This is a genomic window from Pseudoalteromonas sp. S3260, assembly GCF_005886925.1.
GTDB lineage: Bacteria > Pseudomonadota > Gammaproteobacteria > Enterobacterales > Alteromonadaceae > Pseudoalteromonas > Pseudoalteromonas tetraodonis.
In genome coordinates, this window is sequence record NZ_PNCV01000033.1 from 1 (window position 1) to 57,671 (window position 57,671).

Here is a 57,671-nt window from a genome sequence, read left to right on the forward strand (position 1 = left end):
CTGCGTTATCGCCTATTTATGGGGAAAAACCACACCACATAAGCTTTGCCTTGCCTAAATACCAAACAAACTGCTGCAAATGCAACCTTGAAAGGTCAACAGACCCAAGTAAGTAGCAGGCAAAAAAAACGCAGCTCATAGTAGCTGCGTAAATATTCTTTAGGGATGAAACAATGCTGTACTGCTGCATTCATAGATTCAGACCCACACTTTTTTAAAAAGTTCAGTGAGATCTTAAAAAATGAAAAAAAATATTATTACCTTATCTTTGCTGCTCACTATAGCTGGGTGTGCAACAGCTCCCCCAAAGCAACCAGAAGATATTTGTAAAATTTTCGAAGAGAAATCTGACTGGTATTTTGATGCCAAAGACGCGCAGGAAAAGTGGGGCTCCCCAAAACATGTGTTAATGAGCATGATGTATCAAGAAAGTTCTTTTCGCCACGATGCAGCACCGCCTATGGAATACTTCTTATGGATAATCCCTACTGGTCGTGCAAGCGATGCCTATGGCTATTCTCAAGCTAAAACGCCTACTTGGTCTGATTATATTCGTGAAACAGGTAACAGTGGCGCCGACAGAGACGAATTTGAAGATGCGATTGATTTTATGGCGTGGTTTGTTTATAAAACCCATAAAGTTAATGGTGTGTCTAAGTGGGACGCCTACGCACAGTATTTAAATTATCATGAGGGATGGGGCGGTTATAAACGAGGCACCTATCGCAAGAAAAAATGGCTAATGAGCGTTGCCAATAAAGTAAAATATCGGGCAAGCCGTTATGGCGCACAGCTAAGACGCTGCGAAGATGATTTAGATAAAGGTTGGTTAGAGCGATTGTTCTTTTAGATTAGATTAAAAAGGAGCCAGCAGGCTCCTTTTTTATTGGTTTATTTTTTACGTTTGTTTGGTTGAATTTTAACTTGTTTAATCATGTTTTCTTTTACCTCAAGTACTTCAACCGGATAGCCTGCAATACGAATACTTAAATTAGCATCGGGGATATCTTCTAAGTACTCAACAATCAAGCCACTCAATGTTTTAGGGCCGTCTAATGGGAATTCCCAGCCCATTTCTTTATTTAAGTCGCGAACGTTAGCACCGCCGTCGACAATGTAAGAGCCATCGTTTTGTGTGGTTACTTCTTCACTCGGTGTCCGAGTTTGAGTGGTAGTAAAATCACCCACAACTTCTTCAAGAATATCTTCAAGAGTGACTAAGCCCTGAATGTCGCCATATTCATCAACAACAATACCAATACGTTCTTTTGATAACTGAAATTTTAGTAGCTGAGTGTTCAGCGAGGTGCCCTCAGGGATAAAGTAAATTTCACGTACCGCACGCAATAGCGAAGGCTTATCAAACTGCTCTTTAGTTAAAAGGCGAAGCGCATCACGAGAGTGAATAAAGCCAACAGCATCATCAATATTGTCGCGGTATAAAAGCACCCGAGTATGTTGAGCGTGAGTAAGTTGTTTACTGATTATTTTCCAATCGTCATTAATATCAATCGCCACAATTTCATTGCGAGGGATCATAATATCTTCAACGGTAACTTGTTCTAAATCTAAAATAGAGGTCAACATACTTTGGTGACGAGCGGGGATCAGCGCCCCCGATTCATTTAGCACGGTTTTTAATTCTTCTTTACTCATGCTGTGCTCATCTATTTGTGCAGCGCTAATACCAAATAAGCGCAATATACCATTGGTCATCCAGTTAACAACGACAACAAATGGGAAGAGAATTTTTAGTAACCCTTTGAGTATCACCGAACTTGGAAAAGCGACTCGCTCAGGATAGAGGGCGGCCAGTGTTTTTGGCGTTACTTCAGCGAAAATCAGCACCACAAGTGTTAATGCACCTGTTGCTATAGCAATACCTAAATCACCATACAAACGAATACCAATAATGGTGGCAACTTGGGCAGCCGCAATATTGACAAGGTTATTACCAATAAGGATAAGACCTATCAACCTGTCTGGTCGACTGAGTAATTTACTAACGCGTTTCGCAGCACGATGATTCTCTTTAGCGAGGTGTCGTAAACGAATACGGTTGATTGACATGATTCCGGTTTCTGACCCGGAGAAGTAAGCAGAAAAAAGTACCAATAAACCTAAAATGATAAACAGCGTACTTGTCGATATGTCGTCCAACGATGGATCCTTTTTTTATAAACCAATGCGTATTAAGCTAGAGTGAGCTTTCAGAGTCAAGTTAAAACTTATTTAGAACCACTTCTTGTATAAAACGGCTGCCAAAATAAGCGAGTGTGAGTGTAAATGCGGCAATCATAATACTCACTACCACCATTTTCCCTCGCCAACCTCGTTTAACATGGCCAACGGCAATCGTAGCAAAAATAGCCCAAGCAACTAAAGATAAGATTGTTTTATGAATAAACTCTTTGGCAAACATGCCATCAAGAAATACAAACCCTGTAATCAGCGCCACGCTTAATAATACTGTGCCTAAATTTAATAGTTGATAAAGTTGACGCTCTACCACCATTAGTGGCGGTAAATGGCTATGTACTATTGCTAAATCTTTGCGTTTCAAACGTTTATCAATAAAGTAAAATTGCACGCCGTAAAGGGTGGCAATAATTAAGATACAGTAGGCTAATAACGACAGTGAAATATGCGCAACTAACGCAAGCTCTACATTAATGCTATGAAGTAAAACGTGATGAGGAATAAACAGGCTAGCAATAGTTAACAGGGCAGCAAAGCCGTATACAACAGGTAATAGCAGTGTCGCAGGGAACTTCAAAGAGACGGTGGTGACACAAAGCACTATTACCCAACAAGTCAGTAATGCAACATTAACAATACTTAAATCTTGGCCATCGGCTCTAAACACCGAGTTTACTAAAAGCAGCATATGCGCCAAAATAGCGACAGTGCTCAGTATTATAGTAATTTTTTGGCTTGGTCCCTGACGATGAAACAATCGCGAAAGCACGTGAGACGTTGCTAACACATAAAATAAACTGGCAATAATAGTTAAACTAATAATCAGCATTTTGCTTTGGCCACTTAATTGAAGTCAAATAATTCGTGTTCGTTATCTGGTCATTGTATTTTATAGCAACGCAAATGCATAGACCCTGTAAAAAGAAACTCAATAAGCAGCACTTCAGCACTGTATTGTATGCCACCATTTACGGTATACTATTTTCAATTGAATTTTAATAACATCGACCTTATTAATAGAGTTGATATAAACGTCTTTTCGGAACCGTTACATGTTTGAGAACCTCCAAGAACGATTAGGTAAAACCCTAAAAAATATTAGTGGCCGTGGTCGCTTAACTGAAGACAACATTAAAGATACACTTCGTGAAGTGCGAATGGCATTTTTAGAAGCCGATGTGGCGTTGCCTGTTGTTCGCGAGTTTGTAAAGCAAGTTAAAGAGCGTGCGGTTGGTGTTGAAGTCACCAAAAGCTTGAGCCCTGGCCAAGTATTTATAAAAATTGTTCGTGAAGAACTTGAAAAAGCCATGGGTGAAGCCAACGAAGAGCTAAGCCTTAACGCACAGCCACCGGCGGTAGTGATGATGGCTGGTCTTCAAGGTGCGGGTAAAACCACCAGTGTGGGTAAGCTGGCTAAGTTTTTAAAAGAGCGCAAGAAGAAGTCTGTGCTAGTGGTGAGTGCCGATGTGTATCGTCCAGCAGCAATTAAGCAATTAGAAACCTTAGCAACAGAAGTTGATGTAGAATTTTTCCCAAGTGATATTTCGCAAAAACCAGTTGATATTGCAACTGCCGCCATTTCTCATGCGAAAAAGAAATTTATTGATGTTGTATTAGTCGATACTGCGGGTCGTTTGCATGTTGATAGCGACATGATGGATGAAATTAAAGCCTTGCATCATGCAATTAATCCAATCGAAACGCTATTCGTTGTTGATGCAATGACAGGTCAAGATGCGGCAAATACAGCAAAAGCATTTGACGAAGCTTTACCGCTGACCGGTGTGATACTGACTAAAACAGATGGTGATGCCCGAGGTGGTGCTGCTTTATCTATTCGTCATATTACTGGTAAGCCAATTAAGTTTATGGGTGTGGGTGAGCGCACTGATGCCCTTGAGCCTTTCCACCCAGACCGAATTGCTTCACGTATTTTAGGCATGGGTGATGTACTTTCATTAATCGAAGAAGTCGAGATGAAAGTAGACAAAGAACAAGCGGCAAAAGTAGCACAAAAAGTATTTAAAGGTGATGGCTTTACGCTGGATGACTTTGCTGATCAACTAAAGCAAATGAAAAACATGGGTGGCATGATGTCGATGCTCGATAAACTGCCTGGCATGCAAAACATCCCAGATGCGGTTAAAGGGCAAATGGGTGATAAAACCTTTATTCAAATGGAAGCGATTATTAGCTCTATGACCAAACAAGAGCGTGCGCGCCCTGAGATTATTAAAGGCTCTCGTAAAAAGCGTATTGCTGCGGGCTCTGGTACTCAAGTACAAGAGATCAATAAACTGCTTAAGCAATTTACGCAAATGCAAAAAATGATGAAGAAGATGAAAGGTAAAGGTGGCATGCAAAAAATGATGCGTGGCATGAAAGGGATGTTACCACCTGGCATGATGGGTGGCGGTGGTCCAAAATTTTAATAATTTAACCTTTAATACCTTCAATACGAGATAAAAAGTAATCAATAAAGAGGTAAAATGCCTCTTTATTGTTGAATAAACTATGCACAAAATAGCTTATTCATATACTTTTTCATCTTGGATCACGGTTTAATCTACTAAACTGGCTTTTTGCATCACTTCTTACTTGCATTGTTGCTAAAAACTCGTACAATTCACCGGCTCCCCATACTGGGGAGTAAATCTTATTAATGAAAACAGTCAATCTATTTAGAGGACGGTATGGTAACTATTCGTTTGCAACGTGGTGGCGCTAAAAAACGCCCTTTCTATCAAATTGTGGTTGCGGATAGCCGTTTCTCGCGTGACGGTCGCTTCATCGAGAAAGTAGGTTTCTTTAACCCAATTGCTTCAGGTCAAGAAGAAAAACTTCGTTTAGATTTACCACGTGTTGAACACTGGTTAGGTCAAGGCGCAGGTCTTTCAGATCGTGTAGCTAAATTAGTTAAAGACGCTCGTAAAGCGGCTTAATAGGCGTAAGTGTAACCATGAGTCAAGAGAACACCTCATCAATAATTGTCGTAGGAAAGCTCGGCGCCCCATATGGTATAAAGGGCTGGCTTAAGGTGCATTCATTTACTGATGATCCCCAAGGGATCTTCGATTTCAGCCCGTGGTTGATAGGGCAGCAAGGTAAATGGCAATCCTTAGAAGTGGTCGACTGGCGTCGCCACAACAAAGGCTTTATCGCTAAGTTTGCGCAAGTAAATGACAGAGACCAAGCAATGGCTTATACCAATGTAGAAATTTCTGTTGATTCAGCGCAGCTACCAGAATTACCGCAAGGTGAATTCTATTGGCGAGATCTCATCGGCATGTCGGTTGTAACTGATAAAGGTTATAACTTAGGCATTGTTGATGACCTTATGGAGACAGGCTCAAATGATGTACTGGTTGTGAAAGCAAACAGTAAAGATGCATTTGGCCAAGCAGAACGTTTAATTCCTTTTTTAACTGATTCAGTTATTCAAGAAGTTAAATATGATGCGAAAGAAATTACTGTAGATTGGGATCCAAGCTTTTAATGAGTCAAACAAATTCGTTGTGGGTAGGGGTTATCAGCCTTTTCCCGGATATGTTTGATGCAATTACAACGCAAGGTGTAACCGGTCGTGCTGTTAAAAATGGCTTAATCGATTTTAACTGCTGGAATCCACGTGACTATGCAACTGATAAGCATAGAACCGTAGATGATCGTCCTTACGGGGGCGGGCCAGGCATGTTAATGATGGTTGAACCATTAAAACAAGCCATTCTTGAAGCCAAGCAGGCTGCAGGTGATGGTGCAAAAGTAATTTATATGTCGCCACAAGGGCGCAAACTAGATCAGCAAGGGGCTAGCGAACTCGCAAGCTCTGAAAAACTGATTTTAATTGCCGGTCGCTATGAAGGTATAGACGAGAGAATAATAGAATCGTACGTTGACGAAGAATGGTCAATTGGTGATTTTATTTTGAGTGGGGGTGAACTACCTGCCATGACATTAATTGACGCAGTAGCGCGATTAGTGCCAGGGGTGTTAGGACACAACCAGTCAGCAGAGCAAGATTCATTTTCGGATGGCTTGCTAGATTGTCCTCACTATACACGGCCAGAAACATTGGACGACAAACAGGTGCCTGCTGTATTACTCAGCGGAAACCACCAAGAGATAGCAAAATGGCGGCTTATGCAGTCATTAGGTAGAACTTGGCTTCGCCGTCCTGACTTGTTGCATAACCTAGCTCTGACTGAGGAGCAAGCGGTATTACTCGCGAAATTTCAGCAAGAGTACCAAAAAGCTTGTGGCTAGAAGACAGTTACACCTAGGAAAGTGAGAAACATAATGGCAAAAGTAAACCAAAATATTATTAAAGCGCTTGAAGATGAGCAGCTTAAAACAGACGTACCTGCATTCGGTGCTGGTGATACAGTAGTTGTACAGGTAAAAGTAAAAGAAGGTGCTAAAGAGCGTCTACAGGCCTTTGAAGGTGTTGTAATCGCTAAGCGTAATCGTGGTCTTCACTCAGCATTCACAGTTCGTAAAATCTCGAACGGTGAAGGTGTTGAGCGTGTATTCCAAACGCACAGCCCTCTTATTGATAGCGTAACAGTTAAGCGTCGCGGTGCGGTTCGTCGTGCTAAGCTTTACTATCTACGTGAGCGTTCTGGTAAATCTGCACGTATTAGAGAAAAACTTAACTAATACGCGCTGTTTATCAACGCAAAAAAACGGGTTGCAACCTTTGGGTTGCAACCCGTTTTGGTTTTAATGCTATTGCGGTTTTTATATCGCTACATTTAAAAACCAATACACACCTTAACCTGCATGCGTTAAAGTGTGGTTCACTTCAAATCACAATATCTTCTCACTTCTTGCAAAAATGATGTACAAAAATGAATGATAAAACGATAGTTACACACAACGGCAATTTTCACGCAGATGATGTTTTTAGTGTCGCTGCACTTAAAATTATTTTCCCTTCTTTTACCCTGATCCGCACACGCGATAATGCGATTATTAATGACGCCGATGTGGTTATTGATGTTGGTGGTCAATATGACCCAGAAACTGACCGGTTTGATCATCATCAGCGTGGCGGTGCTGGCGCTCGTGAAAATGGTATTCCTTTTTCGTCATTTGGCTTGGTGTGGAAAAAATATGGCTTAGCAATATGTGATGATAATCAAGATGTGGCTAATGCAGTTGATACAGGGCTTGTATCAACTATTGATGCCATTGATTGTGGTCATGTTGAAGGGGTTGCTACAGGCATTAGTTTAAGCCAAACAATTTCTATGTTTAACCCAACATGGGAAGAGGAAAGTGATTTTGATGCTGCTTTTGATCAAGCGGTTGAATTTGCACACACTTTACTGATTCGTTTTGTAGCTTCTGCCCGAGGTGGTTTAAATGCTAAGAAGATTGTTGCTCAAGCAATAAAACAAGCAGACGATCCACGATTAATCGTACTAGAACGTTATACGCCGTGGAAAAAAACCGTACATAGTTTATCTGATGAGGCATTATTCGTCGTTTACCCATCTCATTCTGGCAAGTGGATAGTGCAAACAGTGCCTGCAGAATTAGGCTCTTTTGAAGACAGAAAGTCATTACCTGCACCGTGGGCTGGATTATCTGATAGTGAATTTCAAGCAGTGACCGGTATAGATGATGCTATGTTTTGTCACAATGGCTTATTTATCGCCGGTGCAGAATCATTCGAAAGTGTTATGTCGCTTGCGACTATGGCATTGGAATACTAGATAAAAAATGCTAATTAAAGTGGCTATTAAGCCACTTTAATTTTCATTGTTTAAACTCGGCATAGACTTACATTTTATATGCTTTTTAATTCACTTTACGCAGCTGTGTTCTATTCATTTAATTATCCTACCTTGGTCGCAGTTGAGTGACTCATACTGATCTTTTCACTAATTAGCCTTTTAACCCCTAACGTATCCTGTTAGTATTTATCGTATTGATTAGTTTACTCTTTTGTAAGTATTTATTTACGATTTTGCTTTTTTGGATGGGATGAGAACGTGGCAGAGATAAGTGATTTAGCGCAGCTAAGAAAAGGTATAGATGAATGCGATGCGCAACTGGTTGCCTTACTTGCAAAGCGCAATGGTATTACTCAACAAATTGGCGCAATAAAACAACAAACTGGCGCGCCACTACATGCACCCGATAGAGAAGCTGATTTATTAGCTGCACGACGCCAAGAGGCAATTAATCAAGGTGTAAACCCTGATTTAGTCGAAGACATTCTCAGGCGCATGATGCGTGAAGCTTATCAAAATCAACAGGCCAAATTAGCTTGTGCCGACTCACAACTATCTCCGATTGTCATTGTTGGTGGTGAAGGGGCAATGGGGCAGCTATTTGCAAAACAATTTCAGCGCTCGGGTTACGAAGTTAAAGTTTTAGATAAAGCCCAGCAATCACAGGCAGCAGAGATTTTAAAAGGCGCAAAACTGGTGATGATCAGTGTGCCAATTAATGCCCTCGAAACAGTTGTTAACGCGCTTCCAAAGCTTGATGATGATTGTTTGCTGGTTGATATTACATCAGTTAAACAAGCGCCGTTAAATGTGCTCAAAAAAGTTCACAATGGCGCTGTTGTTGGCTTACACCCCATGTTTGGTCCTGATATTTCCCATTGGGTAAAACAAACCGTGGTGGTATGTGAAGGGCGTAATCCTGAAATGGCACAAGGGTTATTAAAACAGCTACAAATATGGGGTTGTCAGTTGGTTGAACTTGATGCTAAAAAACATGACGAAGCAATGCAAATCATTCAGGTTATGCGCCATTTAACCACCTTTGTATACGGTCAGTTTTTAGCAAAACAAGGACATACACTGGCAGAGCTGCGTAGTTGTTCATCACCTATTTATCAGTTAGAGCTGATGATGGTCGGTCGTCTATTTGCGCAATCGCCAGAGCTGTATACTGATATTATGCTGGCGCAATTTGATAATGTAGAAAGCTTATTAGCGCAGTATCAGTGTTTGTTCTCTGAGACGCTTAAAAAGTTAAAAGCAGGGGATAAGCCAGCCTTAATCGATGCCTTTGCTGATGCAAAAGCTTACTTTTCTGACTCCACAGCGCACTTTTTGACACAAAGTCGCAGTTTATTAAATAAAGCGAACGACGCCAAAGTACTCGATTAAACGTGACAGATTAATTAAAACTAAAAAAGGGCCCGCAGGCCCTTTTTTAATGTTGCTTTAGACTAGCTTTGTACGCTCACTGCTTGCAGTGATTCGCTTTGATAACAGCCTAATACGCGTACGTACTGGGTATGCTCTTTAAGCTCTTCTAACGCATGTTTCACTTGGCTATCAGCAAGGTTCGCTTCTAAATCCACATAGAATACTTCTTCCCATGGATTTCCTGGTACAGGGCGGGACTCTAATTTTACTAGATTTATATTATGCTGTTTAAAAATCATCAACGCATCGGCGAGTGAGCCTGCTTGTTGCTTAGTTGCCATAATTAAACTGGTTTTAGTGGGGATTTGTTTAGATACATGTAGCGGTTTACGTGCAACCACAATGAAGCGACTATGGTTTTCTTTTTGATTAGCAAGATTGGCCTTAATGACTTCAAGCCCTACATTTTTACCTGCTTGTGCAGAGCCAATAGCCGCACTGTTAGGTGTTTCAAGTGCTGATTTTAATGCACTCGATGTTGAATCGCAGGTCTCATGCTGCAAATCGCCAAGCCCTTGTAAAAAACGGCTACATTGAGCAAACGGTTGCGGGTGAGCAAACACTTTGGTTAATTGGTTCAGCTCAGTTCCTGGGGCTGCTAATAAACAATGCTCTACGCTGTGAGTGACTTCGCCGACAATAGAGACTTGCGCGTGCTGGAGTAAATCAAATACTTCATTAATACTGCCTGAGCTGGTATTTTCAATCGGTAACAAGCCAAAGTCGGCTTGGCCATTTTCTACTTTACCGGTGATCTCATCAAAAGAACTACAGCCAATTTCAATTAATTTGCCAGGTCGGCGACTAAAATACTTATGACACGCAAGTTGACTGTAAGATCCTTGTCCGCCTAAATAGGTTACCCGATGGGTTTCACTTAGCGCATCAGGGTTGAGGCTTTTTTGCAGCATAGCTTGTTGATGTAATACTGAGTCTTCTAATATAGTTTGAAAAACATTATTTACATAGTAGGCATCTAAACCAAGAGATTTACCATAACCGATTAATTTTTCGAGTAATGCTAATTCACGTGCTTCATCACGAATTGGTTTATTATTCGCTATCTTATATTCAACAACACCATGGCTAATACGGCGTCGCTTCGCTAATAACACAAGTAGGTCAGAATCGATTTCATTTATATCGTGCCTAAGCGTGTCTAAAACATCATTGCTCATTTGGTTTTCCTCATTCCAAAAATGTCACTGTATTTAACAGCGTAAACAAAAAAGCCTCCCAGTTGGGAGGCTTTACTATTCGATTGATTTTATCTCACAAACAGGGAAGCCTCTTCTATATAAAGAAGCTAAAAAAAGATAAGAAAGTAAGTGAGTATTTTATATTCATGCCCTTAATGTATGAAGAGTAACCTCTAATGTCAACAAGCACTTATATTAAATAGGTTTTTTACCTGATATATATACAAAACATATTGTTTTTTAAAAACTTTACAAATAATTTATAATTCTGATTTGAGATCTGGTATATTTCTACTACTTGCAAAAATAATAATTATAAATAAGGTTGGCCTTTTGTGTATCGACGCCCTCCATCTCGATTTGGAATAAATTCACTCAGTGTCAAGTTATCACTGTTGATCTCTGGTATTTGTTTAGTTGCAGGTATTTGTGCGGCTGCATTAATGCTCAAATCAGAAAAGAAACAGCTTGTATTTGAAGAGCATGAGGTATTAAAGCAATCAAATGAATTATTAATAAACCAGTTTAATAATTTGATAGCGACCAAAGTTAAAATAGCTGAGCAAGCTAATATTGTTGTTAGCGAGCAGTTATTTGAGGGGCAATTATCATTTAAGAATAACAATGCCCCGACTATGCAAGTCACTAATGATGGTTCAGTGCGCAGCGCATCTGCCGATGGCTTATCTGCGGCGTTCATTCCCGAAAATGCTTATTCTCCTTTTTATAAACAGTTAATTGCAGATTCTGAATCGCTTTGGAAAGTGATTTCCCCCACGTTAATTCAAGATTTTTATAATTTTTACCTGATCACCAAAGATAATTTTATCCGTGTTGCGCCACCAAATTGGGCACTTAATGTCCCCGGAGATTACACCTTTAATCAAAGCAAAAGTTTTAATTACGCAAAATCGTTAACAAACCCACAACGCGAGCCGCTGTGGTCACGAGTGTATTACGATGGCGTTTGGAATAAGTGGGTCGTTAGTTTAATTGTACCTATTTATAAAAATGATGAGTTTTTAGGGGTCACGGGTAGTGATATTTCTCTCGACTCTCTCATATCGCAATTGCCCGTTGGCGGAAAAGAAAAACACTTAGTGGTGTTCGATAAGCAAGGGCAGCTATTAGCGCACCCTAATTTAGGAGCCGATAGTTATACACAATACGGAGAGGCGGGTAAAAAGCTGCTACCTGGCGATTTTATTTCTCCTGAGCTAAAGCGAGTTATTGATAACGCAGGGCAAATACAATTGCCGGAATATGCCGACTCGTTTTCATTAAATGATGAAGACTACATTATAAATATCCATAAAGTTGAAGGTGTAAATTGGTACGTGGGCGTATATAAAAAGCGCTCGTCTACACTATCGGCACTGAAAGACTTAAAACTGAAGTTTTTTGGCTTGTTTATTCTGTATGCCATTTTAGTTGCTTTGTTATTACATCAAGCACTTTATCAACTAGTTTTAAGACGCCTACATTCACTGGTTTATGCAGTTACTAACTTTGGTAAAGGCCAGTTAGAAATTGATTTTCCAAAAGAAAATAAAGATGAAATCGGTACGCTTAATGGTTCATTTAAAGATATGACCATTGAAATCCGCAAACTCATCGATGGCTTAAACCAGCGCATAATAGAAAAAGAAATTGCAGAAAAGGCTGCAAATCGCTTGTCTAAAGCGGTTGCGTTCTCGGGCACGGGTGTGGTGATTACTGATGAAAACTTTGTGATTGAATATGTTAATCCAAAAATGCTGGAAATGACCGACTTTGCAGAAAGTGATTTCCTGCGCCAGCCACTTCTGACTATTATTGCTAATGAAATGACCATGCTGGTAGAGGACATTGACATTGATTTGCGCAACCGTAATTACTGGCGAGGGGATACCCTTATTGAAGCGCAAAACAAGCCACCCATATGGGTATCGCTGAGTGTGTCACCTATTCGTGAAGATGGTGGAAAAATCACCAGTTACGTTGCTTCAGCGCAAGATATTTCATTTGTAAAAGAAAGCCAACGCAAAATGGAACAGCTCGCTTACTTCGACACATTAACCGGGCTCGCTAATCGTACATTCTTTAGAATGCAGCTTAGAAAGTCGATGGCGCTTGCTGAAAGAGGGCGTTACTCGTTTGCTTTATTTTATTTTGATTTGGATGAATTTAAGCGTATTAACGATACTTTAGGTCACGATGCAGGCGATCAACTATTGGTTGAAGTGGCAACGCGCTTAAAGCAGCGCTTACGAGCAGAAGATACTATAGCCCGTTTAGGCGGTGATGAGTTTGCGGTATTACTCAGTGGTATTGAGCATCAAAAAGAAGCATCGGAAGTCGCTGACACCATTCAAAAAACGTTAAATCAGCCAATAAAATTAGGTAGTAACGAAGTCATTGTTAGTGCCAGTATTGGTATTACCTTGGCGCCATTTGATAGCTTAGAAGAAGATCAGTTATTAAAACATGCCGATTTAGCCATGTATGAAGCAAAAGCCAAAGGGCGTAATACGTTCCACTTTTATAGCCAAGATCTAAATGCAGCCGCCAATGAGCGATTATTCCTTGAAAATGAGTTGCGCCATGCAATTAAAGAAAAGCAACTCACACTGCATTATCAGCCACAAGTTGATTGTCGAGATAATAGTGTAGTGGGATATGAAGCATTGCTTCGCTGGTTCCATCCTACGCAGGGATTCATTCCACCTACTAAATTTATTCCTATTGCTGAGGCAACGGGTTTAATTGTGGAACTTGGTAAGTGGGTATTACAACAAGCGTGTGAGTTCACTAAACGACTAGAGCAACAAGGTAGAGCGAGCAACATGTCGATAAACCTGTCAGCAAGGCAGTTTAAAGACGCAAGCTTAGTACCTATGCTGAAAAAAATAATCATAGAGACGCAAATTAATGCTAAAAGCCTGCACCTTGAACTGACTGAGAGCATGCTAATGGGTAATGTTGAGGCGGCTATTGATCAGTTACATCAATTGAAAAAGCTGGGTATTTCAATTTCCATTGACGATTTTGGTACAGGCTATTCTTCGTTGAGTTACCTTAAACGTTTTCCTGTCGATATTCTTAAAATTGACCGCTCGTTTGTTAAAGATATCCCTGAAGATGATAATGATATGGAGATCACCGCTGCGATTATTGCGATGGCACAAAAGCTCAAGCTTGATGTGGTTGCTGAAGGGGTTGAAACAATAGAGCAAGTTGAATTTTTACAAAATAATAATTGTTTTATTGTGCAAGGCTATTACTTTAGTAAGCCCGTAGCCGAAGCCGATATCCCTGTGTTGTTTGATCAATTAGCTGCGTTAAAAGTCCCTGAATAAAACAAAAATTGCGGGTTAACCACCCGCAATTTTTACCTTAAACTTTAATCCTTCTAAAATCGCCTTTAACTTATCGCGATCATCACCTTGTACTTCAATAACTCCTTCTTTTACTGCGCCACCTTGGCCCATCTTACTTTTTATTGTTTTTGCTAACTTTTTTAAATCGTGCTGTTGGGGATCTAATCCTACAACTAGCATTACGCCTTTACCTTTTCGACCTTTGGTTTGACGCTCTATGCGAATAGACCCGTCTTTAAATAGTTTTACATCCAGTTCTTTTTCTGGCTTTGGCTGGTCAATTCGCCCTGTTGCTGTTGAATACACTAAGTGATTATCACTCATAATTAACCTATCTAAGATTGAATCTAATATTGGGCTAAATAATAACAAATTTGTGATGCAAAGGCGTAATTTTTGCGCCTAAGCTGAACACCTTTTAATCCCGCAAAGATAAACATCCTCTGTTTAAGTACCGCAATAGTGTTTATGAATAAAAGTGCTTAAGGATTTTAAAAAGCGCTTTAAATTGGCTAGCGCTATAAAAATATCCATGCTACTATTTCGGCATTATAGATGTATGGATGGCCAAATGATAAATTCTTATTTAGAGCAAGCTCAGCTTAATGTAGAGCAACAGTTAATTAATGCTGAGCTAGAAAAGCTTGAGCAGTACTTAAATAGCAATGCTGCACCGGCCGTGCGTTGGCAGTATCAAATTCCAGAACTCGGTGAAGGTGGCGCATGTAGTTTATTCGGCTACTTGCAAGATGAGCCGTTTAATTTAAACGATTACGTTAGCCAAAATACGCAAATAACGGCAAAGTTAGCGCAACTTCAGTTGATTGTTGACTATGTAATCGAAAACACCCAGTTAGATTGGTATGGCATCTATCAAAATACGGCCACCCCTGAAGGCGAGCAGTTATTAAAGCTCGCTTATTTTGGTGCACCGAGTCGCCCTTTATTTCCGCTCACCGCTGAATTTGCAACCGGCAGTAATAATGTGCAAGTGGCACTCAGTGGTAAAGGACGTGTCATTAATAATGTTGAGCAATATTTAGCCGCGGGTGGTGAGTATTACACCTGCGACCCTAAGGTAAAAGCAGAGGCCTGTTTACCACTATTTAATGCGCAAAAGCAGTGCATTGGCATTGTCGATGGCGAAGCCTTTAGCACGGATTTTTTTGATAATGCGACACTCGCGTTATTAATTGCATGCTGTATTAAAATTCCTCACTTTTTAGTGTAAATAACACTGGTCAATCGAGTGAGTTTTTATGTTAAGCTTAGCGCAACAGCTAACCCCTAAATAACGAAGAGATAGTCAATGTTCTCAGTATTAAAACCATTACCAACAGACCCTATTCTTGGCCTTATGGCGGCCTATAAGCAAGATACTAACCCTAATAAGATTGACTTAGGGGTTGGTGTATATAAAGACGAGCAGGGGAATACCCCGGTATTAAAGTCAGTAAAAAAAGCAGAAGCGTTTCGTTTAGAAAATGAAATGAGCAAATCTTACATTGGTCTTGCTGGTAACTTAGATTACTGTCAACAAATGGAAAATCTTCTTCTTGGTGAGCACCCAGCATTATTAGCTAATCGCGTACGCACAGCACAAGCACCTGGTGGTACAGGCGCACTTCGTGTTGCAGCAGAATTTATTGTACGTTGTAACCCAGGCGCAACTGTATGGGTTACTAACCCAACGTGGGCTAACCACATTAGCTTATTTGAAGCTGCAGGCTTAACTGTTAAAGAATACCCATACTACGACTACGAAAACAAAGATTTATTGTTTGATGAAATGGTTGAAACATTAACACAGGTGCCTAAGGGCGATGTTGTGTTATTACATGCATGTTGTCACAACCCAAGTGGTATGGATTTAAACGAAACACAATGGAATACTATTGCTGAACTTGCAAAAGATGTGGGTTTTACGCCATTAATTGATATTGCATATCAAGGTTTTGGCTCTTCTTTAGAAGAAGATGCGAATGGTTTACGTATTTTAGCCAATGCGGTTGAAGAGTTGATCATTTGTTCATCATGTTCTAAAAACTTCGGCTTATACCGTGAGCGTATTGGTGCCTGTTCAATCATTGCAAAAGACAGTGCAACAGCTGATATTTCAAACTCGGTGTTATTAAGTGTGGTACGTAGCATTTATTCTATGCCGCCAGCGCATGGTGCAGACATTGTAAACACTATTTTAAGCAGCACAGAGTTAACGCAGCTATGGCACAGTGAACTTGATGAAATGCGTAACCGTATTAATGGGTTACGTAGTTTAATTAAAGACAGCCTTGCAGCCAAAGACATTGCTCAAGACTTCTCATTTATAGACCGCCAACACGGTATGTTCTCTTTCTTAGGTATTAATAAAGAGCAAATCGAGCGTCTACAAAAAGACTACGGTATTTATATTGTGGGCTCTAGCCGTGTAAACGTAGCGGGAATTAGTCAAGCAAACATCGATTACTTTGCTAACGCTGTTGCTGATGTTTGTAAGTAATCAGTAAGCAGCTTTGGCTTTTAAATAATAAAAAAACCGCACACTCGTTGCGGTTTTTTATTGTTTCTATAATGGCTTAAAGCCAGCGAATAGCACCTGAAATACGTTCATTATACATATCAACTGGTGAGCCAAGGCTTGCAATTAGCACGGTATCGGCCTGTTTGCCACGATTTATATGGCCAGCATAGCGAGAGTCATTAAAATCATCAGAGCCAATTTCAAAGATTTGATTATCGCTTGGCACAATAAACACGGTCATAGGCCCAAAGTCAGACTCAAACACTAAATGAATACCTTTCTCACCTTGAAAATCGCAAAAGTTAACATAAGTCACTTTGCCAGGTAAATCACTAATATGGCCGCCAAGTAAAGCCAGCTTTTCATTGACAGTTTGGATGCTAATTTGTTGAGTTTTATTTAACGCATAAATTTCATGGTAAACATGGGCTAGTGCATGCTCACCAGCCGTTTGATTAATACTTTGTTCTTCGCTAAACATAAACGCACTTACTGCAATCACAAACGAAGCTGCCAAAGCCAAATGCATTCGGTCGAACTTAAACCATGAGCGTGCACTAACCACGTTATCCTTTTGCTCAAGTTCATCTGTTCTAGCTTTTTCTTTTAACGAGGTGTTTAAAATAATTCGTTCAGCAAGATTGTCAGGTATAGTAATATCAAGCGCGTCGTCGAGTTGTTTATCGAATGCTTTGCTTTCATTTAAAAATTGTTGTCTGTCGGCACTGCTGTTTGAAAATTCCTGAAGTTCTTTGTCCAGCTCATTTGGCTGCGCAATCGTGCGGCGACGAAACTCAAGTTCATCCATTATTTTGATGCCCCTTTAAGTTGTTCATCATCACGGCTTAATGCCTCTTTAAGTTGATTTTTTGCTCGGAATAAACGTGTCATAACAGTATTTTTATTTAAGTTAAGAATGTCTGCAATTTCATCTCCGGTGCAGCCCATTACCACCTGTAGCAACAGCGGCTCCTTGTAGTCATCAGCCAATAAAGAAATTTGTCGCTGAATAACGGTTTGTTCCATTGCTGTATCTAAACTATGGCTGGTTTGATCCACCAATGTGTCGTTATCTACATCACTGTAATCAAATTGCTTGCGCTCAAAGCGCCTCGCATTTTCGCGTCTTAAAATTGTTAGCAACCATGGCTTAGCTGCTTTTTGATCGAGTAACGAGTCAAGCGATCGCCAAGCACGTAAAAAGGTTTCTTGCACTAAGTCATCAGCAATAGTCGGATCGTTACATAACCAGTAAGCAAAGCGATAGAGTTCCTTATGATAAACATGAACCAAGGCTTCATAGCGTTGTTGTTTTTCAGCCATATTAATTAAGACCTGATCATTCGATTTTTTATTTCCAAACATAAGCACTTTTTAGTTAAAATTATTATAGGTCAAAAAAGCAAAATACAATTGAGATCAAGAATACAGCTCTTTTAACGCAGGTGATGAAGGCTTAGCTGTTTGCGATTGATGTGCCTTTAACATGCTAACTATAGCGTCTAAGTTGGCGCTAGCCGTTTGCTTACTGTACAACTGTGCTTGTAAATTGTTTACCTGCGCGGTGAACTCTGAGTTGTTTATCATAGCGCATAAATGGGATAGCGCCCCTACCTTTTTACCTGTAAGGGTTAGCGCATACTGATTAAGCGCATCGTAAAATGCTTTTTCGTCATGGCTTTTAGCTAATACCAGCAGGGCTTTTAAAGATGGTTGTTGATTTGTTTTATTAGTTGTTTGAGCCGCTTGTTGCACTTCTTTAGCTGGGCGTTTAATAAAGTAAAAAATCAGCGTCGCAATCCATAAAACATAACCAAGCGCGGCCACAATAATTAGCCACAGTGGTGTGGCAGTTTGCTGTTGCACTGTAACTGCTTGCTTCGTTGACTCTGCCATAGTGTTATTTAGGTTGTTTTCAGCTGGCGGATTAAGCGTTTGCACTGGCGCTGTTGTACTGGGTGTTACTGTAATAGTACGCTCAGGTAAGGTCGCATAACTAATCCGATTTATTTTGGTGTTATACCAAGGCAAGCTAATTTCAGGTAATGTGTAAGTGCCAGGTGTTTGTGGCAGTAGCGCAAATGAGGCGCTTTGCTGTGATACCACTCGACCATCACGTACCGCATTATTGGTTTCTTTTTCATCCGGGTAGCTGCGAATACCATTAATAGTAGGCATATCAATTTCGGGTAGTTGCTCTTTAGTCACCCCTAAGGCGGTAAGCATAATAGTACGTGTTATCGGCGTGCCGGCTTCAACGTTATTATCCTCTGGCTGCCATTGCTCGGTTAAGCTCACCAGTTCACTGGGTAACCAGTCTCCTTGATAGTTTTCAGGGATAGGTTTAATTTCAATTTGCTGCTCATCGCCAAGCGCTGACACTTCCAATTGACGATAGTTTTGCTGAATACGCCCCTGAAAAACAGGAGCTGCAATAGTGTAGGCGCCACTTTTTTGGGGCTGAATTAAATAATTACGGGTGATCACTAAATAACGTTTACCGTTAACCAGTTCATAATCTTCGCTTTGTTTACCGAGTTGGGTAAGTTGGGCATCTTCCATACTTGGCGCACTTAAGCTGCCATCAAGAAGCTCTTTGGCTAAGTAAAGCTTAATGGTGTAAACGCCAGCCTCTTGTACAAATAAGCTGTTGTTTGAGAGTGAGGTTTTTAAAAATATATCGTTATTTTTATCTGCGTCGCTGCTGCGCTCTTTAACCGATAAACTAATTGGTTGCGAGTTTAGCCCTGCAACACTAAAACTGGGAATGGTGTATTCACCCGCCTTGCGGGTCATTAGTTTAACAGACCAAGAGGTTTGTTTTTTTATACTGCCATTAATAATGTTAGTGCGGCTACTTAAGCTCATAGGGCCGACTACAAAATCTTTTAATAATGCTGAGGTGTCGGGTTGTTGCCCTTTTATTGAATCATCAATACTAATATTAAGCATAAAAAATTCACCCGCTAATACTGGGTTTTTATCAACGCTTGCCTCCAAAGTGGTGGCGGCCATTAATGGCATGGCAGTTAATAGCAATAAACAGCAAAATAATCGCATTACCATGATTTTTCTACTCCTGTTGGACGACGTTGATATTGTCTTTTTTGGGCTTCTAATTGCATTTTGTTTCTTAATAAAATAGCGGGATCGTCGGGCACTTTTCTTAATAACTGATTTAGTTGCTGTGCTTTTTCTTTTTCTTCATTAGTGAGCTCAGCGGCTTGTGCCTGCATGGCTTGTTGCTGTGCCTGCTGTTTTTGCTCATCAGAGGGCGGTTGCTCACTCATCTCATTAGGTTGATTTTGCGGCTCATCTTGCTGCGGTGTATTCTCGTCTTTATTTTCATTTTGTTGGCTTTGTGACTGAGCTTGCATGTCAGGCTCATTCTGTTTGTCTGATTGCTCACCAGATTGGCCTTGTTGATCTTTTGATTGCTGCGAGGACTGATCTGATTGCTGTTGCTCACTATTTTGGCTGTCCTCTTCGCTTTTATCTGCGTTGTTTTTCTCGCCATTTTTTTGCTGATCTTGTTTTGATTTATCTGCATCCTCTTGACTTTGCTCATTTTGATTTTGCGAATCATTGCCTTGCTGATTTTGTTGATCTTGCTGTTGTTGATTTAGTAACTGCTCAACAAGCGCTTGATTCTCAGCGGCTTCTCTAAAGTTATCTTGCTTTACTTGCGCTTGTTTATACGCGTCAATGGCAGCCTCTAATTGTCCTGCTTTAGCCAAGGCGTTGCCATAGTTATAATAACCGGTTGCTGACTTATCTTGGCTAAACTCATTCAAGGCAGCATCAAATTGCCCTTGCTGATACAGTGCAGCCCCTTTGAGGGCGCTTGAGCGAGCCTGAGCTGCTTGTTGATACTCTTTGTTGTTGTATGCCTCTAATGCCCGTTGATCCGTATTTTTAAACAGGGTTGGCAGCTCTGCGGCATGCGCATTTTGTTGAGGTAAAAAGCTAAGTAATAGTACTGCGCTAACTAATGCAGAACGTCTAAATAAATACAAAGCTAAAGGCAGTAAAATAAGCAAACCATAAATACCGGCGTCAATTCGCCATAAGGCTAAATTTGGCTTTTCACTTTTTAGTACTTCACTGTTTGCTTGCGGTGAAAAAACGGCAATATCGCTATTGCTTGGCTGGTAATCGGCAAACTGCCCACCGCTATTTTTTGCAAGTCCTTCAAGTAATGACGCATTGAGGGTTGGCACCACAATTTGACCATAATTATCTTTTAAAAATCCGCCTTCAGGTAACTTTATAGGGGCTCCTTGTGCGGTGCCTACGCCGTAAATATTAAGTCGATATTGACTACTGTTGGTAAAACGGCTTACATCGCTTTGCTGTTGTTGCTCAATACCATCGGTGATCAAAATAATATCGCCATCGAGGTAGCCGGCTTGGCTTAGTAGCTCTTGTGCCATATCTAAGCCAGCGAGTACGTTTGAGCCTTTATCTGGCATAATTTCAGGGCTTAAACTAGGAATAAGGTTGGCAAGAGTCTTAGCGTCGTTGGTCAGTGGTGAAATGGTATAGGCAGTGCCTGCGTAAGCCACTAACGCGGTATCGCCTTCTTTAAATAGCTCAACCATATCGAGGGCTTTAAAACGTGATTGCATTAATCGATTGGGAGCAATGTCGGTGCTATACATAGAGTAGGACATATCCATGACAATAACGCGGGCACTTTTACTTTGAAACACGGGTACTTGCTTCTCTTCAAAGCTTGGCCCTGCACTAAATATAATTGCTAAATTGCAAAATAACGCAACCAGCCACAGCGGCTGGCGAGCTTTATTGTTTGATTCACTCATTACAAATGATGCCAAGTGCGGCGCAATAAGTGACGCTGACTGGTTTTTTTTATGTTTTAGTAAGGCGATAAAAAATAACCCTGAGGCAGGGAGTAACAGCCATAAAATAGCAGGACGAATAAATTCAAAATCCATTAGTTTGGCTCCTTCATTGCGCGCACTGTTTTTATCAATGCCATTGCACTTATGAGTAAAATGGCCAGTAATAACGGATAATAGAACAAGGCTGTTTGTGGGCGAAAGGTTTGCTCATCGGCACTAATTGGTTCAAGCTTATCAAGCTCAGCGTAAATCTGTTGCAGGCCAGCAACATCTTTTGCTCTAAAATACAGACCGCCTGTTTGCTCAGCAATTTTTTTCAATAAGCCCTCATCTAGGTTACTGCCCCCAGAGCCCATATTAAATAAACTAAAGCCGCGCGGGTTATCTGAACCGACTCCGATGGTGTACACTTTTATACCTTCTTCACGGGCAAGTAACAGCGCATCTTCTGGGTCAAGGTTACCTGCAGTGTTTTGTCCATCTGTAAGCAACACCACAATACGGTTACTTTCTTTTTTACTGGCAAAGCGTTTTACCGATAAACCTAAAGCGTCACCAATCGCCGTGGCGCGTCCTACTAAACCAATTTGCGCCTCAGAGAGCATTTTACTGACGGTTTTCACATCACGCGTCAGTGGGGTTTGTAAAAAAGCGGTATCACCAAACAATATAAGGCCGAGTCTGTCGCCTTGGCGCTGCTCTATAAAGTCACTTAGCACTGCTTTGACCATGGTTAAACGGTCAACATATTGGCCATTGTAAGCCATGTCTTGTTCGGTCATTGACCCTGACAAATCCACAGCGAGCATTATATCGCGGCCTTCGTTGGGTAGCGATATGGGCTCATCTAACCACGTTGGATTTGCTGATGCGGTCACTAATAATAACCACAGCAACCACTCGACAATATTCAATTTACGCGCACTTGGCTCTATGCTTTGATTGCTTAAATTATGTGATGCAAAACTTGGAATGCGCAGACGCGTGTTGGCATCATTGGCGGCGGGTTTTAATAGTAACAATATTAAAGGTAGCGGCAGTAATAAAAACAGCCATGGCCAGCTAAATTCAAACATGCAGCGGCTCCTTTAGTTTAAATTGTTTAATGGCTTGGCGAAATTTATCACTAAGTGCTGCCTGTGTTTGATTAGCGTTATATAGGCTTAAAATTTCTTCTTCTTTAAAGCCAATCGCTGAAAGTTGGTTCAATGTGTTGCACCAATGCGTTGTTGACTGCGCGGCTAAACGCGGATCGTAATAGGTGATCACTAAACGCTTTAAAATGACATGCAATTGCTGCGCTGACTGTTGTTGATTAGCTAATGCAATGGCATCACGTTTTGGCTTTTTAAAGCGATAATTTTTATAAATTATGACAATTAAGCTACACAATAAACACACAGCAATTGCAATAACAACCCACCAAGCAGGAGCGAGTGGCCACCAGTCGACTTGGGTGGGAGCAATAATATCGTGTAGACCATCAAGTGGAGAGGTTTGCATGATTTATTTTCTCACTAATTGCAGTTCCAGCGCAGTGGCTGCATTAAATGATAATAGGGTGAGTCCAGACTTTGTTAAGCGATTAATACGCGCGCTAAATGCGTGCTCGGCATTTTTAGCAAATCGTTGTCTAAAGCTCTTGTCCATTAAGGGCAGGGCAAATTGCTGATTATTAGCACTGACGGTTACCGTTTGTTTAAAAGCAGGTAATTGATGTTCAAAGGGGTCGCTAATATGACACCCAATCAGTTCGCAATGACGCGCCAAAAGTTCCAGTTGCTTGAAGCTGGCGTCATCCAAGGCGTTAAAATCAGACACGATATAAACCAAACTACCAGGCTTAGCTAAGTGATTTAAACGTTTGAGGTTATCACTAAAGTTATTGCTGGCGGGTTTATCAATATTTTCAAGTGCCTGCTGATGAGCGTCGCATAAATTATGGCATAGTTTTAATACCGCTTTTTCACGAGCGCTGGGTTTTAGCTCTAAATGCGAGTGCTGATTAAACACAATACCGCCAATTCTGTCGCCACGCTGACACGCTGACCACGCAACTAAGGCGCTAATATGTGCTGCTTGCACCGATTTTAACAATAATTGCGAGCCAAATAGCATTGAGTTTGAAAAGTCAGTAAACACAAATACCGGGCGCTCTTTTTCCTCTTGAAAAAGTTTAGTGTGGGTTTCGCCTGTGCGCGCGGTAACGCGCCAATCAATAGAGCGTATATCGTCACCGTTTTGATAATGACGCACTTCGGCAAACTCCATACCCCGGCCTTTGTGGGGCGCAAGGTATTGCCCTGCTAAGGTATTTTTTATTCTAACTTTAGGTGCCAGCTCAAGCAGTTGTGCCTTAGCTTTATAATACATCAGCTCTTTAAGCGATAAATTAACACCATGGCTATGACTTAATTTAAGCCATGCCTGAGAATCAAAGTGTGTTTGCATAACTTAAGGTACTGCGACTAGTTCAACAATACGGCTAATGACCTGATCTTTTGTAATACCATCGGCCTGTGCTTCGTAACTTAAAATAATACGATGGCGCAATACATTATGTACCACAGCTTGAATATCGTCAGGTGATACAAAATCACGGCCACTTAACCACGCATGAGCGCGGGCACACTTATCAAGAGCAATCGTGGCACGTGGGCTGGCGCCGTATTCAATCCAGCGGCCAAGTTGTTCATCTAAGTTTGCACCTTCTCGAGTGGCTATGATCAGTTGCACTAGGTACTGCTCTAATGGCTCGGCCAAATACAGACCTAAAATTGCTTTTCGCGCAGCAAACAAATCGGGTTGTGAAATTTGCTCAAGCACTGGGGCTTCATCATTAAGTGCTTCACCACGGGTTAAACGTAAAATATCAAGCTCATGCTCAGCACCTGGGTAATTAATACTTAAGTGCATTAAAAAGCGGTCTAATTGCGCTTCTGGTAGCGGGTAAGTACCTTCTTGCTCAAGCGGGTTTTGTGTTGCCATCACTAAAAACAGGTCACTGAGTGGATAGGTGTTTTTGCCCACCGTGACTTGGCGCTCGGCCATTGCTTCTAATAATGCCGATTGTACTTTTGCCGGTGCTCGGTTTATTTCATCCGCTAAAATGAGGTTATGAAATAAAGGGCCTTTTTCAAACACAAACTCACTGGTTTGTTGACGATAAATATCAGTGCCGGTTACATCGGCAGGTAATAAGTCTGGGGTAAACTGAACACGCTGAAACGAGCCTTCAATACCTTTTGCTAAAGCATTAACCGCTCGCGTTTTTGCAAGCCCTGGAGGGCCTTCAACAAGTAAGTGGCCATCGGCTAATATAGCAATTAAAAGAGCTTGAGTAAGCGCTGGCTGGCCAATGATTTGTGTATCTAAGTACGTTTTTAATTGTGAAAATGCGTTAGCTGCCATAATAAGTGGACTGTCCTCGTCAGCTTAAATAATACCTAAATTGGTTAGGTAACAAATACTGAGCTAGTTATAAGGTTTATAAGTGGATAACTCAAGAGTTAGACTGATTTTTTAGAAATAGTTCGTTATTTTTTAACGATTTTTTAGCCTAACATAAAACTTTGTAAAACCAGCTAAAAAAGCCTATTGTATTACCCTCATACAATGTATGTAGTGATATACAATGGCGCTTTTGTATTTATTTACCTTTATCTATTGGCTTTATCACACGGGTTGTTTAGAATCGGAGAAAACATACAGGTCTGACCTGTCAGCGGGAGAGAATAATAAATGTCTGAGCAAAACATACTTAAAACACCAAAAGGCGACCGTATTGCCATCGTAAGCGGCTTACGTACTCCTTTTGCTAAGCAAGCGACTGCGTTCCACCATGTACCAGCATTGGATATGGGTAAGCTAGTGGTTAATGAAATGCTTGAGCGATTAAATTTCGACAAGTCAGAAATCGATCAATTGGTTTTTGGGCAAGTAGTACAAATGCCAGAAGCGCCAAATATTGCGCGTGAAATTGTATTGGGTACTGGGATGCCAGTATCGGTTGATGCATACTCTGTATCGCGTGCGTGTGCGACGAGTTTTCAAGCGATAGCAAACGTTGCCGAATCAATTATGGCAGGCTCTGTAAGCGTAGGAATTGCCGGTGGTGCCGATTCATCGTCTGTATTGCCAATTGGTGTAAGTAAAAAATTAGCGGGTAGCTTAGTTGATTTAAACAAAGCACGTACGCTTGGTCAGCGTTTAAAAATATTCTCAAAACTACGTTTAAAAGATTTATTGCCAGTGCCGCCAGCGGTTGCTGAGTACTCAACGGGTTTATCAATGGGACAAACAGCCGAGCAAATGGCTAAAACCCATAACATTAGCCGTGAAGATCAAGATGCTTTAGCGCATCGTTCTCACTCTCTGGCAACGCAAGCTTGGGCTGATGGCAAGCTTAAAGATGAAGTAATGACGGCTCATTTACCGCCTTATAAAAGCTTTATTGAAGAAGATAATAATATCCGTAAAAACTCAACGGTTGAAGGTTACGCCAAGCTTAAGCCAGTATTTGACCGTCAACACGGCTCAGTCACTGCTGCCAATGCAACCCCACTAACTGATGGCGCAGCAGCAGTGTTAATGATGAGCGAAAGCAAAGCCAAAGCTTTGGGTTATGAAATTTTAGGTTATGTGCGTAGTTTTGCGTTCTCAGCCATTGGCGTAGAAAAAGACATGCTAATGGGGCCGGCTCACTCAACGCCTATCGCACTTGATAGAGCGGGTATTACGTTAGCTGATTTAGACCTTATTGAAATGCATGAAGCGTTTGCATCGCAAACCTTAGCGAATATGAAAATGTTTGCTTCAGATAAATTTGCACAAGAGCACTTAGGGCGTAATAAAGCCATAGGTGAAATTAACATGGATAAGTTTAACGTGAACGGCGGCTCGCTTGCATATGGTCATCCATTTGCGGCAACCGGCGCGCGTTTAATTACACAAAGTTTATACGAGCTTAAGCGTCGTGGCGGTGGTTTAGCGTTAACGACTGCCTGTGCTGCGGGTGGTTTAGGTGCAGCCTTTGTATTGGAGAGTGCGTAATGACAGATTCAGTATTTAATTTAACGGTTGATGATAACAAAATAGCCGTAGTGACAATTGATGTACCGGGTGAAAAAATGAACACCCTGCGAGATAGCTTTGCTGATGATTTAAAAGCATTATTAGCACAAGCTAAAGAGCACGCAGTTAAAGGTATGGTATTTATTAGCGGTAAAAGCGATAACTTTATTGCTGGTGCCGATGTTAAAATGCTAGACAACGTGCAAAAGCGTGAAGATGCATTAGCTATTAGCGAATTATGCCATCAAGCATTTTTTGATATGAAAAAGCTTCCGTACACCACAGTTAGTGCTATACATGGCGCAGCACTTGGTGGCGGTTTAGAATTTGCTTTAGCCTGTGATTACCGCGTAGGTACAGATAGCGATTTAACAAAAATTGGTTTACCAGAAGTACAACTAGGTTTATTACCTGGCGGTGGTGGTACACAGCGCTTAACTAAAATCGTGGGCATTCAAAAAGCCCTCGAGTGGATGCTAACCGGTAAACAAATTCGTCCTAAACAAGCTAAAAAAGCCGGTGTATTGGATGATTGTGTACCACAAAGCGTACTGTTAAAAGTGGCTAAAGAGTTTGCGGCGAAGAAAAAGCCACAAGCTAAAGAGCCTAAACTTGATAAGATCAGTAAGTTATTAGAATCAAACCCGTTTGGCCGTAACTTTATCTTTAAAAAAGCTAAAGAAAACGTTCTTAAAAAAACCGGTGGTCATTACCCTGCGCCGCTTGCAATTATTAAAGCGGTACGTGCAAGCGTAGAGCTTGACGAAATGAAAGCGTATAAAACTGAAGCAGAAGGTTTTGCCACATTGGTAATGAGTGATGAGTCTAAAGCACTGCGCGGCATTTTCTTTGCAACCACTGAAATGAAAAAAGAATGGCGCAATGATGATGCTCCCGCGATTAGTAAAACTGCCGTGTTAGGTGGTGGCTTAATGGGCGCAGGTATTGCCCATGTGAGTGCGGTTAAAGCTAAATTGCCGGTGCGTATTAAAGATGTGGCAGAGCAGGGCATAAGTAATGCCATGAACTACACATACAAAATTTTAGATAAGCGTCTTAAACGCCGTATTATGTCTAAAGCCGATATGCAGTTAACGATGAACCGCATTACCGGCACTACCGATTACAGCGGTTTTAAACACATAGATTTAGTGATAGAAGCCGTATTTGAAGATTTAGAACTGAAGCAAGGTATGGTTGCTGATGTAGAGCAGCATTGCCAAGCGAATACTATTTTCGCAAGTAATACTTCGTCATTACCTATTTCGCAAATTGCAGCAAAAGCAGAACGCCCTGAAAATGTAATTGGTTTACATTATTTCTCACCAGTAGAGAAAATGCCACTGGTAGAAATTATTCCTCACGAAGGCACCTCAAAAGAAACGATTGCTCGTGTAGTTAACTTTGCGCGTAAGCAAGGTAAAACGCCAATTGTGGTAAAAGACATGGCCGGTTTTTACGTAAACCGTATTTTAGCGCCATACCTGAATGAGGCGGCAAACTTAATGCTTGCCGGTGAGCCAATTGAAAAAATTGACGCAGCCTTAGTTGAGTTTGGTTTTCCAGTAGGGCCGTTGGCACTGCTTGATGAAGTCGGTATTGATATTGGTTCTAAAATCGCGCCAATTCTTGAAAAAGAATTGGGTGAGCGTTTTAAAGGCCCAGATGCTTTCTCGCGCATGATTGATTCAAAGCGCTTAGGCCGTAAAACGGGTCGTGGTTTTTATGAATACGACAAGAAAGGCAAAAAGGTTGATGAGTCAGTCTATGAGCTACTAGGTGTAACCCCAGCTCCACGTTTAAATAAAAACGAAATTGCTAAGCGTTGTATCTCACAAATGCTTAATGAGGCCGTTCGCTGTTTAGATGACGGTATTATTGCCAGCCCGCGTGATGGTGATATTGGTGCTATTTTTGGTATTGGTTTCCCACCGTTCTTAGGTGGCCCGTTTAGCTATATGGATAAATTAGGCGCAGGTAAAATAAGCTCTGATATGTCTACTCTGGCTAACAGCAACGCTATTTTTGCACCCTGTGAATCACTGGTTGCAATGGCTGATAAAGGCGATAAGTTTTACACAACAGCCGCCAATAAAGCTGAAGTGGAGTTAGCGCAAGGTGATGATAAATCAACTGACACTCCAAATGAGATGACTGAACACAAAGATTAATGTTTTAAGTTAACGTAAAAAAGCCGCAAATTATGCGGCTTTTTTAAGTTAACGTAAAAAAGCCGCAAATTATGCGGCTTTTTTTATGTTTGATAATCAGTAATACCCATACACCATAATACTTAATTAAGCGAATTGGTAAAAAGTTGCGATATGGATGCTTATTTACAGTAACGCTTCAATGGCCTTTTTATCTTTATCAGGCATGTTGTCGACCACCAAATTAAACGAGTTATCAATCATACGCTCAATTTCACCCTGTGGTACTGAGCCGTCTAAAATCACTGTATTCCAAAGGCGTTTATTCATATGATAACCTGGAATAACGGCAGGGAAAATATCCCGTAATGATTGCGCCTCATCAGGGTCGCACTTTAAGTTTAGCCACCAAATAGGTTCGCCGTTTTCATCGGTTTCACCCTCATCGCTCAGTGCAAGGGTGGCGAACATCTTATGGTTTACTTTATATACATCAACATCTTTAGCAAAAGGTTGCGTTAGTTTAACTAACGGTTTGTTCATTAAATAAGTATGTACAGTTTGTTGGTTCATGAGCCATTCCTTGAGGTCATAATCGATAACTTAACCATAGCAGCTTTTTGCCACTAGATAACACGTGTTTCAGTCTAAATTACAGATTTATAAGTCAATACGAAGTAAGAAGCTAATCATATCACTTTATTGTTGAACAAAATCAGTTTCGTGGTATGTTTCTCGCAATCAAAAAAACAATAGGAATTCACCCATGCCAAAGGCAAGTGATGTTAAAAAAGGGACGGCTATTGACTTTAATGGCCGTGTATTAGTAGTAAAAGATATTGTACGCTCAGTACCACAAGGTCGTGCTGGTGGTAGTTTATACCGTATGCGTTTATACGATGTAGTAACGGGTAGTAAAGTTGACGAAACATTTAAAGACAGCGATATGCTTAACCTTGCAGATTTAACCCGTCGTGAAGCCATGCTGTCGTACATTGATGGCGATGAGTATGTCTTCATGGATAATGAAGATTACACGCCTTACAATTTAAATAAAGACGCCATAGCGGAAGAAATTCAATTTGTTAATGAAGAGACCCAAGGTGTGCACGTTATTGTGATTGATGGTGCGCCAGTTGGGCTTGATCTTCCTTCAAGTGTTGAACTTGTTGTTGAAGAAACCGACCCTTCAATTAAGGGAGCTTCAGCCAGCGCTCGCTCAAAGCCTGCACGCTTATCAACGGGCTTAACTATTCAAGTGCCAGAGCATATTTCAACGGGTGATCGCATCCGCATTAATACTGCCGAGCATAAGTTTATGGGCCGTGCTGACAAGTAAGCCGCTATAAATCTATGTTGATTAGCCGAGTATTTAAGTTGCTCGGCTTTTTTGTGTCTGATTTGCCCCTCAAATTGATTAAGCATTATTGCTGATTAGCAGCATGCGTTGCTTCAAATTTAGCCAGTTTAACGCTATTATACGCGCCTTATTTTTGAGCTGGTTGAGGTGGTGGTGTTATTTATTTTGCTTAGCGGTGTATTTATAGCGCTTATGTATTTAGAAACCATTAAAAAGGGCATGCCTGTTAAACGCTGGTTATTTTTAGGTGGCGTGTTTGGTCCTGTTGCTTGGTGCTTGTTTAATGTGCATTATCGACGTGCATTGATACGCAATATAGGTGTAAATGCGTGTCTATGGCGTGCTTAACTGGTCGCTCTAATTAAACTGAGTTTTGATTGGCTTTGTTGTTGTTTTAAAAACGCAGTAAATTCATCTTTTGAGAGTGGTTTAGAGTAGTAATAACCCTGCAGTGTTTCACAGTTTAGCTCTTCAAGTATGCTTATTTGCGACGCTTGCTCCACCCCTTCGGCAACTACATGCAAATCAAGGTTATGCGCAATAGTGACGATAGAGTCCACCATATTGCGGCCACGTTCAGTCTTCATATCATCGATAAAGGCTTTATCTACCTTAAGCGTATTGAGTGGAAACTGCTTTAAATACGCAAGTGATGAATAGCCGGTACCAAAGTCATCCATTGCTAAGTGAATACCACGGGCACTTAAAGAGCACATAATCGCAATGGCTTCTTGTGGATCGTCCATTACGGTGCCTTCAGTTATCTCAAGCTCTAAAAAGTACGAAGGCAGTTCATTTTTTTGTAAAATCACATCTATGCGCGAGGTTAGATCGGGTAGGCTAAATTGTTTTGCTGATAAGTTAACAGCAACACGGGCATTAAATAAGCCTGCATCTAACCACTGTTTTACATCGCGACAAGCTTTGTTTAAAACTACTTCACCAATTTCAATAATTTGCCCTGTTTCTTCGGCAATTGGAATAAATACCCCTGGGCTAATAACCCCCTTTTTCGGGGTAATAAAACGTACCAACGCTTCCATTCCAGCAAGCTTACCAGTACGAATATTCATTTTAGGCTGGTAATACACCTCAAAATGATCTTCTTTTAAGCCAAAGCGCATTAGGTTTTCTATTTGCAGTCGTTTTACTGCTTGGCGGTTCATGGTGTCATTAAAGAACAGGTAGCTATTGCCTTTCTTTTTAGCATGATACATCGCAGTATCGGCGTTCTTTAATAGTATTTCGGGGGTGTTACCATCTTCGGGAAACAACACTATACCAACGCTTGAGGTGATAGCAAGTTCATGGCCTGCCATTTTAAATGGTGTAGCTATGGCCGCCAAAAACTGTTTAGCCATGCGAGTGATAGTGAGAATATCGTTGGTGTTTGACATAACTAGCGCAAATTCATCGCCGCCAAGGCGATAAAATACGTCATTTTCACGGGTGAGCTTATTTAAACGCATAGCAAGCTTTGCCAGTAAACTATCACCTAATTGATGGCCTAATGAGTCGTTTATCTTTTTAAAGTTATCTAAATCAAATACGAGTAATGCATGATGAGAGTGCTGCTTTGCGAGTTTTTGTAAGTCAGAAAAAAACAAATTACGGTTAGGTAAGCTGGTGGTGCGATCTATGTTTGATAAATTATTGAGCTCTGACTCCGTTTTTTTACGCTCGGTTAAATCTGAATACACCACCACATAATTTGTTATTTGATTTTGTGCGTTTTTAATTTCATCTATTGAAATTTCAAATGGCAGCAGAGCATGATCGCTATTGCGAAGCTTTACTTCTTCTTGAATATGTTCGTGCTTTCTAACGGTATTTTTTATGGATTCTATATAGCTTTTGTCGTAACCGGCTAAATGAAATTCTTTTTTAAGGTATTGCTCGCGTACGCCGCCAAACAAAGTTAAAAAGCTGGGATTAATATCTACAAGCCTAAAGTCTTTATCATAAATGGCCAGCGCATCAGTGAGTGACTCAACACATTTTGCAAATAAGTTAAGTCGATCTTCCGTTGATTTTAACTGCGAGATATCTCTCACTGTGCCAGTCATTCTCAGTGGGCTAAGGTTAGCGTCTTTTTCAATGATTTTTCCGCGGTCGAGCACCCAGTGCCATTTACCAAAGCTGTCTTTAATACGATAAGTTGCTTCAAAAAAAGTACTTTCTTCGGCAAAGTGTTTTTTTAGTAGGTAATCAACATGGGTTAAATCGCGGGGGTGGATCAAGCTTTTATTCGGTGGAAATTCTACTAGGTTATTACTATTCATCACGTATTTGTCATTGATACGAATAACTTTACCGGTTTTGATATTCCAATCCCAAAGCGTGTCACCACTACCTTCTACGGTACTTTTTAATCGTTTTTCAGAAAGCTGTAATTGAGAGTGTGAACGCTTGAGTGAGTGAACAATCGTTAACAAATAAACCACAACTAACGACATTATTGCGCACACGCTCACGACCAACGCATTTAAATTCAAGTTAAACGATGACTCGAATGCACTCGCTGAGTAGGCTGTGGCCAAAGAGGCCAACAATAGAATGTATTTTATTATTTTTATTTTTTTCATTGTCTTACTTCTTATTAACAAAAGACAATCTAAATCAAGCGCGAGCAAGAGTCAAAGAGAATGCGAATAAAGAGGTAGTTTCTCAGACAAATTCACAGATTTGGCACTTAAAAGCTCATATCTTGGGCGATCTGCATTAAAAATTTCAGCGGCGTAGGCTTTTAAATCTTCAAGCGTTAATGCGTTTAAAGAATCCAGCAGGCGTTGCTGCATATTAAACCGATGATCGCCATTACCTATAGCAAGCCATAAACGTTGTGAACGTAAACGCAAATTTTTGTCTTTTTCAGCAATATGGGTTGTTAATCCATGTTTTTGTTGCAGCCAGTCTTGTTCTGTTAGTTCATTAATTGTTGCTAAATACTGGCTAATAAATAAATTATGCCTGTGCAGTAACGTGGTGGGCTCAAATTTTGGTGATTGTATATAAAAGGCAATACCAGCACGGGTATTAAAAGGAGCGTATCCTGCGCCTACTAAATAACCGAGTTGTTGCGTGGTTCTGAGTTCATTAAAGTAATCTTGATTAATTAAATGATTCAGCGCCATCATTTTCACTTTTTCAATAACGTCATCGCTTTGTGCTTGGTAGTAAATCACCATGGCATTATCGCTGCAGGCAAGTTCAAGCTCGTAGCGGGTCACTTTAGTAATTTCATAAAGTGGGCGCTTTAAATCGTTGATAACGGCTGATTTTTTAAGGTGCTGAGCGACCTTCTTTTGAAACTCAAGCGCATCATTTTGCTGCCAATTACCATGTAAAAAAGACTCAACATGAAGGGCATTAAAAAACGCTTGTCTAAATTCATTAAACTGATGGAAACAGGTGTCTTTGAGTGCATTTGCTAACTCGTCAGGCTGAGGATTCCACGGCATTATTTTAGCGCCTAAAATACTAAATAGCTCACTAACGGGTTTGTTTTGATTGCTATTACGCCAATGTCTAACTAATTGCTTTTTATATTCTGCAAAGCGTTTGGCACAAATTTTTACGTTAAATAGTGCATCAATCAGCTGATCGACTAATTCGAGTTGGCTTGAAGAAAGCCCCGCAGTGTGAAGCGTTAAGCCACCTTGATGAGAGGTTAAGTGATAACTTAAGCCCGCAAGTTCCGCTGGGTAAAACTGTTCGCCAACACTGTCCATGAATAAATCTGAAAATAACCGCGTCAGTGCCATATGTTTCACATCTTTTACTGCAAAGTCAGAGTCCATGGCTAAATAAAAATGCCCTTTGGCGACTCTAAAGGTGGCGTCTTGTTTAAACCAAAAGTCAAAGCCTGCTTCTTTTACCAGTAATGTTGGATGTCGTTGCTGTGATTCAACCGGATATAAAATGACATCTTTAGCTAAATAAGGATTAGCCGTGGGCAATAGCATTTCACTTTGTGGCTGGCTAATCTGTGCAAGTGCTTCGAGCCAATGTAGCGACAATTTTTCAATTTTATAGGGGGTGTTATACCAAGCAGCTGTGTGTTCAGGCTCTACACCCGGATGAATAAGCACTAAACGCATGTTGTGCGGAGTTAACCATTGCATCGCCATTTCATGCGTGCTGGCTTTAAAGCCCTCCATTAAATAGTCACCCTGTAAGTAATTAACTTCATCGTAATGTTGCATGTTAATACTTAAATTACTGACCCAATCAATTAGGCGAGACTTTTCTTGGTTATCAAATGCGATTTGTAATAGTTTTTGCTTATCTTGATATAGGCGAGGGAGTTTGCCGATGTTGTTATTAATTAAACAAATGTATTCAAACACCATTTCAATAATATCTTCGTAGTATTCAATGCCTTCATCGGTCAGCGCCATACTAATATTAAAGTCTTTAAAATTACTGCCATTAATTCCGCCACCTGCAGAGAGGGCATTGATCCAACCTTGCTCTTTAAGCACAGAATACAACGAGCCTTGCCCCTCATAACCTAGTAAGTGCGCAATAAAGCTGACCGTTTTATGACGATAAAAATCGTCAATGTTTGGCATAGCAAAGCTAATAATCAGCTTTTGTACATGCTTGTGTGGCTCAATATGGAGCAACTTACCCAAGTCTTGGCTGCGATAAAGCGGCGCTTCTATAGGTGGCTTTAACTTGCTGTTATTGCCTTTAATCTGCCAGAAATATTGAGTTGCCCATGCCTCAAGTGTATCTAATGACTCATTGGCACAAATCACTAACGTCATCCACTGAGCTTGGTAATGCTGATTAAAAAAGTCACGTAATTCATCACTAATACAGCGTTGTCTATCTGCTAATGTTTGTAAGTTTCCCACGGAAAATTTAGCAAATGGGTGTGCAGGGTTAACCGTTTCTTTATGCACTTGATAAATTCGACGGCCATCGTCTTTAATTTTTAATTTAAACTCAGCCTCAATAGCATTACGTTCTTTTTCTATTTCAGCGGGGTTTAGTGTAGGCGCTATAAAAAACCGGCTAAATTGCGCTAATGCTGTTTCAATATAATGGTTATTAATATCAAAGAAATAGCAGGTATGCTCTGTGCCAGTCCACGCGTTGGTATTGCCACCAGACTGCGAGACAAAATTATTAAAACTTCCTGATTCAGGATAAAGGTCAGTGCCTAAAAACAACATATGCTCTAAAAAGTGCGCTAAGCCTTGCCTATCAAGCGGATCGTCAAAGTGACCAGCGTTAACAGCCATGGATGCGGCAGCTTTTGCTGAGTCTTGATCGTGCACTAAAAGTACTTTTAGACCATTGTCCAGTGTTAGTGTGCGGTAAGCTCTGTTATCATTGGTGCTGATTTTCAAATGATGCTCCTGAAACTAAACGTATAATTGTTAACAACAGATGATAACTTCAGGAATGCAATGCTATTTACCTGAACATCATGAAAGAACTATTTTAAGAAAATAAATAGGTTTGAGTTATTAATATAGCGGAAATTCGAGCAAACTGGCTACTGTTTTATATTCTTTAATTGGTTGATTTATTATGAAAACAATCTTAATAATGCGCCACGGCGAAGCAACGCCAATGCAGGCCGATGATGCAGCGAGACAGTTAACCCAAAAGGGTCATATTGAAGCTGAAAAAATGGGGCTGTGGCTGGCAAAAAACTATGCACCCGATGCGCTGTTAGTTAGTCCTTACATTAGAGCTCAACAAACAGCAAAAGGGGTTGCTAAAAATAACACGTTTAAATTTAGCGAAACCTGCAAAGACATTATACCTGAAGGTAAACCGCAAATTGCAGCCGATTACATCGAGACGTTAATAGCGGCGCACCCTGCGTGCAATACTTGGCTAGTAGTGGCGCACATGCCCATAGTAAGTTATTTGGTTGATCAGTTATGTGTGGGCCATATGCCTATTTTTAATACCGGTGCAGTTGCCGTAATTAATTATAATGAGCAAACCCAGCGCAGCGAATATAAAAACATAAATGCGCCTGACACTGTTTAATGCCAAACAATTTGGAAAATATAAATTATGACAATTGAACGCCTTCAAACTAATGCGCGTATGAGCCGCATAGTAAAGCATAACGGTATTATTTATCTGTGTGGACAAGTTTGTGCAGACGCTGAAAAAAATATTAAAGAGCAAACTCAAACTATGCTCGATAAAGTAGCTACTTTACTAGATGAAGCCGGCAGCTCGAAAGAGAATATGCTAAGCGCGACTATATATGTAAAAAGCATGGAGTATTTTGCTGAGATGAACGAGGTGTGGGATGCCTGGGTACCTGAAGGCTATGCCCCTGCACGCGCCTGTGTTGAAGCTAAAATGGCTCGAGATGGCTTGCTTGTTGAAATTTCGGTTGTTGCTGCAGTTAAGTAATTAGCAGCTATTAAGCTGCTAATCTTTTGAATTTAAAATGCTTAGATGATTAATACAATTAACTCTTTGGGTCCATGTGCGCCATAGGCAAGCGTCTGTTGAATATCAGCAGTTTTTGATGGACCCGAAATAAACACCACATTAGTAGGCAGCTTATTATGCCACTGCTCCTTTTCAAGTAACTCACTAAAAGTGGGGTAGAGTGTTTGGCTATCCACAATAACAAAGTGTACAGGGGGCACTAACGATAAAGTGCGCGGCTCAGCAACTGTAGGCCACAACACAATCGTGCCCGTTTGCGCAATTGCGCAGCGTGAGCCTGTAATACCAGCCGCTACCTGATCAAACAACCGCTCTTTATGTTCACTAAAGTCAAAGTTATACTTTTCGAGAGTGATCGCGCTGTTTAGCTGTTCAATCTCGTTAGTATATTGGCACTGCTCGCCGTATAGTAAGTGATTAATATTACGTTTTTTCAATTCAATATAAATATGTGTCGCTAATTCGCTGCGAGCTATGCTTATCACTTGCGCATGGTTACTTTTTAATTGTGTAGTAAACTGCTCAAGGTATTGCTGCGGGGTTAACTTAGCATAGTTAACAGCGTATTCTTGAGGAAGTTTGTCATAATCTACTTCTTGTATCTGCTGTTTCAGCTTGTTTAAAATACTTCTGCGTGCATTACTCATTATGATTCCTTGCGTTGCTTTAGCTGCTTTGCTTTTTCACGTTCTTTCACCCGTTGGTGCAATGTTTTTGACGCTAGTTTTGGCGCTGTTCTAGCTTCGGTCCAAGGACCAAGTTTCGCGGGTAATAAAAACCGTAGCCGTGTTACTAGCCACATGCTCGATTGATACAGCCAAGGAGAGCGATGAATGATGGACCAGATACTCCATATCAACACTTCTTTATTTTTACGACCACTGCCTTGGCCTTTCATTATATGTGGTTGCTGCGATGCTGGTTTGACGCTTTCTTGGCGTAGTCGTAACAGTAATTTAGGGATCGGAATTTTAACCGGGCATACATCACCGCATGCGCCACATAACGACGAGGCGTTGGGGTGATGAGTAGTTGCTTCTAGCCCAAGCATGTGGGGCGAGACAATTTTCCCGATAGGCCCAGGGTATACTGTGCCATAAGCATGACCACCAATACGAGTATACACGGGGCAGTGGTTCATACAGGCACCACAGCGAATACACTGTAATGTTTGACGTAGCTCTTCATCGCTATACATTTGACTACGGCCATTATCGAGTAACACCAAATGTACCTCTTCTGGGCCATCTTTTTCACCGAGCTGGCGTGGGTGACTAATCATATTAAAATAGGTTGAGATCGCTTGGCCGGTTGCACTGCGTGTTAATAAGCTCAGAAGCGGGGGAATATCAACAAGCTTTTCAACCACTTTTTCTATGCCGGTGATGGCAATATGTAACTTGGGCACTGTGGTACACATACGGCCATTGCCTTCGTTCTCTACTAAACATAATGTGCCCGTCTCGGCAACGGCAAAATTAACCCCAGTGATACCCACATCGGCATGGCAAAATTTATCGCGAAGTACTTTTCTCCCTTGCTGAATGAGTGCATCTACGTCGGTGGTGTGCTCAAAACCGGCGATGTTTTTTGTAAATAAATCGGCGACTTGCTGCTTATTTTGGTGAATCGCCGGCATAATAATATGTGACGGGTGCTGTTTAGCGAGTTGTACTATGTACTCACCCATATCAGATTCTAAGCACTCAATATTATTAGCTTCGAGATGATCGTTAAGCGCGGTTTCTTCAGACACCATCGACTTGCCTTTAACCACCGTTTTGCCATCTTTATCAGCAATAATTGCGCTAATAATTTCGTTGGCTTGCGAGCAGGTTTCGGCCCAATGAACCTTAATACCGTTTTGTGTCAGTTGTTGCTCTAACAGCTCTAACAAAATCGGTAACTTAACTAAACTACGTTGTTTTATTAGTTTACATTGCTCTCTAAGTGTTTCTAGCTCATCAAGGTCGCTAAAAGCATTTTTGCGTTTCTCGACCAGATAATCCATGGCGCCGCGAAAATTACTGCGCAGTTCATCGTTAGCTAGGTCGCGTTTAACATTTTCTTTGAAAGAACGCGCTGAAGCGGCATATTTACTTTCGTCTTGTGTCGCTTGACGTGGATCGATATGTTTTTCACTCATATCTCACCTCCTGCGGTGGTGCGACTTAATAGGTAGCTGGCGATATGCTCCCCTTGTAATGGCGCTTTTTGATGCCTCAGTGCGCCATTAATGTTCATCATACATCCCCAGTCAGCACTGACATAACGTACTACGTCGGCGGCTAGTAAGTTGGCGCTTTTATCGGCCACCATTGCATTAGAGATATCACCATGCTTTACTGCAAAAGTGCCACCAAAGCCGCAGCATTCACTTTCATAGTCATGGGTTATTAACTCGACTTGGCTGAGCTGGGATAATAATTTTTTGCTGGTGATATGCACGCCCATTTCTCTGCGTGCAGCGCAGGAAGTATGCATTGCAACCCGTTCATAAGGGCCGCTATCGGTTAGTTTTATTTTTAATGCATGCACTAAAAACTCAGTGAACTCAAAAATACGGTCACAAAACGCATTTATGTTAGGCTCATCTTTAAGTAGTTCTTGGTAGTGATGGCGCATCATACCGCCACAAGAACCAGAAATAACCACAATTGGAATATCTAATGCAAAATGCTTCACTTGCTCACGCGCCACCGCTTTGGCTTGCTCGGTATAGCCAGAGTTATAAGCGGGTTGGCCACAGCAGCTTTGCCCCTGCGGAAAAATAACCTCAATGCCTTGGCGCTCTAAAAACTCAATTGCGTCAATACCTGAGTCAGGAAACAGCGTATCGTTGAGGCAGGTGCCGAATAAGTAAACCTGGGTTGGGTTTGTCGGGTAGTGTCTTAGGTGTATTGTATTTAACTGGCTCATTGCTAATCCTTGTTATCCTAAATGGTTAAGTGGGTCGGTAATATTAAAGACGTAACTGGCGATCAAACCGAGTAATCCAGCAGTGAGTACGTAGTAGAATGTGGGTATGATAGTACGCTTTATGGTTGCCCCTTCTTGATTGAGTAAACCCACCGTTGCAGAGGCGGCAACGACATTATGAATTGCAATCATATTCCCAGCGGCAGCGCCGATGGCTTGCAACGCAACCAATAACGCGCCGGAAATAGACAACGCATTGGCCACTTCAAATTGAAACTGGCTAAGCATCATATTACTCACGGTATTTGAGCCGGCAATAAACGCGCCTAGGGCGCCTACCATAGGAGCAAAAAGTGGGTAGATGTCACCAAAAGTCAACGCAATTAAATTAGCCATAGCAACAGGCATGGCGTCTAAGCCGGCGTCGTTCACGCCAGAATTAATTAAAATACGTACCATAGGAATGGTAAAAATTAACACAAAGCCTGCACTGAATAGTACTTTTGAGGCATCTTTAGCGGCATCAGTAATTTCAGATACTTTCATTTTATGAATAAACAGCGTCAGCAATGATACAAACAACAAAATACCACCAGGTAAATACAATGGCGCAATACTGCCGCTAATATCCGGCTCGTCTAAAATTAGGTTAAATTGTAATGAGAATTGATTAAGCAGTGCTTTTAAATCTGTTGACAAACGACTCGCCACTAATAATAACGCCACTAGCAAATACGGCAGCCACGCTCTAAATAACGACATAGGGGCTTTGATTTTAGTGGGGGCGCTAAAAGCAATATTCCCCAGCCAAGTTGTTGGCCATTTTTCGCGCGGGGCAAAGTCCCATGACTGAGTGGGTATTAAAAACTTAGCTTTCGCGCACGGTACGACTATCGCTAGCCCAACCAAGGCACCAATTATTGAAGGAAATTCAGGGCCGATAAAAACACCGGTTAACGCATACGGGATGGTAAACGCAAGTCCAGCAAATAGAGCAAAAGGAGCCACTTGAAAGCCCTCGCGCCAGCTGTTATTTTTGCCAAAAAAGCGCGTCATCATACAGATCATTAATAACGGCATTAAAGTGCCAGTAATGGCATGGCCAATGGCAACTTCAGAGGTTATTAATACTAAAAATTGCTCCCAGCTACTGTTATTTGTCAGTAATTGTTCACTGAGTAACGCTTTATCTAAGCCATTACTAACACCAATAATAATCGGCGTACCCACCGCACCAAACGATACCGGTGTCGATTGGATCATCATGCCAATCATAATCGCTGCCATAGCAGGAAAGCCCATCGCTACCAAGAGGGGAGCTGCAATCGCAGCGGGTGTACCAAAACCGGTTGCGCCTTCAATAAATGAGCCAAATAACCAAGCAATAATAATAACCTGAATCCGCCTATCGGGACTGATATCGGCAAAACCACTGCGAATCGTGCTGATCGCACCAGAGTGTTGCAATGTGTTGAGCAACATAATGGCGCCAAAAATAATCCATAATACAGAGATGGTCACCAGCATACCTTGAAGGCTGCTTGCTAAAATACGGTTAAATGACATTTCCCAGGCAAAATAAGCAATAGCCATAGTAACGATTAACACCACGGGCATGGCACGCTTTGCTGGCCATTGCAACGGGATCAGCAATAAAGCGGCAAGTAAGATAGGAGTAAAAGCAAGCAGAGCTTGCAGGTATATCGACATAGAGTAACCACGCTTAATTTTTTATAGTAATTTTTATGCTGTTACTCTAGTAGTTAATTTATTGTTTATATATAGTCTGTAAATTAATGAATTGTTTCCAAAAAAGGTGTAATGAATGGCTAATGCCCATGAACTGACGTTATTTTCATTAGTAGTTGACGCACAATCATTTAATAAAGCAGCAGAGGTTGCGGGGATATCGACCCCGGCTCTTTCTAAAAAAATCAGTAGGCTAGAAAAGGATTTAGGTGTGCAGCTATTATATCGAACTACCCGCAAACTAAGCTTAACCGAAGCGGGCAGCTCGCTGTATCAACATGCAAAGTCAATAGAATTACAATTAAGTGACGCATTAAATAGTGTTAGTGCCTACCGTGGAGCAATTAGTGGTTCGATTAAAATGACCGTACCGACCATTTCAGGGGAGCTACTGCTAGCGCAAGTAGTGGGCCAATTTTGTGAAAAGTACCCTAATGTGAATGTTGATATGCGGCTAGAGAATGACTTTATTGACTTGGTTGATAAACGCATTGATTTAGCGATTAGAACCGGCGTATTAGCAGATTCAAGTTTAATTGCAAAGCCTATTATTAAATCGCGTTGGGTGGTGTGTTGTGCGCCTAATTATATCGAAAAATTTGGCGAACCAAGCAACTTAGACGATCTAAGTCGACATAACTGTTTAGCCTATACCTATCAAAATAAAGGTGCTCGCGAATGGCGTTTTACTCACCAAGGTGAGGAGGTTAGTATTGCCATTAAAGGAAACTTTTCGGCTAATACCGCACAAGCACTTAGGCAAAATGCGCTATCGGGTTATGGCATTGTCTATGTACCACGTTGTTGTGTGTATGAGCATTTGCTAACTGGCGAACTGGTGGCTATTTTATCTGAGTATCAACCTCGTGAACTAGGGGTATATGCTGTGTATCCGTATACGCGCCATCAGCCAGAAAAAATTAAACTGCTGATCGAGTATATTACTAATGCCTACAGTGAACTTAGCGATTACTTTTAAGCTTGTTTTGTTTGATGGGCAGCAGAGCATGTTGAGGAACTACAATAAAAGACACAACCAAATGCTAAAGCTTATACCACTTAAAACGGTCGACATAACTACAGTGCTGGCAAGCGTTGCTTGGTGCTGTTTTATTTGATTAGCAATAAGGTAGGCATTAACACCTAAAGGCGATGCGCTTAATAATATAAGTACGTTGAGTAGTTGCGCCTCTAGCATAAACACAAATCGGCCTAACAATAATACTAAGCAGGGTAGCAATACTAGCTTTAATAATGTGGCGATTAGCGCGGGTTGCCAGTTTTGGCTTATTTTATAAAATGCTAAATTAGCTCCCAACACAAATAGTGCGCAGCCAATAGCGGGTTGTGAGAGTAAATCTAAGCCATTAATAATATCCAGTGGCAATGTAAGGCCTAAAACATTAGCCAATAACCCTAGGCTAATGCTAAGTACCACAGGGTTTAACAGCATGTTTTTGGCAAATTGTTGCCACGAAAACGCACTTTTTTCGCTTTTTGCACTCACTAAAAAGGTGAGAGTAAATAACAATGCACTATGAAAAGTGATAATCATAAATACTATACCAATCATTTCACGGCCAATTGCTGCAATAATTATTGGTAAGCCAACCAGTACGGTATTTGAATAGCTACTGCCAAGAGCAAATACGCTATGGCGTTGATAATCACTGTGCTTAGTAATTAAAAATCGGTCTATTAAAGCGCCAATTATAAAAACACCCACAACCGCAATATAAAAACTTAAAAAGCCATTTAAGCTCACACTATTGTGTAAGTTAGCTTGCGCCATATTTAAAAATAAAAAGCGGGAATACTAATATAAAAGGTAAATTTACTAATACCAGTTATATGTTGTTGTTCTAAAAATTGTGACTTAGTGCTAATAAAACCAGCAGTAACAATAAATACCAGCGGAAATATAATTGAAAAAATAGACACTAATGTCGCCTTAAATAGTATTTAACCAGAGCTGTGGTTATTTAACGCCTAAACTCATCACTTTGCGGTAAATTAATTAAAATAAGTACAGCGCCTTTACCACCATATTCAAGCGGTGCTTGGTGCATTGCAATTACGTCTGGGTGTTGTACTAAATACTGCGGTACTTTGTGCCTGAGTATATGCCCACCAATGCCATGAATTATGCATGCACAATAGTAATGTTTCTTTTTGCATTCGTGGATCAAACCAGCTAGCTCATCTTTTGCAGACTCTTTATTTAAGCCATGCAAATCTAGGGTTAAATCAGGAACAAAGTCACCACGGCGTAGTTGCTTAGCTAAAAAGCGGTCTTGGCCATCTTGTACATAATTAACCGTACCATTGGTATCAATATCAGGTATATATTCATCCGAAAAGAAGAATTCTGACTGTTGTTGCTTTTTTTGCTGGGCAAACTGCTTTGCTTGTGACACTTTAGGTTTATTGCTAAAACGGTGAGTGTCTTGTTTAAATACACGCGCACCACTGATACTTTGACGGAACAAGTCAATGTCGTCAGGACTAATTAGGCTGTTTGAGTGGGGATCTTTTTTCATAGCGGCAGTCTAAACAAAAAAGCGGTAAAAATCGAGTAAAAAGGTGTGATACCCAAGCAGCTTTGAGGTGCATAGTACAGCGCCATTAAGGTTAATTTAAAAGCGATTTATACTGCGTTATTGATTTGAACAATAGAGTGACTATTATTTGCAATCAAAGCCTTACCTAAATCGCTTTTAACACTAACTGCGCTCGCACCTAAAGGTGGCTTGGGTATACAATAGGGCAATCATGGGGCCAATGATGCGCCCCGATTGAGTTTATTTTTTTTGAAAGTAGCAGGCAGATAATACTGATGAGTGAATTACTAATAGAAGAAGCAACCCTAGATGAAGCTGTTGCAGAACTTTCAACCTTACACGATTGGCTTCGTTGGACAACTAGTCAATTTGCAAGTAGCGGTATTTTCTTTGGTCATGGCACCGATAACGCATGGGATGAAGCGGTAAGTTTGTTATTACCGGCGCTTAGTTTGCCTATCGATGCACCCAAAGAGCTGATGCATGCGCGTTTAACCAGTACTGAAAAAAATCGTTTAGCGGGCTTAATTGCCGAGCGCATTAACGATTTTACCCCAGTTCCATACCTGACCAACATTGCATGGTTTGCCAATATGCCATTTTATGTGGATGAACGTGTATTAATTCCTCGCTCGCCTTTTGCTGAGCTTATTAATAATCGTTTTACACCTTGGCTAGAGCAGCCAGAGTCAGTTGGGCGTATTTTAGATTTATGTACGGGCTCAGGTTGTATCGCGATTGCATTGGCACAAGCGTTCGAGAATGCGCAAGTTGATGCGGTTGATATATCTTATGAAGCGCTTGAAGTGGCTGATATTAATATCACTGACTATCAACTAAGTGACCGTGTATTACCGATCCAGTCTGACGTATTCAGTGGTGTGCCTGGGCAAAAATACGACTTAATCGTAGCAAACCCACCGTATGTTGATGCTGAAGATATGGCTGATCTACCACGTGAGTTCCACCACGAGCCAGAGCTTGGGTTAGCATCGGGTCACGATGGCCTTGATGTAACACGTACTATTTTAGATCAAGCTAGTGAGCATCTAACAGATAACGGTTTGTTATTTGTCGAAGTAGGTAACTCTATGGTACATATGGATGCACTGTATCCAGGCGCACCATTTGAATGGATTGAGTTTGAACAAGGCGGATTAGGGGTGTTTGTTATTAGCAAGCAACAACTAGATGCCTACTTTGCGCAGTAATAATTAATACTAGCCATTCATCCCAAATGGCTGGGTAACACTATAGCCGAGTTAATCCTCGGCTATAAGTCATTAGGAATGAGGAAAGTTAATGGCAGGTAATAGCATAGGGCAGTTATTTAAAGTGTCCACCTTTGGCGAAAGCCACGGCGTTGCATTAGGCGGCGTAGTGGATGGCACGCCCGCAGGCCTTGAGATAACAGAGGCCGACATACAACACGATTTAGACCGTCGAAAACCTGGGCAAAGTCGCTATACCACGCAGCGCCGTGAGAGCGATCAAATTAAAATTTTAGCGGGCGTTTTTGAAGGTAAAACCACCGGTACCAGTATTGGTTTATTAATTGAAAATACCGATCAACGCTCACAAGATTACGGCAAAATTAAAGACGTATTTCGTCCAGGTCACGGTGATTATACCTACTGGCACAAATACGGCTTACGCGATTACCGTGGTGGTGGCCGCTCATCTGCGCGCGAAACCGCTATTCGGGTTGCCGCAGGCGCCATTGCTAAAAAGTATTTAAAGCAGTTTCATGGTATTGAAATACGCGCGTGCTTGAGCCAATTAGGGCCAATAAAAGCCGAAAACTACGATTGGGATGAGGTGGAAAATAACTTATTCTTTTTCCCAGACGCTAGCAAGCTTGAAGCACTCGATGAATATATGCGCGAGCTTAAAAAGCAAGGCGATTCAGTGGGTGCCAAAGTAAAAGTAGTGGCTAAAAATGTGCCAGTTGGTTTAGGTGAGCCGGTTTTTGATAGGCTAGATGCCGAACTTGCACATTCATTAATGAGTATTAATGCTGTTAAAGGCGTTGAAATTGGCGATGGCTTTGATGTAGTCGAGCAAAAAGGCTCAGAACATCGTGATGAGTTAACCCCTGATGGTTTTACCTCAAATCATGCCGGTGGCGTGCTTGCAGGAATTTCAACGGGGCAAGATATAATCGCATCCATTGCGCTTAAGCCAACATCAAGCATTACCATTCCCGGTAATAGTATTAATACCGAAAATGAAGCGGTTGAGATGATCACCAAAGGTCGTCACGATCCTTGTGTAGGCATTCGTGCTATTCCGATTGCTGAGGCAATGATGGCCATTACTTTAATGGATCATTTACTACGTCAACGCGGTCAAAACCCACATGTTAACCACGAACATGGGCCAATTAAAGGCGCTATTTAAGCGCCTTACGTTTAAAACTATACTAAACGGGCAATAGTGCGTTTAGTATATACAGGCTATACATCTTTATTGCCGCTCAATAATTTAAATGTGCTCAGCGCACCTAAAAATAAGAGAGCTGTTAGTATGCAAAAAAACAATCAAGCTTCCATCTCACAAACTGAATATAAAGCCACCATAAAACGACTCGAAGAGTTTAGCCGCTTTACCGATAGCAGCATTGGTATTCCGTTTACTAAATTTAAATTTGGTGTAGAGTCGTTGATTGGGCTTTTACCTGTGATAGGTGATTTAGCAGGGCTTATTTTATCTGGCTATGTACTAATTGAAGCGCAGCGCTTAGGTGTTAGCAAGCGAGTAAAAAGCCGTATTATTATAAATATGTTGATTGATTTTGTTGGCGGGCTCATTCCATTTTTTGGAGATATTTTTGATGCCATGTTTAAAGCAAATACGCGTAACACCCGCATACTTAAAAAACATTTAACAGATAAGCTAACTACAAACCCATAAACCATTTAAGTTAATAAGTGTGTAATTAGCCCTGTTATTAACTATTTATTTGGCATCAAAAAAGTACTTAGCGAGTATTTCTTTTTGTTGACCAAATTGATCAGACACTCCAATTCCAATCCCAATTATTTTCCCTTGTGCCTGCGGCGGCTCAGCGTGCAGCGCTTTTTGTACTAACGCTAATGCAGGATTTTTCTCATTTGCAAGTAGGGTTAAATGCGGCTGAAAATTTTGAAATACATTAGGGCTGCCATAACGTTCAAAAGCCACAAGTTTATTAGGGTAATGCTTTACCCAACTAGGCACTGGTGCTTGATGATCGCGAAGCGGCTCAAGCTTAAGGGTAATCTCATCTGCCAATCGTTGTAATTGATATGATTTTTCTAAATTTATAAATGCCCAATTACTTGGTGATACACTAAATCCATTGGCTTTTATCTCAAACGACTGATGTTCTTTTACAATGCGCTCAACCATTTGCTTAATTTCGTTTTGTGCTTCAAGTGGGTAATCCGTTAAATACAAGGTGGCATGCACGGGTAACCCTTGTTGGTAAAACGTAGTAATTTGGTGCGTAGCCAATTCATCGCTGGTGTTAGCGACTAGCTCAACAATAGGCTTAGAAGGAATAGCAAATACGTTAATACTTATGCTTTTTGCATAACTGCTGGCAGAAGTAGCCAACAGAGTTAAAAAAGTAAAAGAGATAAATAGCCACGATAAAGAACTGTGTTGTTTAACCATAAGAGTGAGTCAATTTAGGTTTTTGGTTGGCATATGGTAAGCGTAATTAAGTGATCAGTAAATAAGTGCATAAAGTTTTATATTTTTGATTTTGTGACTAATATTACTTTAGCTCCATACGGATTATGGATATTGTTTTTAGCAGTATTCAACTCTCTGTATTTATTGCTCTTAAAAGTGCTTCAAGGAAAGTTCAATGATATTTAAAGCGTTAAATAAGTTAAAAAGAACAGTGCGCTTTTCTATTCGTTTAACGGTTGTGGCGGTATTTGTATTGGCAACGTCTATTACCGCCATTGTAGCCACTAGCTTACAGTATTACTTCAGCGAAAAAATGGCACTAGAGTCTAACTTGTTGCATTTCAATATGACCACGCAATCTGTTGCTGATTACCTATCACGCATCAATGAAAAATCTGAAAATACTTTAAATATGATGGTTAAAAATACTTCACTAGTAGGTAATAACTTTTCAGACAAAACAGAGCTGCGTAATGTATTGAGCGAAATAATGGAATTAAACCCTTTGTTTTACGCATTTTCTATGGGCTATAGCAACGGAGACTTTTATGAAATTATCAATCTTGAGAGTGGTAAAATAGTCAAAGAGCGTTTAAATACGGTTGATAATGACCGGTGGGTTGTGATCCATATTAAAACCGAAAAAGGGCAAAGGGTAGAACACAGGTACTACTTTGATGCTGATTTTAACTTAAGAAAGCAAACCAATAAACCGACGTTTTTTGATCCTCGAGAGCAAACGTGGTTTAAACAAGCAAATTCAGAGCAGGTGAATAAAACTAAACCTTACTTATTCTCGCATTTACAAACTTCAGGCCAAACCTACTCGATTAAAACCAAAGGCAAAGACCATGTGTTAGCTCTTGGAGTTATGGTCGATAATATTTCTAATTATTTATTAACACAACAGCAGCAGTTAGATATGCATAACTCAACACAGTTACTTATTTATAACCGAGAAGGAGAAATTATTGCATCAAATCAGCCCTTTAGCTCAACGGTTGAGGCAAGGCTAAATCGGTTGATACTGGATGAGCAACAGCAAAAAATAGTTGCCAAATACCCTACTATCACAGTTTCAAATGAAACCAATTGGGCACCTATGGATTTTAGTGTCAGTGGTAAGCCTAAAGGCTACAGTGTTGAATATATAAATGCGATTACTGAACTGTTGGGTATTAAGGTTAATTATATTAATGGACTCAGTTGGCAAGAATTACTTAATTTATTTGAAAATAAGCAGATAGATGTGATTCATCCGGTACTTAATACAGCATCGAATAATGCATTGGGTATGCTCAGCACACCCATGGTAAGTTTGCCTTTGAGTATTGTTAATCAACAAAACAATCCACCAATTACCCATATGCAGCAACTTGCTGGTAAGTCAGTTGCAGTGGGTGAGGGCTGGTCAATTGTAAAAATATTACGAGCGCAATTTCCAGAAATTAACTTAGTAGAGGTTCCCAATACAAAAACGTTGTTAACGCATGTAGCCAATGGTTATACCTATGCGGGAATAGACAGCAAGGCGGTATTACAATATATCCAACAACAATTTTTTATTGATGGGGTTCAGTATAATCAACTAGATGAAGAAAGTGCCGCGCTTTTTTCAAATGACTATCACTTATTATTTCATAACCAAGACGCTCAATTAAAAGCCTTGTTTGACTATGCAGCCACGCAACTGCCTATGCAATTTAAACAACAACTTAGTGATAAATGGCTTAATACTAATCCCGAGAAAAAATCAAAAGTTGTGGGCACTGTCCCCTATGAGCAATTAATTACTTTATTAGACGATGATAGTAATTTCTCTAATTTAAAGTTAGTGCATATTAATGGTAAAGAACAGTATGTATTTATTAAGCCTTTATCTGACTATTTATCGCTAGCCAGTACAGGTTACTTAGCCATTATGGTTTCTAAAGAAGATGTATTGAGTTCTACACGGAAAAAAATAAAGCTTTCTCTTATCATTACTGCTGTTTGCCTTATTTTGATATTACCTGTGTCGTGGTTTTTTGCATCCCCCATTGTTGCCCCAATTAAAACGCTGGTGGGTGAAAATAATAAAATTAAAAATCGTCAGTTTAAGCAAGTCTCAACCTTAAAAAGTCATATTAAAGAAATTAATACTTTAGCCAGCTCTATGGTCGAAATGAGCAAGTCGATACAACAACACGAAGAAAGCCAAAAAGCACTCATGGCTTCGTTTGTTGAGCTTATAGCTCAAGCAATTGATGATAAGTCTCCCTACACTGCGGGACACTGCGAACGTGTCCCAGAACTAGGTATTGAGCTTGCTAAAGCCGCTTCAGAATCAGAGTTACCTGCCTTTCAAACGTTTAAATTTAAAAGTGATGAGGAGATTGAAGAGTTTAGCTTAGCTGCTTGGTTACATGATTGCGGAAAAATAACTACTCCAGAGCACATTGTCGATAAAGGCACTAAGTTGGAAGTGATTTATAATCGTATTCATGAAGTAAGAACACGGTTTGAAGTCCTTTGGCGAGATGCCGAGCTTGATTACTACAAGTCATTGCAACAAACCCCAAAAAATCAGAGTGAGCTAGCTAAGCAGTTGGCAGCTAAACATCAACAATTACTGGACGATTTTGCCTTTATTGCACAGTGTAATATTGGCGGCGAAAAAAATCACAGCAGCCTCGCTTGAGCGTTTAACCTTGCTAAGCAATGTTACTTGGGTGCGGCACTTTGACGATAAGCTAGGGCTTTCACCTGTCGAAATGTATCGCTATGCACAAACGAGTGACACGCTGCCTGCTACTGAAAAGCTACTCAGCGATAAGCCTTGGCATTTAATTCCTCATGATAAACCGATTGAATATGACGAGCGTTTAGGAATAAAAATTGCTCCGTGTAAATATAAATATAATTTAGGGGAGCTTTATAATTTACAAACTTCTAGAGGCACCCTTACCGCAGAAGATAGGTTTAAAATTAATGAGCACATGATAAGTACGATACGTATGCTCGATACACTGCCGTTCCCTAAAGAACTTGAGCGCGTACCGCGTTATGCCTCTACTCACCATGAAACATTAAAAGGAACTGACTATCCTCGTAAACTAAGTGCCGATGATTTATCGATACCTGAACGGGTGCTGGTACTTGCTGACATTTTTGAAGCATTAACAGCAGCCGACAGGCCCTATAAAAAGGCAAAAACACTCAGTGAGTCCATTGGTATTTTAGCTAAAATGGTGGCCGATCATCATGTTGATAAAGCCGTATTTGAATTATTTTTAAGTTCAGGTATTTATCTTGATTACGCTAAACGCTACCTCAGTGCTGAACAAATAGATGAGGTAGATATCTCTCAATACTTGTCATAACAACAATGAGCATGACTTAGCGTGTGTAAACTTAAAGAGATTTATGTGAACATCTCTTTAAATCGCTAGCTTTTTACTTTGTGCAGAAAAGTACGTACAATTCGCCTCGTTTTTAGTGCGCTTTATATTAGTTTTATATGGCTATAAAGCATCGGGTTCAAACGAGTATACGAAATATTTATGCATCAAATAGCGGATTTAATTTCTATTTTCGAACACACTTTTTTCCAAAGCTATAATACGCGTTTGGTAAAAGGTGAGCACGAGCCTATCTACATTCCCGCAAATGATACAACGCCTTATCATCAAATTGTATTTGCCCATGGTTTTTACGCCAGTGCGCTGCACGAAATAGCCCATTGGTTAGTGGCAGGTTCTCAGCGCCGCTTAGTTGAAGATTATAGTTATTGGTATTGCCCCGACGGGCGCGATGCTTCACAGCAAGCAGAGTTTGAATCTGTAGAGGTTAAAACCCCAAGCAATAGAGTGGGCGCTCAGTGTGGCCGCGGGATTTGATTTTAACGTATCGGTAGATAATTTAAATGGTGAACAAACCTGTCGATTTGCGTTTCAATCGCGTGTACATGCAAAGTTATTACAGCTGCTGCAAGACGGATTTAACCCACGTACTACAAGGTTACTAAAAGCACTGTGTAAATTTTATAACACAACGTGGCCTTTAAATGCTGCGCAGTTTTCATGGCATTCTCCCGAGGAGCTAAAAGATGCAGTTTAAGTTAGGGCTGATTGTAAACCCGGTTGCAGGATTGGGCGGTAGCGTGGCGTTAAAAGGCAGTGACGGCGAAGACACCGCCGCTAAAGCCATTGCATTAGGCGCTGAGCCTAAATCAAATAGCCGCACTAAAGCTGCACTTGAAGTGCTTGTACCTCATCAGTCAAATATTACTATTTATACTGTTAATGATGAAATGGGGGAGCAAACAGCAAAATCACTCGGCTTTAATACCCAAGTGGTATATCAAAGTAACTCACCCACAACCAGTGACGATACCGAAGCTGCAGCTCGTTTATTACTGCAACAAGGTGTTGATTTAATCTTATTTGCTGGTGGCGACGGAACGGCGCGCAACATTTGCCATGCTGTAGAAGACTCGGTACCCGTATTGGGCATTCCAGCAGGGTGTAAAATTCACTCAGGGGTATATGCGATTACGCCAAAAGCCGCAGGCCGCGTAGTTGAAATGTTAGTTAAAGGTGAGCTGGTAACATTAAGCGATGCTGATGTGATGGACATTGATGAAGTGGCTTTTCGCCAAGGAACAGTAAAAGCAAAACGTTATGGTGAAATGCAAGTGCCCAGTGAAGTGCGCTATGTACAAGCGGTTAAAAATGGCGGTAAAGAAACTGACGAGCTGGTGCTAGCAGATATAGCTGCTTATGTCGTTAGTGAAATGGATGCCGATATCCTCTATGTCATGGGTAGTGGCTCTACCGTTGGCGCAGTGATGGAAGAGATGGGGCTTAAAAACACCTTACTCGGTGTTGATCTCGTTGAAGATCAAGCCTTAGTAGGCCAAGACCTAACAGCCCAGCAACTTCTTGAACTTACCTCAGGCCGTGAAACAAAGTTAGTGATCACCCTAATTGGCGGCCAAGGGCATATTTTTGGTCGAGGCAATCAACAACTCAGCCCTGCGTTAATTAAAGCGATAGGCCGCGATAATATTATTGTGGTGGCTACTAAAACAAAATTACAGGCTTTAAATGGCCGACCGCTGATTTGCGATACCGGTGATAGCAAATTAGATGATGAATTAAGCGGTTATATACGTGTAACCAGTGGGTTTAACGACCATATTATGTATGCAGTAGGTCATCAAGATGGGCTGCACCCAGAGGAGAAGTAACACATGAGTTTAGTAAATTACATAGATGCTGCGCAGCAATATTTTGATGATTTAGTGATAAAAGCAACCGATGACGAGTTATTTGCCGGCGGTTATTTACGCGGCCACTTTGATTTAGCCGTAGGTTATGCACAAGTTGAAGAATTAAATCTAGAAATTGCAGAACTAAACGACACGGTTGAAAAAAGCTTAGTAAAAGCTTATCGCAATGGCGAACTTAATGAAGATGATAAAGCACTCGTAGTAAGAATATGGGATGAAGTAAAAGCTCTTGCATAAGCTTTTTTCATTCATTAAAAATAGCGCGGCTACTGAGCCGCGTTTTTTTGTGCCTAAAAAAGAACTTGTTTATTCAGTTAAAATTTACCTCATTCCTTAGATACGCTAAAGTAGCGTAGTCTAAATTCTAGGGAACAAGTGAAATGAATAACAATAATGATGCGACAATGCCAACGGGCATAGTTGCGCGATTTTTAAATTTTGTTGAGCGGGTAGGTAATAAGCTTCCTGATCCAGCAATTATCTTTTTGTTTGCCATGTTATTAATTTGGTTTTTGTCTTGGTGGTTTTCAAGCGTCACGTTTGATGCAATAGACCCTCGTACTGGCGAAGCCATTATCATTAATAACATGCTTGCCAGCGATTCGCTGGCTACTTTTTTATCTTCTATGGTAAAAACATTCACCGGTTTTGCGCCACTGGGTGTCGTACTGGTTGCTATGCTGGGTGTGGGCGTTGCAGAGCATTCGGGCTTTATTAATACCGGCCTTAAATTAATGCTCAAAGTAACGCCTAAAAAATTACTAACACCCTCAATTATTTTAGTGGCTATTGTGAGCCATACGGCTACCGATGCAGGATATGTGCTAGTTATTCCTCTTGCTGGGGTAATATTTTTTGCAGCTGGTCGTCATCCGCTTGCCGGTATTGCAGCCGCATTTGCCGGGGTAAGTGGTGGCTTTGGCGCTAACTTTATCCCATCTGGGATTGACCCATTACTGCAAAGCTTTACCCAAAGTGCAGCACAAATTATTAATCCAACAATGAGCATTAACCCGCTTAATAACTGGGGCTTTGCTTCAGCATCAAGCTTATTTATTGTGATGCTAGGTTGGTATATCACCGATAAAATTATTGAACCACGTTTAAAAAATTCACCAGTAGATGGTGAAACTCAAGACCTACCAGCATTTGAAGATGCTCGTAGTGACGAAAAACGTGCATTTCTTATTGCCAGTACCGTAATGATTGCAGGTATTGCATTATTAGCCTATGTATCTGCACCAGCTGATTCAGCGATGCGCAGCAGCGATGGCTCGTTAACAAACTTTAGTTCACCACTAATGCAATCAATAGTGCCACTGATATTTTTGTTATTTTGGATCCCAGGCGCAGTATATGTTTTTACCGTAGGCACCTTTAAAAGCTCTAAAGACATGATAGATGCGATGAGCAAGGCCATGAATGGTATGGCGTATTACATTGTTATGGCATTCTTTTGGGCGCTGATCCATTTCTGTGTTGGTTTGCTATACTAAGTAAATCAAATCATGTTAGGAGCGTCCATGAATAATACTCAGTTTGCCAATCTTCAAACAAAACTAGAAGATCTAACTTTTGTTCAGTTGAAGCGTCTCCGACAGCACCTCGAAGAAATGATCTCTTCGAATCATGTAGGTAAAGCTATCGCTGTGCATGAGGAAGGCGTAGGCGAATGTGCCCATTGTGGTAGCGATGAGTTCACAAAATACGGAACAACAGCACGAGGGCAGCAGAGATACAAATGCAAAGCTTGTGTTCGAACGTTTAATTCACTTACAGGTACTCCGTTATCTGGCATGAAAAAACAAGATAAATGGCACCAGTATTCTGAAGGCATGTGGTTTACAGCCAAGATCAGAGAAGCAGCAAGTGAGCTAGGTATTAATGTTAAAACCGCTTGGCGTTGGCGTCATCAGTTATTATCTAAACCAAGACAAAGAAAGCCTTCAGAGCTTCATGGGATCATTGAAGCCGATGAAACCTTTATTAACGAGTCGTTCAAGGGTAAACGCAAGTTGGAAAGACCTCCACGTAAGCGTGGTGTTAAGAGCCATAACATACCTAAAGTACCAGTTATGCTTGCATTAGATCGCAACGGTGCTGTCACTCACTGCGTCTTGCAAAGAAACACAAGAGAAGAGCTGGAGAAATCACTAGCACCAGTATTAACACCTGAGAGTGTATTGTGTACCGATGGCAATTTGTCATATCAAACTATCGTTAAAAACCTTCCTTTTGAGCTTGATCATAAACGCCTTATAGCTATTGATAATCAAAGAGTTATAGATGGCATCTATCACATACAAACACTAAACAATTGGATGATGCGCTGGAAACAGTGGCTAAGGCAATTTAATGGGGTTGGCACAGATTATCTTGATAACTACATCGCTTGGTTTAGGCAAATGGAGCAGTCACAAGAAGACGATAGCTGGGTCGTTTTAGCACTATAAATATTTGGAGTTTTAATGAAGATACTTAAGATATTGATCATTGTTTTTATTACGTTTTTTATAGCTTCATTTGGTTACTTTAAAAAAGATGCCATTGCTTGCGAACTGATAGGGGTAACACACTTCAATGAAGTGTCACCAGATTTTTATGTTGACCAAAGTATCGACACTTCGAAACAAGTTGAGCTGTCTCATGCTGTAGAATCAGCATTTAAAAGGGTTTCGGATATCTATGGCACTCCCACTTCCAACCCTAGAATCATTGCTACAGCCGAAACAAAATATGCCAAGTTCGGATTTAACCCCACAGGTATGCAAAACTCTGGTTTATTTAGGGAATGTATATTTCTAGGCCCTAAAGGACTAAACACTGATGTAATAGCCCATGAACTTGTTCATGCAGAAGTCAGACACAGAACAAACCTGTTTGTTGAACTAACTCAATTACCTGCTTGGTTCATTGAAGGTACAGGGATCAAAGCAGATTACCGAAAGCCATTTTTATTAGAAAACATTGATGTGAAAAATGATGACGTAGATGAGATCAAATCGGTGTTTTACCTTAGTGACTTCCCAAACACCAAGGTAAAGTATTATCAAGCATCGCTAATCGCTGTAGAGCCGATGAACCCAAAGGACATGTATAGAGGCTTAGAAAGGTTGAACAATGGTGAACAGTTTGAGGACGTTTTTGACGAATTCTTTTAATTGTTGATTAATATTGAAATTTTATTCTATCAACACAGAAATGGATCACAGCCTTCTTTTGTTCATTATTTATTGCTGCATTTAGTAAATCAAACCTAGGTGCCTTACTGGCAATTGAAGGGGCTCAGGTATTAAAAGCAATGGAGTTACCGAGCTCTGTAACGGTGGTAGGGATTATTTTCCTAACTGGTTTTGTAAACTTGTTTGTTGGTTCAAGCTCGGCTAAGTGGGCACTATTAGGTCCGGTATTTGTACCTATGCTAATGCAGCTCGGTATTTCGCCAGACTTAACGCAAGCAGCGTACCGTGTGGGAGATTCTAGCTCTAATATTATCACCCCGCTAATGCCATACTTCCCGCTGGTGGTGGTGTACTGTCAAAAATACGTTAAAGGCACAGGCATAGGTACGCTTATCGCGATGATGCTACCGTATTCAATCGCCTTTATGATTGGCTGGAGTATCTTTTTGCTAGGCTACTGGGCACTCGGTATCCCATTAGGACTTGATGCCAGCTACGTGTACCCAGCAGTAGCGCCTTAACTTATATCTTGATTCATAAACCTCACTCACTCGAGTGAGGTTTATATAAAAGTGCTGTAATATTCAAAGCAAGTCTAAGTTACCTTTCTAAATCTCTCACTATATAGCCAAACAAACTAGCCTCACCAAAAATATAGACATAATCGTTTTTGTTATTCATTATTGTAGACTTATCGTCGTACCACCTAAAATCATGAGTTTCGTTTGTTTTAGGATCTTTAAAATATAAACGAGTACAATTATCTTCATAATCAGAACCACACTTTTGCACATCAGTTAGGATATATTCCTTATACCAATAGTCGCCTTGCGTGTAGTAAGCCCATAATTTAATGGGGGCAGAGAATAAAAAATAGAGACTTGCATAGATTAACAAAGGGATTAATGGGTACGCGAATATTAATGATAATTTCGTTTTTGTATCTGAAAAACTATATTTAAGATGCTCCCTGTATTTACTGCAGCGTCTATATTTATTGAATACAAGTATATTTAAATAGATGAATGATGCGCCACAAATAATAGGGAATGCTATAAAGAAAATAACGTCGTATATTTCATTTGTGATAAATGGTGGATCTGTAAAGTCCATTAAAATAGGAATAATGATGCATAATAAAATAGGTAACATTATTACTACAAAGAGTAAGTTGTCGTAATTTCTTTTCAATTTTTAATTCGTCCGTGAATTATAGCCTTTGCTTAGTTTACATAAATTTTATTGTTTTAAAAATCAAAGAAAACATGTTTATACACATTAAGTAATCTGAGTTTTGGTTAATAAAGCTATCTCAAGCAGCTTTTTCAACGCTAATTGCGTTGAATTTACTTACAATAAGCTAGCTATTGACGCGTAATTTCGCCTTGTTTTCACTGCAATCTCTGGTTAGAGAAAACAAACAGAATATTTTTAATTCAATATTTTAGTTAAGTATCTAATACTGGCTTGCGGCTTCAAGTTACGGAATTTAAGCTGACCTGATACCTGAATTCCAGACACAAAAAAACCTTGGCACTTTCGTGGCAAGGTTTTTTTACTAAAGAGTCGTTGCTTACTTAGCGGTGAAGCTAACTGGGCGACGTTCTTTACGAGGACCGCTACGCTTATCAGGGCGTTGGCCTTCTTTGTTAAAGCTACGCTTCTTGTCACCAGCAGGGCGTTCAGAACGCTCGCCGCGTGGCTCAGAAGGGCCTTGATCTTGTGTTAATGTCATACCCATTGGGCGTTTACAAATAAACACTTTTTGGAAGTGATCAAGTACATCTTTAGGCATGTTTTGCGGTAATTGTACCGTACTGTGACTGTCGTGAAGACGAATGTCACCAATAAACTTGCTTGAAATGTCTGCTTCGTTAGCAATTGCACCAACAATGTTCTTAACCTGAACACCATGCTCACGACCTACTTCGATACGGTACGTATCCATAGGACCTGCATCACGGCTATTACGCTCGC

General features: G+C 40.7%; 47 protein-coding genes, 5 pseudogenes and 1 other annotated feature (1 of these 53 running past the window's edge). Of the genes and pseudogenes, 29 read left to right on the top strand and 23 right to left on the bottom strand.

What is annotated here, in order from left to right:
* The first annotated feature begins 241 nt into the window (after positions 1 to 241).
* On the top strand, positions 242 to 850 hold the full coding sequence (locus CWC14_RS05395; RefSeq protein ID WP_076921523.1) for a transglycosylase SLT domain-containing protein: 609 nt from the start codon (positions 242 to 244) through the stop codon (positions 848 to 850).
* Between the two features lie 41 nt (positions 851 to 891).
* On the opposite strand, the gene CWC14_RS05400 is transcribed toward CWC14_RS05395, so the two are convergent.
* On the bottom strand, positions 892 to 2,160 hold the full coding sequence (locus tag CWC14_RS05400; RefSeq protein ID WP_013464491.1) for an HlyC/CorC family transporter: 1,269 nt from the start codon (positions 2,158 to 2,160) through the stop codon (positions 892 to 894).
* 61 nt (positions 2,161 to 2,221) lie between these two features.
* Positions 2,222 to 3,028 (bottom strand): cytochrome C assembly family protein, encoded by an 807-nt coding sequence (locus CWC14_RS05405; RefSeq protein ID WP_013464492.1) that lies wholly within the window; start codon positions 3,026 to 3,028, stop codon positions 2,222 to 2,224.
* A gap of 223 nt (positions 3,029 to 3,251) precedes the next feature.
* Between CWC14_RS05405 and ffh the strand changes: the two genes are divergently transcribed.
* From ffh to tyrA, 7 genes are all read left to right on the top strand, one after another.
* Positions 3,252 to 4,631: a signal recognition particle protein gene (gene ffh / locus CWC14_RS05410; RefSeq protein ID WP_138561721.1), complete on the top strand. Its 1,380-nt coding sequence runs from the start codon at positions 3,252 to 3,254 to the stop codon at positions 4,629 to 4,631.
* A gap of 261 nt (positions 4,632 to 4,892) precedes the next feature.
* Positions 4,893 to 5,141, top strand: a complete 249-nt coding sequence (gene rpsP / locus CWC14_RS05415) for a 30S ribosomal protein S16 (RefSeq protein WP_008114468.1) — start codon at positions 4,893 to 4,895, stop codon at positions 5,139 to 5,141.
* Between the two features lie 17 nt (positions 5,142 to 5,158).
* On the top strand, positions 5,159 to 5,695 hold the full coding sequence (rimM, locus tag CWC14_RS05420) for a ribosome maturation factor RimM (protein ID WP_008114470.1): 537 nt from the start codon (positions 5,159 to 5,161) through the stop codon (positions 5,693 to 5,695).
* Positions 5,695 to 6,462 carry a tRNA (guanosine(37)-N1)-methyltransferase TrmD gene (gene trmD, locus CWC14_RS05425; protein ID WP_138561723.1) on the top strand — a complete coding sequence of 256 codons (768 nt, stop codon included), beginning with the start codon at positions 5,695 to 5,697 and terminating at the stop codon, positions 6,460 to 6,462. Before rimM ends, trmD begins: the two co-directional genes overlap by 1 nt.
* Positions 6,463 to 6,495: 33 nt before the next feature.
* Complete coding sequence (gene rplS / locus CWC14_RS05430) at positions 6,496 to 6,855, top strand: 50S ribosomal protein L19 (protein ID WP_011327636.1); 360 nt, start codon at positions 6,496 to 6,498, stop codon at positions 6,853 to 6,855.
* A gap of 191 nt (positions 6,856 to 7,046) precedes the next feature.
* Complete coding sequence (locus tag CWC14_RS05435) at positions 7,047 to 7,916, top strand: MYG1 family protein (protein WP_138561725.1); 870 nt, start codon at positions 7,047 to 7,049, stop codon at positions 7,914 to 7,916.
* Positions 7,917 to 8,195: 279 nt separating this feature from the next.
* Positions 8,196 to 9,329 (top strand): bifunctional chorismate mutase/prephenate dehydrogenase, encoded by a 1,134-nt coding sequence (tyrA, locus tag CWC14_RS05440; protein ID WP_024602820.1) that lies wholly within the window; start codon positions 8,196 to 8,198, stop codon positions 9,327 to 9,329.
* Between the two features lie 62 nt (positions 9,330 to 9,391).
* Here the strand turns inward: tyrA and CWC14_RS05445 are convergent, their stop codons facing one another.
* On the bottom strand, positions 9,392 to 10,549 hold the full coding sequence (locus tag CWC14_RS05445; protein WP_138561727.1) for a chorismate mutase: 1,158 nt from the start codon (positions 10,547 to 10,549) through the stop codon (positions 9,392 to 9,394).
* Positions 10,550 to 10,593: 44 nt separating this feature from the next.
* Positions 10,594 to 10,716, bottom strand: a sequence feature (Phe leader region).
* Positions 10,717 to 10,905: 189 nt separating this feature from the next.
* Between CWC14_RS05445 and CWC14_RS05450 the strand changes: the two genes are divergently transcribed.
* Positions 10,906 to 13,908, top strand: a complete 3,003-nt coding sequence (locus tag CWC14_RS05450; protein WP_138561729.1) for a bifunctional diguanylate cyclase/phosphodiesterase — start codon at positions 10,906 to 10,908, stop codon at positions 13,906 to 13,908.
* Positions 13,909 to 13,923: 15 nt separating this feature from the next.
* Here the strand turns inward: CWC14_RS05450 and CWC14_RS05455 are convergent, their stop codons facing one another.
* Positions 13,924 to 14,253, bottom strand: a complete 330-nt coding sequence (locus CWC14_RS05455; protein ID WP_008464752.1) for an SUI1 family translation initiation factor — start codon at positions 14,251 to 14,253, stop codon at positions 13,924 to 13,926.
* Between the two features lie 247 nt (positions 14,254 to 14,500).
* Between CWC14_RS05455 and CWC14_RS05460 the strand changes: the two genes are divergently transcribed.
* Together CWC14_RS05460 and CWC14_RS05465 are read left to right on the top strand one after the other, a co-directional pair.
* Entirely contained in the window at positions 14,501 to 15,160 is a 660-nt protein-coding gene (locus CWC14_RS05460) for a GAF domain-containing protein (protein ID WP_024602818.1), read from the top strand.
* A 78-nt stretch (positions 15,161 to 15,238) separates the two neighbouring features.
* Entirely contained in the window at positions 15,239 to 16,429 is a 1,191-nt protein-coding gene (locus CWC14_RS05465) for an amino acid aminotransferase (protein ID WP_008464755.1), read from the top strand.
* A gap of 76 nt (positions 16,430 to 16,505) precedes the next feature.
* On the opposite strand, the gene CWC14_RS05470 is transcribed toward CWC14_RS05465, so the two are convergent.
* From CWC14_RS05470 to CWC14_RS05505, 8 genes are all read right to left on the bottom strand, one after another.
* Complete coding sequence (locus CWC14_RS05470; RefSeq protein WP_138561731.1) at positions 16,506 to 17,258, bottom strand: DUF3379 family protein; 753 nt, start codon at positions 17,256 to 17,258, stop codon at positions 16,506 to 16,508.
* A complete protein-coding gene (locus CWC14_RS05475; protein ID WP_232735464.1) occupies positions 17,258 to 17,773 on the bottom strand; it encodes a sigma-70 family RNA polymerase sigma factor in 516 nt (171 codons plus the stop codon). The genes CWC14_RS05470 and CWC14_RS05475 overlap by 1 nt, the downstream gene beginning before the upstream one ends.
* A gap of 96 nt (positions 17,774 to 17,869) precedes the next feature.
* On the bottom strand, positions 17,870 to 19,516 hold the full coding sequence (locus CWC14_RS05480) for a BatD family protein (protein ID WP_128583227.1): 1,647 nt from the start codon (positions 19,514 to 19,516) through the stop codon (positions 17,870 to 17,872).
* Positions 19,510 to 21,408: a vWA domain-containing protein gene (locus CWC14_RS05485; RefSeq protein WP_138561735.1), complete on the bottom strand. Its 1,899-nt coding sequence runs from the start codon at positions 21,406 to 21,408 to the stop codon at positions 19,510 to 19,512. Before CWC14_RS05485 ends, CWC14_RS05480 begins: the two co-directional genes overlap by 7 nt.
* Positions 21,408 to 22,391, bottom strand: a complete 984-nt coding sequence (locus CWC14_RS05490) for a vWA domain-containing protein (RefSeq protein ID WP_138561737.1) — start codon at positions 22,389 to 22,391, stop codon at positions 21,408 to 21,410. The genes CWC14_RS05485 and CWC14_RS05490 overlap by 1 nt, the downstream gene beginning before the upstream one ends.
* Positions 22,384 to 22,818 carry a DUF4381 domain-containing protein gene (locus CWC14_RS05495; RefSeq protein ID WP_036983210.1) on the bottom strand — a complete coding sequence of 145 codons (435 nt, stop codon included), beginning with the start codon at positions 22,816 to 22,818 and terminating at the stop codon, positions 22,384 to 22,386. Before CWC14_RS05495 ends, CWC14_RS05490 begins: the two co-directional genes overlap by 8 nt.
* A 3-nt stretch (positions 22,819 to 22,821) precedes the next feature.
* A complete protein-coding gene (locus CWC14_RS05500; protein ID WP_036983209.1) occupies positions 22,822 to 23,766 on the bottom strand; it encodes a DUF58 domain-containing protein in 945 nt (314 codons plus the stop codon).
* 3 nt (positions 23,767 to 23,769) lie between these two features.
* Positions 23,770 to 24,726, bottom strand: a complete 957-nt coding sequence (locus CWC14_RS05505) for an AAA family ATPase (protein ID WP_013464508.1) — start codon at positions 24,724 to 24,726, stop codon at positions 23,770 to 23,772.
* A 330-nt stretch (positions 24,727 to 25,056) separates the two neighbouring features.
* Between CWC14_RS05505 and fadI the strand changes: the two genes are divergently transcribed.
* Positions 25,057 to 26,367 carry an acetyl-CoA C-acyltransferase FadI gene (gene fadI, locus CWC14_RS05510; protein WP_013464510.1) on the top strand — a complete coding sequence of 437 codons (1,311 nt, stop codon included), beginning with the start codon at positions 25,057 to 25,059 and terminating at the stop codon, positions 26,365 to 26,367.
* Positions 26,367 to 28,559, top strand: a complete 2,193-nt coding sequence (gene fadJ, locus CWC14_RS05515) for a fatty acid oxidation complex subunit alpha FadJ (RefSeq protein ID WP_138561739.1) — start codon at positions 26,367 to 26,369, stop codon at positions 28,557 to 28,559. Before fadI ends, fadJ begins: the two co-directional genes overlap by 1 nt.
* Positions 28,560 to 28,724: 165 nt before the next feature.
* Here the strand turns inward: fadJ and CWC14_RS05520 are convergent, their stop codons facing one another.
* Positions 28,725 to 29,111 carry an MmcQ/YjbR family DNA-binding protein gene (locus CWC14_RS05520; protein ID WP_138561741.1) on the bottom strand — a complete coding sequence of 129 codons (387 nt, stop codon included), beginning with the start codon at positions 29,109 to 29,111 and terminating at the stop codon, positions 28,725 to 28,727.
* 193 nt (positions 29,112 to 29,304) lie between these two features.
* Between CWC14_RS05520 and efpL the strand changes: the two genes are divergently transcribed.
* Complete coding sequence (gene efpL / locus CWC14_RS05525) at positions 29,305 to 29,877, top strand: elongation factor P-like protein EfpL (protein ID WP_138561743.1); 573 nt, start codon at positions 29,305 to 29,307, stop codon at positions 29,875 to 29,877.
* 174 nt (positions 29,878 to 30,051) lie between these two features.
* Positions 30,052 to 30,246, top strand: a complete 195-nt coding sequence (locus CWC14_RS05530; protein WP_138561745.1) for a hypothetical protein — start codon at positions 30,052 to 30,054, stop codon at positions 30,244 to 30,246.
* Here CWC14_RS05530 and CWC14_RS05535 read toward each other — a convergent pair.
* Both CWC14_RS05535 and CWC14_RS05540 read right to left on the bottom strand, forming a co-directional pair.
* Positions 30,243 to 32,483, bottom strand: coding sequence for a sensor domain-containing protein (locus tag CWC14_RS05535; RefSeq protein ID WP_138561747.1), 2,241 nt, complete (start codon positions 32,481 to 32,483; stop codon positions 30,243 to 30,245). The two genes, CWC14_RS05530 and CWC14_RS05535, sit on opposite strands and share 4 nt — an antisense overlap.
* Positions 32,484 to 32,534: 51 nt before the next feature.
* Positions 32,535 to 35,258, bottom strand: a complete 2,724-nt coding sequence (locus tag CWC14_RS05540) for an insulinase family protein (protein WP_076921550.1) — start codon at positions 35,256 to 35,258, stop codon at positions 32,535 to 32,537.
* 184 nt (positions 35,259 to 35,442) lie between these two features.
* Here CWC14_RS05540 and sixA point away from each other — a divergent pair, with 184 nt between their 5' ends.
* Together sixA and CWC14_RS05550 are read left to right on the top strand one after the other, a co-directional pair.
* Positions 35,443 to 35,913 carry a phosphohistidine phosphatase SixA gene (gene sixA, locus CWC14_RS05545; RefSeq protein WP_041454371.1) on the top strand — a complete coding sequence of 157 codons (471 nt, stop codon included), beginning with the start codon at positions 35,443 to 35,445 and terminating at the stop codon, positions 35,911 to 35,913.
* Between the two features lie 27 nt (positions 35,914 to 35,940).
* Positions 35,941 to 36,291, top strand: coding sequence for a RidA family protein (locus CWC14_RS05550; protein WP_011327663.1), 351 nt, complete (start codon positions 35,941 to 35,943; stop codon positions 36,289 to 36,291).
* Between the two features lie 41 nt (positions 36,292 to 36,332).
* Here the strand turns inward: CWC14_RS05550 and CWC14_RS05555 are convergent, their stop codons facing one another.
* The 4 genes from CWC14_RS05555 to CWC14_RS05570 are packed head-to-tail and all read right to left on the bottom strand — an operon-like array spanning position 36,333 to position 40,962.
* On the bottom strand, positions 36,333 to 36,980 hold the full coding sequence (locus tag CWC14_RS05555; protein ID WP_011327664.1) for a LutC/YkgG family protein: 648 nt from the start codon (positions 36,978 to 36,980) through the stop codon (positions 36,333 to 36,335).
* Positions 36,980 to 38,479 carry a LutB/LldF family L-lactate oxidation iron-sulfur protein gene (locus CWC14_RS05560; protein WP_011327665.1) on the bottom strand — a complete coding sequence of 500 codons (1,500 nt, stop codon included), beginning with the start codon at positions 38,477 to 38,479 and terminating at the stop codon, positions 36,980 to 36,982. Before CWC14_RS05560 ends, CWC14_RS05555 begins: the two co-directional genes overlap by 1 nt.
* Entirely contained in the window at positions 38,476 to 39,252 is a 777-nt protein-coding gene (locus CWC14_RS05565; protein ID WP_011327666.1) for a (Fe-S)-binding protein, read from the bottom strand. The genes CWC14_RS05560 and CWC14_RS05565 overlap by 4 nt, the downstream gene beginning before the upstream one ends.
* Positions 39,253 to 39,264: 12 nt before the next feature.
* Positions 39,265 to 40,962 carry an L-lactate permease gene (locus tag CWC14_RS05570; protein ID WP_011327667.1) on the bottom strand — a complete coding sequence of 566 codons (1,698 nt, stop codon included), beginning with the start codon at positions 40,960 to 40,962 and terminating at the stop codon, positions 39,265 to 39,267.
* A 115-nt stretch (positions 40,963 to 41,077) separates the two neighbouring features.
* On the opposite strand from CWC14_RS05570, the gene CWC14_RS05575 reads away from it, so the two are divergent.
* The gene (locus tag CWC14_RS05575; RefSeq protein WP_138561749.1) at positions 41,078 to 41,980 is read left to right on the top strand and encodes a LysR family transcriptional regulator; all 903 of its coding nucleotides are present in this window, start codon (positions 41,078 to 41,080) and stop codon (positions 41,978 to 41,980) included.
* Positions 41,981 to 42,019: 39 nt separating this feature from the next.
* Here the strand turns inward: CWC14_RS05575 and CWC14_RS05580 are convergent.
* Positions 42,020 to 42,942, bottom strand: a pseudogene (locus tag CWC14_RS05580) (AEC family transporter).
* Positions 42,943 to 42,983: 41 nt separating this feature from the next.
* Positions 42,984 to 43,541 carry an endonuclease SmrB gene (gene smrB / locus CWC14_RS05585; RefSeq protein ID WP_138561751.1) on the bottom strand — a complete coding sequence of 186 codons (558 nt, stop codon included), beginning with the start codon at positions 43,539 to 43,541 and terminating at the stop codon, positions 42,984 to 42,986.
* Positions 43,542 to 43,837: 296 nt separating this feature from the next.
* Between smrB and prmB the strand changes: the two genes are divergently transcribed.
* From prmB to CWC14_RS05600, 3 genes are all read left to right on the top strand, one after another.
* The gene (prmB, locus tag CWC14_RS05590; protein ID WP_008466678.1) at positions 43,838 to 44,773 is read left to right on the top strand and encodes a 50S ribosomal protein L3 N(5)-glutamine methyltransferase; all 936 of its coding nucleotides are present in this window, start codon (positions 43,838 to 43,840) and stop codon (positions 44,771 to 44,773) included.
* 91 nt (positions 44,774 to 44,864) lie between these two features.
* Entirely contained in the window at positions 44,865 to 45,962 is a 1,098-nt protein-coding gene (aroC, locus tag CWC14_RS05595) for a chorismate synthase (RefSeq protein ID WP_055011734.1), read from the top strand.
* Between the two features lie 126 nt (positions 45,963 to 46,088).
* Positions 46,089 to 46,475, top strand: a complete 387-nt coding sequence (locus tag CWC14_RS05600; protein ID WP_010391373.1) for a DUF4112 domain-containing protein — start codon at positions 46,089 to 46,091, stop codon at positions 46,473 to 46,475.
* Between the two features lie 45 nt (positions 46,476 to 46,520).
* Here the strand turns inward: CWC14_RS05600 and CWC14_RS05605 are convergent, their stop codons facing one another.
* A complete protein-coding gene (locus CWC14_RS05605) occupies positions 46,521 to 47,219 on the bottom strand; it encodes a 2'-5' RNA ligase family protein (RefSeq protein WP_138561753.1) in 699 nt (232 codons plus the stop codon).
* Between the two features lie 196 nt (positions 47,220 to 47,415).
* On the opposite strand from CWC14_RS05605, the pseudogene CWC14_RS05610 reads away from it, so the two are divergent.
* The 8 genes and pseudogenes from CWC14_RS05610 to CWC14_RS05645 all read left to right on the top strand — a co-directional run.
* Positions 47,416 to 50,602 (top strand): annotated as a pseudogene (locus CWC14_RS05610) (HD domain-containing phosphohydrolase).
* Between the two features lie 180 nt (positions 50,603 to 50,782).
* Positions 50,783 to 51,338, top strand: a pseudogene (locus CWC14_RS05615) (elongation factor P hydroxylase).
* Complete coding sequence (locus CWC14_RS05620; RefSeq protein ID WP_138561756.1) at positions 51,328 to 52,470, top strand: ATP-NAD kinase family protein; 1,143 nt, start codon at positions 51,328 to 51,330, stop codon at positions 52,468 to 52,470. The pseudogene CWC14_RS05615 and the gene CWC14_RS05620 overlap by 11 nt, the downstream one beginning before the upstream one ends.
* 3 nt (positions 52,471 to 52,473) lie before the next feature.
* A complete protein-coding gene (locus CWC14_RS05625; RefSeq protein ID WP_010391380.1) occupies positions 52,474 to 52,749 on the top strand; it encodes a YfcL family protein in 276 nt (91 codons plus the stop codon).
* A gap of 143 nt (positions 52,750 to 52,892) precedes the next feature.
* Positions 52,893 to 53,978: pseudogene (locus CWC14_RS05630) on the top strand (AbgT family transporter); the annotation flags it as partial.
* Between the two features lie 57 nt (positions 53,979 to 54,035).
* Complete coding sequence (locus CWC14_RS05635; RefSeq protein ID WP_161781329.1) at positions 54,036 to 54,965, top strand: IS1595 family transposase; 930 nt, start codon at positions 54,036 to 54,038, stop codon at positions 54,963 to 54,965.
* A gap of 15 nt (positions 54,966 to 54,980) precedes the next feature.
* Positions 54,981 to 55,673: a hypothetical protein gene (locus CWC14_RS05640; RefSeq protein ID WP_036956898.1), complete on the top strand. Its 693-nt coding sequence runs from the start codon at positions 54,981 to 54,983 to the stop codon at positions 55,671 to 55,673.
* 44 nt (positions 55,674 to 55,717) lie between these two features.
* Positions 55,718 to 56,215, top strand: a pseudogene (locus CWC14_RS05645) (AbgT family transporter); the annotation flags it as partial.
* Positions 56,216 to 57,267: 1,052 nt separating this feature from the next.
* On the opposite strand, the gene CWC14_RS05655 reads toward CWC14_RS05645, so the two are convergent.
* Positions 57,268 to 57,671: the final stretch of a DEAD/DEAH box helicase gene (locus CWC14_RS05655; protein ID WP_036956903.1), read on the bottom strand. 1,426 nt of this gene lie beyond the right edge of the window; 404 of the gene's 1,830 nt are visible here — the last part of the coding sequence; its start codon lies off the right edge, out of view; it ends in the stop codon at positions 57,268 to 57,270.

Coding starts and splice junctions, on each gene's coding strand:
- CWC14_RS05395 (WP_076921523.1), top strand. CDS start 242: ATGAAAAAAAATATTATTACCTTATCTTTGCTGCTCACTATAGCTGGG.
- CWC14_RS05405 (WP_013464492.1), bottom strand. CDS start 3,028: ATGCTGATTATTAGTTTAACTATTATTGCCAGTTTATTTTATGTGTTA.
- ffh (WP_138561721.1), top strand. CDS start 3,252: ATGTTTGAGAACCTCCAAGAACGATTAGGTAAAACCCTAAAAAATATT.
- rpsP (WP_008114468.1), top strand. CDS start 4,893: ATGGTAACTATTCGTTTGCAACGTGGTGGCGCTAAAAAACGCCCTTTC.
- rimM (WP_008114470.1), top strand. CDS start 5,159: ATGAGTCAAGAGAACACCTCATCAATAATTGTCGTAGGAAAGCTCGGC.
- trmD (WP_138561723.1), top strand. CDS start 5,695: ATGAGTCAAACAAATTCGTTGTGGGTAGGGGTTATCAGCCTTTTCCCG.
- rplS (WP_011327636.1), top strand. CDS start 6,496: ATGGCAAAAGTAAACCAAAATATTATTAAAGCGCTTGAAGATGAGCAG.
- CWC14_RS05435 (WP_138561725.1), top strand. CDS start 7,047: ATGAATGATAAAACGATAGTTACACACAACGGCAATTTTCACGCAGAT.
- CWC14_RS05445 (WP_138561727.1), bottom strand. CDS start 10,549: ATGAGCAATGATGTTTTAGACACGCTTAGGCACGATATAAATGAAATC.
- CWC14_RS05455 (WP_008464752.1), bottom strand. CDS start 14,253: ATGAGTGATAATCACTTAGTGTATTCAACAGCAACAGGGCGAATTGAC.
- CWC14_RS05460 (WP_024602818.1), top strand. CDS start 14,501: ATGATAAATTCTTATTTAGAGCAAGCTCAGCTTAATGTAGAGCAACAG.
- CWC14_RS05465 (WP_008464755.1), top strand. CDS start 15,239: ATGTTCTCAGTATTAAAACCATTACCAACAGACCCTATTCTTGGCCTT.
- CWC14_RS05470 (WP_138561731.1), bottom strand. CDS start 17,258: ATGGATGAACTTGAGTTTCGTCGCCGCACGATTGCGCAGCCAAATGAG.
- CWC14_RS05475 (WP_232735464.1), bottom strand. CDS start 17,773: ATGGCTGAAAAACAACAACGCTATGAAGCCTTGGTTCATGTTTATCAT.
- CWC14_RS05480 (WP_128583227.1), bottom strand. CDS start 19,516: ATGGTAATGCGATTATTTTGCTGTTTATTGCTATTAACTGCCATGCCA.
- CWC14_RS05485 (WP_138561735.1), bottom strand. CDS start 21,408: ATGGATTTTGAATTTATTCGTCCTGCTATTTTATGGCTGTTACTCCCT.
- CWC14_RS05490 (WP_138561737.1), bottom strand. CDS start 22,391: ATGTTTGAATTTAGCTGGCCATGGCTGTTTTTATTACTGCCGCTACCT.
- CWC14_RS05495 (WP_036983210.1), bottom strand. CDS start 22,818: ATGCAAACCTCTCCACTTGATGGTCTACACGATATTATTGCTCCCACC.
- CWC14_RS05500 (WP_036983209.1), bottom strand. CDS start 23,766: ATGCAAACACACTTTGATTCTCAGGCATGGCTTAAATTAAGTCATAGC.
- CWC14_RS05505 (WP_013464508.1), bottom strand. CDS start 24,726: ATGGCAGCTAACGCATTTTCACAATTAAAAACGTACTTAGATACACAA.
- fadI (WP_013464510.1), top strand. CDS start 25,057: ATGTCTGAGCAAAACATACTTAAAACACCAAAAGGCGACCGTATTGCC.
- fadJ (WP_138561739.1), top strand. CDS start 26,367: ATGACAGATTCAGTATTTAATTTAACGGTTGATGATAACAAAATAGCC.
- CWC14_RS05520 (WP_138561741.1), bottom strand. CDS start 29,111: ATGAACCAACAAACTGTACATACTTATTTAATGAACAAACCGTTAGTT.
- efpL (WP_138561743.1), top strand. CDS start 29,305: ATGCCAAAGGCAAGTGATGTTAAAAAAGGGACGGCTATTGACTTTAAT.
- CWC14_RS05535 (WP_138561747.1), bottom strand. CDS start 32,483: ATGAAAAAAATAAAAATAATAAAATACATTCTATTGTTGGCCTCTTTG.
- sixA (WP_041454371.1), top strand. CDS start 35,443: ATGAAAACAATCTTAATAATGCGCCACGGCGAAGCAACGCCAATGCAG.
- CWC14_RS05550 (WP_011327663.1), top strand. CDS start 35,941: ATGACAATTGAACGCCTTCAAACTAATGCGCGTATGAGCCGCATAGTA.
- CWC14_RS05555 (WP_011327664.1), bottom strand. CDS start 36,980: ATGAGTAATGCACGCAGAAGTATTTTAAACAAGCTGAAACAGCAGATA.
- CWC14_RS05560 (WP_011327665.1), bottom strand. CDS start 38,479: ATGAGTGAAAAACATATCGATCCACGTCAAGCGACACAAGACGAAAGT.
- CWC14_RS05565 (WP_011327666.1), bottom strand. CDS start 39,252: ATGAGCCAGTTAAATACAATACACCTAAGACACTACCCGACAAACCCA.
- CWC14_RS05570 (WP_011327667.1), bottom strand. CDS start 40,962: ATGTCGATATACCTGCAAGCTCTGCTTGCTTTTACTCCTATCTTACTT.
- CWC14_RS05575 (WP_138561749.1), top strand. CDS start 41,078: ATGGCTAATGCCCATGAACTGACGTTATTTTCATTAGTAGTTGACGCA.
- smrB (WP_138561751.1), bottom strand. CDS start 43,541: ATGAAAAAAGATCCCCACTCAAACAGCCTAATTAGTCCTGACGACATT.
- prmB (WP_008466678.1), top strand. CDS start 43,838: ATGAGTGAATTACTAATAGAAGAAGCAACCCTAGATGAAGCTGTTGCA.
- aroC (WP_055011734.1), top strand. CDS start 44,865: ATGGCAGGTAATAGCATAGGGCAGTTATTTAAAGTGTCCACCTTTGGC.
- CWC14_RS05600 (WP_010391373.1), top strand. CDS start 46,089: ATGCAAAAAAACAATCAAGCTTCCATCTCACAAACTGAATATAAAGCC.
- CWC14_RS05605 (WP_138561753.1), bottom strand. CDS start 47,219: ATGGTTAAACAACACAGTTCTTTATCGTGGCTATTTATCTCTTTTACT.
- CWC14_RS05620 (WP_138561756.1), top strand. CDS start 51,328: ATGCAGTTTAAGTTAGGGCTGATTGTAAACCCGGTTGCAGGATTGGGC.
- CWC14_RS05625 (WP_010391380.1), top strand. CDS start 52,474: ATGAGTTTAGTAAATTACATAGATGCTGCGCAGCAATATTTTGATGAT.
- CWC14_RS05635 (WP_161781329.1), top strand. CDS start 54,036: ATGAATAATACTCAGTTTGCCAATCTTCAAACAAAACTAGAAGATCTA.
- CWC14_RS05640 (WP_036956898.1), top strand. CDS start 54,981: ATGAAGATACTTAAGATATTGATCATTGTTTTTATTACGTTTTTTATA.